Raw genomic sequence first — 57,671 nt, 5'->3', positions numbered from 1 at the left:
TAATCAAAAACGGAGTACACTATTCTTGGGAAAAAGCACAATATTCTATCAATAAAGGTCTTTGGGGAACTTCTGTTGGAGGAAAAGAAACTTTAACTTCAAAAGATCCACTTCCAAGCGAGGCTTACCCTTCTCAATTACAAAAACAAGGTGAAGAAAAAGTTACTTTGGAATTCAAAAAAGGAGAATTAGTAGCTATCAACGGAGTTGCTGACAAACCATCCAACAATATTGTAGCTTTAGAAAAATTAGCTGCTGCTTACGCTATTGGTAGAGATATTCACGTAGGTGATACTATCATCGGAATCAAAGGAAGAGTTGGTTTTGAAGCTGCTGCTCCGTTAATCATCATCAAAGCGCACCATTTATTAGAGAAACACACACTTGGAAAATGGCAACAATACTGGAAGGAACAATTAGGAAACTGGTACGGAATGTTATTCCACGAAGGTCAGTTCTTAGATCCTGTTATGCGTAACATCGAAACATTCTTAGAAGATACTCAAAAAACAGTAAACGGGAAAGTATTTGTTTCATTGAAACCATACCACTTCTCATTAGACGGTATCGAATCTGAAAATGACTTGATGAACACTGGTTTTGGTCAATATGGAGAAATGAACAATGCATGGACATCTGAAGATGCTAAAGGATTCATCAAAATCTTAGGAAATGCTCAAAACATTTTCTCTTCAGTAAATAAAGAAACTTACGAATAAAAAGGTTTAACCGCAAAGTTCGCTAAGAAGGCACAAAGCACACTAAACTTTGTGAACTTAGTGCTTTCTTTGAGTTCTTCGTGGTTAATTTATTTAAGTAATTAAAAGACATTTAGCTTAATGAAACTTAATTTCTTAATGGTAAAAAAATAAATAATAGAATGTTTTACGATTAAAAACATTCTTAAAATTTAAACAATATGATTAAAGTTGGAATAATAGGCGGATCAGGATATACAGCAGGAGAATTAATCAGAATCCTGATGTTTCACCCTAATGCCAAATTAGATTTTGTTTACAGTACAACTAATGCCGGAAAACCGCTTTCGACAGCGCACCACGATTTATTGGGTGATATTGAAATGAATTTTACCGATACCGTAAATCCTAATGTAGATGTGCTTTTCTTGTGTTTAGGACACGGAAAATCAATTTCGTTTTTAGAAAACAACAAATTTTCTGATACAACGAAAATTATCGACTTAGGAAATGATTTCCGTTTGACAAAAGATAAAGAATTCGACGGAAAATCATTTGTTTATGGTTTGCCTGAACTAAACAAAACCGATATTCAATCAGCAAATTATATCGCTAATCCGGGTTGTTTTGCTACTGCTATTCAATTGGCTTTATTACCATTGGCAGCAGAAGGAAAATTGACTGAAGATGTTCATATCAACGCTACAACAGGAAGTACTGGTGCCGGAGTTGGCTTAGCGGCAACATCGCATTTTAGCTGGAGAAACAACAATTTCTCTCACTACAAAGCATTTGAACATCAGCATTTGGGCGAAATCAACCAAAGTTTGAAACAGTTGCAAACTTCTTTCAGTGACGAATTGATTTTTATTCCAAACAGAGGGGATTTCCCAAGAGGAATTTTTGCAACTTTATATACAAGATCGGAAGAGAGTTTAGAAGATTTAGTTGCAAAATACGAAGCTTTCTACGCAGATCAACCATTTGTAACGGTTACAACTACCAACATCAATATGAAACAGGTAGTTCAAACCAACAAATGTATAATTAGTTTAATGAAAAAAGGAAACCGGGTTTTAATAACATCTATCATTGACAATTTATTAAAAGGTGCCTCCGGACAGGCCGTTCAAAACATGAATTTAATGTTTGGATTGGAAGAAACTACCGGATTACACCTAAAACCTTGTGGATTCTAAAAAACAATTAAAAGATTGAAGGATTTAATAATTAAAAAATTATAAGAATCTTTAAATTCTTCAATTTTTAAATCTTTAAATTAATTAAAAAATGAACTTATTTGACGTTTACCCATTATATCCTATTACGCCTGTAAAAGCTGTAGACTGTACTATTTACGACGAAAAAGGAACCGAATATTTAGATTTATACTCTGGTCACGGAGTAATTTCAATTGGTCATACCCAACCGGATTATGTTGCGAAAGTGAAAGAGCAATTGGATAATTTGAGTTTTTACTCGAATGCTATCCAAAATCCATTACAGGTAGAATTAGCTGAAAAATTAGGAAAAGCTTCAGGTTTGACTGATTTCAGTTTGTTCTTATGTAGTTCAGGTGCTGAAGCCAATGAAAATGCATTAAAATTAGCTTCTTTCCATACTAATAAATCAAGAGTAATTGCTTTTGACAATTCGTTTCACGGAAGAACTTCTGCGGCAGTTGCAGTAACAGATAACAAAAAAATTGTTGCGCCGTTGAATGCACAACAGGAAGTTACTTTTTTACCGTTAAACCAAATTGAATTGGTAGAAGCCGAATTGAAAAAAGGTGATGTTTGTGCTGTAATTATCGAACCTATTCAGGGAGTTGGTGGTTTAGATCAGGGAACAACGGAGTTTTTTCAGGCTTTGGAAAAAGCTAGTAAAGCTAACGATGTAATTTTGATTTTAGACGAAGTACAATCAGGTTACGGAAGAAGCGGGAAATTCTTTGCTTTTCAACACCACGGAATCAATCCTGATATTGTAACTACTGCTAAAGGAATGGGGAACGGTTTCCCTATTGGAGGTGTTTTGATTTCTCCTAAATTCCAGGCAAGTTATGGTTTATTAGGAACTACTTTTGGCGGAAGTCATTTGGCTTGTGCTGCAGGAATTGCGGTTTTGGATGTGATGGAAGACAAAAAATTAATCGAAAACACCAACAAAGTATCAGAATACTTTTTTGAAGCGATTAAAGTGATACCTGAAATCAAAAAGGTAAAAGGAAGAGGACTGATGTTAGGAGTTGAATTTGACTTTGACGTGAGTGCTTTGAGAAAGAAAATGATTATTGAAAAATATATTTTTACAGGAGGTGCCAACAATAAAAACTTGTTGAGAATCCTTCCTCCGCTAACGATTACTACAGAAGCCATTGATACTTTTATCGTGGCCTTACAAGAATCATTAGCAGAATTAAAAGCATAAGTTTTTTTAAACTTAAAAAACAAAAAAACAATGAACACAATACTTCCAATCGAAAAAAGAAATGCCGTTTTAACCACAATGGCGGCTTTGTTAGAGCAAGAAAGAGAAGCGTTAAAAAGCATCAACCAACAGGATTTAGCCAATTATAATGGTGAAGATTTAGCAATGGAAAAACGTTTGCTGGTTGACGATGCTAAAGTTGACGGCATGATTCTTTCTGTAAAACAATTAGCCAGTCAGGAAGATCCTGTGGGACAGCTTCGTTATGAATTCACTCATGACAACGGCATGAAAATCAGCAATAAAACCGCTGCTTTTGGAACTATTTTAATCATATACGAATCACGTCCTGACGTAACTGTTGAAGCGGGAGGAATCGCTTTTAAATCAGGAAACAAAATCCTTTTGAAAGGCGGAAAAGAATCTTTGCTTTCTAATCAAAAGATTGTGAGTCTTTGGCATCAAGCTTTAGAACAAAACGGAGTTTCTACTGACTGGGTTGAATATTTGAATTATGACCGAGTTCAAACTCAGGCTTTTCTTGAAAAACCAACACAAAGAGTCGATTTAATCGTTCCTCGCGGTGGTGAAAAACTGATTGAATTTACTAAAAAACACGCTACCTGCCCGGTAATTGTGAGCGGTCGCGGGAATAATTTTGTGTATATCAATGCCGATGCCGATTTAGACAAAGCAATGAACATTGTTATCAATGGAAAAACCTCAAACATATCAGTTTGCAACGCTTTAGATAAAGTTTTAATTGATACGAATTTGCTAAATTGGGAAACTTTTGCAAAACAATTAGTAATCGAATTAGAGAAATTTAAAGTTACTGTTTTAGGTGATGATTCAGTTGCAAAAGCAACCGGAATACAAACCATTGAAAACGATTTGATTTGGTACGAAGAGTTTTTGGATTATAAAATCGTTATCGGAACCGTAAACGCTAATCAAGAAGCGATTGCTAAAATCAATAAATACTGTGGTGGACATTCGGCTTCCATTATAACTGAAGACAAAGCCATTGCTCAGGAATTTATGGAAAGTATTGATGCTTCATCTGTTTACCATAATGCCTCTACCCGATTTACTGACGGTGGACAGTTTGGTCTTGGAGGAGAGTTAGCAATCAGTACCGATAAATTACACCAACGCGGACCTATTGGTTTACAGCATTTGGTAACCAATAAATGGTATATTTACGGCGAAGGACAAATCAGATAAAAGATTGAAGAATTGAAAGATTGAAAGATTAAAAGATTAAAATTTTGGGCTCTCTGAATTTTTAAATTCTTAAATCTTTAAATCTTTAAATCTAAAACCATGGCAAAAAAAAGAATTTTATTAAAATTAGGAAGCAATACCTTAACCAAAGAAACCAATCATATTTCGAGAGGAAAGATTGAGGATATTGGTATGCAAATAGCGGCTTTGAACGATGAATATGAATTTATCATTGTAAGTTCCGGAGCCATTGCTGCTGCAAAACAATTTGTAAAATTAGACAATAACGACAAAGATGTTTTTGTAAAACAGGCTTTGGCTTCTATTGGTCAGCCTCATTTGATGCGGATTTACAATGAAAACTTCAAGGATTTAGGTTTAAATACTTCGCAATGTTTGCTTTCTTATTCTGATTTTGAAAAAGAGCAAACCAAGAAGAACATCGTAAACACCATTAATGTATTGGTTAAAAACAATTACATCCCGATTATCAACGAAAATGATACCGTTGCAACGGATGAAATTAAATTTGGTGACAACGATAAATTAGCCGCTTTAACTGCTGTTTTACTGAAAGTAGATATTTTAATTATTGCCACTAATACCAATGGAATTTACACCAAAGCATCGATTCATGATGAATTTCCTGAAACCATTGAATTAGTAAATGATTTAAAGGTTTTGCAAAAAGAAATTGGCGATTCAAAATCTTCCCATGGAACTGGCGGAATGCAGTCTAAAATTGATTCGGCTGCCATTGCCAAAGAAGCAAAAATCGAAACCTGGGTGGTAAACGGCTTAGAAGATAATTTTATTTTAAAAGCATTAAAAAACGAAATTGCATTTACGAAGATTGTATAGAAAATGTTGATTCGGTTAATCGTTAATTCGGTTAATCGATTAAACAAATAACCGATTAAACTATAAGATAATGAACTTTTTATCCATACAAGACATAGACTCACTCGACAAATGGGTGAAACAAGCGCTCAAAATCAAAAAAAATCCGCTTAAAAAGAAAAAATTAGGAAAGAACAAAACCTTAGGGATGTTGTTTTTTAATTCTAGTTTAAGAACCCGTTTGAGTACGCAAAAAGCAGCTATGAATTTGGGTATGAACGTAATTGTAATGAATTTTAACAGCGAAGGTTGGACACTGGAATTCGAAGACGGAGCCGTGATGAATCAGGGTTCGTCAGAACATATCAAAGAAGCCGCAGCCGTTGTTTCACAATATTGCGATATTATCGCTATCAGAGCTTTTGCAGGATTGGTAGACAAAGAAAAAGACAATGCCGAAACGGTAATTTCCGGTTTCATGAAATACGCTTCTGTGCCAGTTGTTAACATGGAAAGCGCTACGGGACACCCAATGCAATCTCTTGCTGATGCGATTACAATGGCAGAACACAAAACCAAACACAGAGCCAAAGTAGTTTTAACCTGGGCGCCACACCCAAGAGCTTTGCCTCAGGCAGTTCCAAATTCTTTTGTCGAAATGATGCAAAAGCAAAAAGACATGGATTTTGTAATTACGCATCCGGAAGGCTACGAACTGAATCCCGAAATCACTAAAGATTCAGTAATTGAATACGATCAGAATAAGGCTTTTGAAAATGCCGATTTTATCTATGCCAAAAACTGGAGCAATTACAAAGAATACGGAAAAATCACGAATACGGATCCAAATTGGACCGTTACTGCCGAAAAAATGGCTTTGACTAATAATGCTAAATTCATGCACTGTTTACCTGTAAGACGTAATGTAATTGTGACTGACGAAGTTATTGACAGCGAAAATTCAGTTGTTATCGAACAAGCTAATAACAGAACGTATTCAGCTCAGTTAGTTCTACAAAAAATATTAGAAAATGGAAAAAAATAAGCAACCATTATCTATCATAAAAATAGGTGGAAACATCATTGATAATCCTGCCGAACTAACCAGTTTCTTAGCTGATTTTTCTAAGATTGAAGGCAATAAAATATTGGTTCACGGTGGCGGAAAATCAGCTACCAAAATGGCACAAAGTATTGGCTTAGTCCCTCAGATGATTGAAGGGCGACGAATTACGGATAAACCCATGCTGGATGTAGTAGTGATGATTTACGCAGGTGAAATCAACAAAAATATAGTAGCCCAATTGCAGGCTAACAACACCAATGCAATGGGATTTTCGGGTGCTGACGGGAATTTAATCCAGTCCACCAAAAGAAATCACCCAACTATTGATTACGGTTTTGTAGGTGATGTTCAAAAAGTAAATACGCCTTTATTACAAACCTTAATCAACAGCGGAATTGTTCCAGTTTTTTGTGCCATTACGCACGATAAAAACGGACAATTACTGAACACCAATGCTGATACCATTGCTAGTGAATTGGCTATAGCCGCATCAGAAGTTTTTGAGGTTACTTTGAATTACTGCTTCGAAAAAGCGGGTGTTTTAACGGATGTTGAAGATGAGGATTCGGTAATCCAGCAAATCAATTCCGAGCTTTATTCGCAATTAAAAGAAGAAGGTGCCATTCATTCGGGAATGATTCCAAAATTAGACAACTGCTTCAACAGCCTGTCTAAAGGAGTGCAAAAAATAAAAATTGGTCATCACAGAATGTTACAAAATAAAGCGGCATTGCATACTACAATAACTTTATGAAAAACATAGCAACTCTTACACAAGAAGCCATTGCGTTATTAAAATCGCTAATTGAAACCCCTTCCTTTTCGAGTGAAGAAGATCAAACAGCACTTTTAATCGAAAATTGGTTTACTCAAAATAACATTCCTTTCGAAAGAGAAAACAACAATATTTGGGCTTTCAATAAAAATTTCGACAAAAACAAACCAACTATACTTTTAAACTCCCATCACGATACGGTAAGACCTAATAAATCGTACACTAAAGATCCATTTAAAGCCATCGTTGAAGACGGAAAATTATTTGGTTTAGGAAGTAATGATGCCGGAGGTTGTTTAGTATCTTTGATTGCTACTTTTACGCATTTTTATACCAGCGAAAATTTACCATACAATATCGTAGTAGTAGCTTCGGCAGAAGAAGAAAGCAGCGGAAAAAATGGATTGAACAGTGTTTTAAAACACTTACCGGAATTAGAATGTGCTATTGTTGGAGAACCAACATTAATGCAATTAGCCGTAGCCGAAAAAGGTTTATTAGTTTTGGATGTAAAAGTAAACGGAACGGCCAGTCATGCAGCTCACAATAATCCGGACAACCCAATTTACAATACGTTACCAGTAATCGAATGGTTTAAAAATTACCAATACGAAAAAATATCCGAGGTTTTAGGTCCTGTAAAAATGACCGTAACCCAAATTAATGCTGGAAAACAACACAACGTAGTTCCGTCAGAATGCGAATTAGTTGTAGATATCCGCGTAAACGACTGCTACAATAACACCGAAATTCTGGAAACAGTAAGAGCTAGTGTAGCTGCCGAAGTAAATCCGCGTTCGATGCACTTAAACGCTTCTTCTATTCCGGTATCACACGGATTAGTTCAGGCAGGAATTGCATTAGGAAGAACTACTTATGGTTCTCCTACCCTTTCAGATCAGTCCGTTTTATATTGTAAATCATTAAAATTAGGACCTGGAGACAGTTTACGTTCACACTCGGCTGATGAATTTATTTATCTAAACGAAATCGAAGAAGGAATAGATTTGTACATTAAAATACTAGGTGATTTTTTTAAAAATATAAAGTAGCTAATCCCACTATCAGCTTTATCTTTCCCTGCTTAAAGAAAGCAGGAAAAGGATATCGCTTCTATCGGGGCTAAAAAATAAAACTTTGCGAATCTCTCTGAGTATACTCTGAGAATCTTTGCGAAACAAAAACACAGAATTATGAAACTTTGGGAAAAAGGAATACCTACTGATAAACAAATCGACTTATTCACTGTTGGAAACGACCGTGAATTAGATTTGATTTTAGCCAAACATGATGTCACAGGAAATATCGCGCAGGCCAAAATGCTTGCTAAAATCGGTTTGATTACCAATCAGGAATGTGAAGATTTATTAGGAGCATTGGCAGAAATTCAGGAAGATATCAAAGCTGGAAATTTTACCATCGAAGATTCATTTGAAGACGTACATTCAAAAGTGGAATATTTGCTTACGCAAAAAGTAGGTGATGCCGGAAAAAAAATCCACACTGCCCGTTCCCGTAACGATCAGGTTTTAGTAGATATGAACTTGTACTTAAAAGAAGAAGTACTTCAATTAAAACAACAAGTCAAAGCACTTTTTGATTTATTAATGACTTCTGCAGAAAAATATCAAAATGTATTATTACCGGGCTATACGCATTTGCAAATAGCGATGCCAAGTTCTTTTGGAATGTGGTTTTCGGCTTATGCTGAAAGTTTAATAGACGATATGAGTATGTTGAATGCTGCTTTGAAAGTAGTAGATCAAAACCCTTTAGGTTCTGCGGCAGGATACGGTAGCTCCTTCCCTATCGACCGAACTTTTACCACAAAAGAAATGGGTTTCAGCACTTTAAAATACAATTCAGTTGCTGCTCAAATGAGTCGTGGAAAATCGGAGAAAACAGTTGCTTTTGCTATGGCCAGTGTAGCAGGTACGCTTTCAAAATTTGCTTATGACGTATGTTTATACATGAGTCAGAATTTTGATTTTATTGGTTTACCCGCCAATCTGACTACAGGATCAAGCATCATGCCTCATAAAAAAAATCCTGATGTATTTGAATTAATCCGTGGAAAATGCAATAAGATTCAAGCCTTACCTTATGAGTTAACTTTAATTACTAACAACTTACCAAGCGGCTATCACAGAGATTTACAACTTTTAAAAGAAGGTGTTTTTCCTGCCATTCAAAACTTAAAAGCTTGTTTGGATATTGCTATTTTCTCTATTCCGGATATTAAGGTAAAAGAAAATATTTTAGAGGATAAAAAATACGATTACTTATTTACTGTAGATACTTTGAACGAAATGGTTACAGCCGGAATTCCATTTAGAGATGCTTACAAAGAAGTAGCACTGCAAATTGAAGCCGGAAATTACAAATCGCCAAAAGCTACCAAACATACTCACGAAGGAAGTATCAATAACCTTTGCCTGAATGAAATAAAGCAGAAAATGAGTCAGTCTTTGTAATACGATTCATTTAAAAACTAAAAGCCACGAATTTTCTAATAACATTAGTTAATTCGTGGCTTTTTTATTTTAGTATAGACTGATTTTTTATTTAACCGCAAAGAGCACGAAGTTTCCACAAAGACCAAAGAAAAAAATCTGCGAATATCAGCTAAATCTGCGTGAAAAAAATAAAAAACTTAACGAATCTTAGCGAGAAAACTTTGCACTCTTTGCGTTAAAAAACTAAACCAATTCCTTCAATCTTTCCGCATCAATATCAGAATGTGAAGCATCATAAACCGATTGTCCGTCTTTAATTAAAAGAATTTGAGGTGATTCGTGGTAAACATTAAATCGATTGGCTATTTCATTTGAAATCTCACGGTAATTCAATAAATCCAAAAAATAAGGTGTAACTTGATCCTGTAAAGCAAATTCATTTTCAAATTGCTTCAGAGCCATTCTACTGATACTACATCTGGTACTGTGTTTAAAAATAACCGCCGGTTTCTCATTGGAATTAAAAATAATTTCGCCTAATTGATTTAAATCCGTTAGATTTTCCCAATTAATTTTGGATTCCTGTTGTTTTGGAGTTTCATCACTCCCGAAGATATTCTTTAAAAAACTCATATTTTGACTTATTTTCTGACTTTTTGACATTTAAAACTGATAAAAATCAGCTTTTAAATGTCTTTTTGTCCTTAAATTTACTATGGAATATAATTTGTCCCAACCTCTTGCAAAGTTAAGTAATATTAGTTGAAACAAAATCTATAAAACAAAATGAACATCAATAAATTTACAATCAAATCGCAGGAAGCCATTCAGCATTCGCAACAATTGGCTCAAAGTAATGGTCAGCAACAAATAGAAAACGAACACATTTTCAAAGCTATTTTTGAAGTAGACGAAAATGTAGCTCCTTTTATTTTGAAAAAGTTGAACGTCAATGTACCGCTGTTTTTACAGGTTCTAGACAGCACGATTCAAAGCTTTCCAAAAGTTTCCGGAGGTGATATCATGCTTTCCAGAGAAGCCAATAAAGCCTTAAACGAATCTGAAATTATTGCACAAAAAATGAACGATGAATATGTTTCTATCGAACATTTGATACTGGCTATTTTTGCATCCAAATCTAAGGTGGCTCAAATCTTAAAAGATCAGGGCGTTACCGAAAAAGGACTAAAATCAGCCATTGAAGAATTACGTAAAGGAGAGAGAGTAACTTCTGCTTCTGCCGAGGAAACTTACAATTCACTAAATAAATACGCTAAAAACCTGAACGAATTAGCTCGCAGCGGTAAACTGGATCCGGTTATTGGTCGTGACGAAGAAATTCGACGCGTATTGCAAATTTTAACCCGACGCACTAAAAACAACCCAATGCTGGTAGGTGAACCGGGTGTGGGTAAAACAGCTATTGCCGAAGGTTTGGCACACCGTATTGTAGATGGTGATGTACCGGAAAACCTAAAAGAAAAAATCGTGTACTCGCTGGATATGGGAGCTTTGATTGCGGGCGCAAAATACAAAGGAGAATTTGAAGAACGTTTGAAATCGGTGGTAAAAGAAGTGACTTCAGCCGAAGGGGATATTGTTTTATTCATTGACGAAATTCACACGCTGGTAGGTGCCGGAGGTGGCGAAGGCGCTATGGATGCGGCTAATATTTTGAAACCGGCTCTGGCTCGTGGAGAACTGCGCGCTATTGGGGCTACTACTTTGGACGAATACCAAAAATATTTCGAAAAAGACAAAGCCCTTGAAAGACGTTTCCAAAAAGTACTGATTGACGAACCCGATACCGAAAGTGCTATTTCGATTTTGCGTGGTATCAAAGAAAAATACGAAACACACCATCAGGTACAAATCAAAGACGAGGCGATTATAGCTGCAGTAGAATTATCACAACGCTATATTACCAATCGTTTTTTACCGGATAAAGCCATCGACTTAATGGACGAAGCTGCTTCTAAAATCCGTATGGAAATCAATTCAAAACCGGAAGAATTGGACGTTTTGGATCGTAAAGTAATGCAGTTAGAAATCGAAATCGAAGCTATCAAACGTGAAAAAGACGAAACCAAATTAAAAACACTGGGCTTAGAATTGGCCAATTTAAAAGAAGAACGCAATAAGATTTTTGCCAAATGGAAATCGGAGAAAGACATTGTCGATAACATTCAGGCTGAAAAAGCACAAATTGAAAATTTAAAATACGAAGCCGAGCGTGCCGAACGTGAAGGCGATTACGGAAAAGTAGCCGAAATTCGTTACGGAAGAATCAAAGAAGCACAGGAACAATTAGACGCTTTACTAAAAGAATTACAGGAAAATCAATCCGGTTCTTCATTGATTAAAGAAGAAGTAACCCGTGAAGATATTGCCGAAGTGGTGGCTAAATGGACCGGAATTCCGGTGGTAAAAATGCTACAGGGCGAAAGAGAAAAACTCCTGCATCTGGAAGAAGAACTACACCGTCGTGTGGTAGGTCAGGAAGAAGCTATCGAAGCGGTGAGTGATGCTGTACGCCGTAGCCGTGCCGGATTACAAGATCTGAAAAAACCGGTTGGTACTTTCTTATTCCTTGGAACCACGGGTGTGGGTAAAACCGAATTAGCAAAAGCGCTGGCTGAATATCTGTTTGACGATGAAAACGCCATGACCCGTATCGATATGAGTGAATACCAGGAACGTCATGCGGTAAGTCGTTTGGTAGGTGCGCCTCCGGGATATGTGGGTTATGATGAAGGTGGGCAATTGACCGAAGCCGTGCGTAGAAAACCTTATTCAGTAATTTTGCTGGACGAGATTGAAAAAGCCCATCCGGATACCTTTAACATCCTATTGCAGGTATTGGACGAAGGCCGTTTGACAGACAATAAAGGACGTTTGGCCGATTTTAAAAACTCTATCATCATTATGACTTCTAATATGGGAAGCCAGATTATTCAGGAGAAATTTGAGAATCTAAAAGGTGGTATTGAAGCCGCTACCGAAGCTGCAAAAACAGAAGTATTGGGATTATTGAAACAAACCGTTCGTCCGGAATTCATTAACCGTATTGACGAAATCGTTATGTTTACGCCGTTAACCAATGCCAATATTGCGCAAATTGTAGGCTTACAATTGAAATCTGTTACCAAAATGCTGGCACAACAAGGTATTACGATGGATGCTACTCCGGAAGCGATTGCTTACTTATCCGAAAAAGGATTCGACCCGCAGTTTGGTGCCCGTCCCGTAAAACGTGTGATTCAAAGAGAGGTTATGAACCAGTTGTCTAAAGAAATCCTAGCAGGTAAAATCACTACCGACAGTATCATTCTTTTAGATGCCTTTGATGGTCAATTGGTTTTTAGAAATCAAAGTGAGGCAGTTAATTAATAGTCATTGCGAGCGATAGCGAAGCAATCTCACTATCAAAGTCAAACTAACACCAGTCCTAACCGATTGGTGTTTTTTTTATTTAGGAGCAAAACGATTGTTTTTCATAACAACTTCCCTCCTGCTTCCCGATAGCTATCGGGACGCTCTATCTCTTGCGTCCGCTATCGCTTCCTCAAGAGGATGCCGCTTCCATCAGGGCTAGAAAGAAGATTTATCCTTATTAAAAACGTATCAAAAATTATCTTACAAATAAAACTTTTGTAAGGGAAAATAAATATATTAGCTAAATAATAATAGTCTCTTTTATGGTACAAAACTATTCAATTTTGGATAGATTGGCACCAATCCATTTTAATATATATTCTATAAATCCGATTATGAATCCACTAATTTTACAATATAGCGAAAAATCAAATGCTGATAATTTTGATTTTTCCAAAATTGAATATAGTTCAAAATTAAACTTAACCGTTGACAGAAAAACTGGTCTTCCTGCAATTGACTATTTGAATATGTCAACCGAAACTTTCACAAAAACCCACAATGAATCATCCGATTGCGATAGCGAAAATATGGGTTTAATGATGGGGACACTAACTCATACATCTTATGAACTTGAGAGTAGTGATGATGATTCAAGTTTTAACTCCATTAAACAAATGATGGGAACCAATTCTTTCACTTTTATTTCTCAAGAAGCAACAGACAATGACTGATAAGGCAAACCGTAAAATTCCAATTATGAACCCGTTAATCTTACAATATACTGAAAGAGCTAATAATGACAATTTTGACTTTTCCCAAATAGAGTATAGTCCCAAATTAAACCTGACCATTGATAAGAAAACAGGACTTCCGGCTATTGATTTTCTGAATATATCAACAGAAACTCACACACGAACTTATAATGAATCATCAGATTGTGATAGCGAAAATATGGGCTTAATGATGGGTACAGTAACACATACGTCGTATCAAATTGAAGGTAGTGATAATGATGCGAGTTTCAATGCTGTTAAGTCAATGATGAGAACATCTTCTATAACATTAGTATCTCAAGAAGCAACAGACAATGACTAATAAAACAATTTTAATCATAACTCATAAAGAGGATTATACCAGTGATTTTGTGATTAACAAATTGAACCTAAGAAACGTAAAGTATAAAAGATTCAATTGTGAAGACATAATCAACAAAAATTACAAAATCGACAACAATTTTAAATTAGAGTTTGATGGCGAAACTAATTTTGGTTCAGTATGGTTTAGAAGAACAAAGTTACCTATCATTGAAAATCAAAATTTAGCTGAAAAAGCTTATTTGTTAAGCGAATATGAATCATTATTGAAAAATTTATTTTCTACTATTGATGCAAAATGGCTAAGTAATCCTTTTAGTATTTATCAGGCTGAAAACAAATTATATCAATTAAGACTTGCCAAAAGCTTGGGATTCAAAACACCAAATACTTTGGTTACTAATTCTAAAGAGGATTTAAAAACGTTTTATTTTAATAACTCAAAAAGTGTAATCATAAAACCTTTATCGCAATCAAGGATTAACAACAATAACGAAACAGAGTATATTTTTACTAATATTTTAAAAGAATCACACATTGAAGAGCTAGAAAAATACGATTTGACACCTTGTATTTTTCAGGAAAAAATAGAAAAGTCAATTGAATTGCGTGTAACTGTGGTTGGGAAAAATGTATTCACAGCAGGTGTCAATTCTCAAATATTAGAAGCAACTAAAACCGATTGGCGAAAAGAAAAATTAGAATTCTATCCAGAAGAAATTCCTAATGATATAAAAGAAAAGTGTATTTCGTTGGTTAAAATGTTGAATCTTAAATTTGGAGCAATAGACTTAATCAAAGATAAAGAAGGCAATTATATTTTTTTAGAAATTAATCCCAATGGACAATGGGCTTGGATTGAAAATGAAACCGGCTTAAATATTTCCGATTCAATAATAAACGAACTATTATCATGAAAAATTTCTTGGAGAGTATTGGTGTTATTTCTATAAAAAAAGAAGAAGAACCTAATAGTTATAATCACAAAGATTATAATTTAAAAAAAGAATCAGATTCAGACAAAATAGTAGTGCACAAAGAATTTTTAAAATCTATTTTAGAAGAAGAAAACAATCGTCTTGGTTTTATTGAAAATAAAACATCACAAATCATTTCTCAAACAAGCATAGTTTTCTCATTATTAGGCTTATTTGTTCCTATAATAATGGATAGATTTGAAAGTACATCACTTTTCCTTAAAATTTCAATAATTGGTTTGTTACTAGTTACTTTTTTGTTTTTTGTTTTATCTTTTATCAATAACAAACGCTCTTAAAAATTTTGACATAAAAAAATTCAAATATCCCCGTGCTAACCCTGTAAATGTTCTAGATTTTAAAACAAACACAATTGAACAATTTAATGCTGAACTTGTTAGAGATTATCTTTACTCTATTGACAAAGCTGTTAAGATAAATAATGAAAAAGGAACAAATTTATTACATGCACACAAAGCTTTCAAACTTGGCATTTTTCTAACAGGAATGCTAGTGATGTTTGTTTGCTCAATATTGTTTTTTACAAAAAAAGAAAATTCAAGCATAACAATTCAGCATCCTATTGAAATTAAAAATTTAGATTCTATGTTAAAAAAGAATAGACCTTTAATAATTATTCAAAAAGACACCAAAAAAAATTAGATTTAAAAGAAGATATAATCACGATAGGTGGAAATGTTTTCCGTGCCCGCAACAGTGAGCAAATAATATCAACCAGCGTAAATCATGTGGAGATGCTTCCTTCGTCAGCATGACAAGATTGTGGAAAATTGAGATGCACAAAAACCGAAACATAAATACTTCCCGGCTTTGCATTCTATGATAAAAAACAACTTAAAAAAATATAACTTATGGCACTTATTAATCCGCATATTAATTTCAATGGAAATGCCGAAGAAGCATTCCTTTTTTACAAATCGGTATTTGGTGGAGAATTTACAAATATTATCCGTTTCAAAGACATCGCAAACTCTGAATACCCAATACCTGAAAAGGAATTAAATAAGATCATGCACATTGCTTTACCCATTGGTAATAACACTTTAATGGCTAATGACGTTCCGGAAAGTATGGGACGGGTAAACGAAAATGAAAACAGGTCTAAAATATCGATTAGTGCCGAAAGCCGTGAAGAAGCCGACAAATTATTCAACGGGCTTTCAGCAGACGGAACTATTGAATGTCCAATCGATAACAGTCCCTGGGGTTCTTATTTTGGAATGTTCAGGGATAAATTTGGCATTGAATGGATGATTGATTTTACTCCAAAAGTATAACTAGAAGCCTCTTTTGGGTTGCTTTTTGTGACCTTTAGAATTGTTTATAATTAATTTTAAAACCTATATTTGTAGTAAATTTCTATATTCAAAACATGAAAACTAAATCAAATTTTTTTCTATACCTGTTTGGAATCATTGGCTTCATTTTATTCGGAGTTGCTCTTTATCTTTATTTGGATAAACAAGCTTTTTTGGATAAAGCGGAAACCTCTCAAGGAAAAGTTATCGAATTACTCCGCACAAAATCAGATAATTCAATATCTTATCGTCCGGTTGTTGAATACATAACCAAAAAAGGAATAAAAATCGAATTCAGTTCTTCTCTTAGCAGTAATCCTGCTAGTTATAATGTAGGAGAAAATGTCCCGGTTTTATATGACCCAATAAATCCTAATAAAGCTGAAATTAATGGCTTTAAGGCTTTATATCTTGGTCCTCTAATTGTAGGAACTATAGGGATTGTATTCTTTCTTATAGGTTTTATGGCTATCCGATCTTCTTATTTAAAACAAAAAGAATCAAAATACTTACTTAATAATGGTAAACGTATTATTACCAAATTTGAGAACGTACAACACAATAAGAGTACGGAATCTAATGGTAGAAATCCTTTCCAAATTTGTAGTCAATGGCTCAATCCAAATACAAATGAAGTATATATTTTCAAAAGTGATGATATTTGGTTTGATCCTACCGATTTTATTAAATCTGAAGAAATAAAAGTTCTTATAAACCCGGATAATCCAAAACAATACATCATGGATACTTCTTTCTTACCCAATCTTAAAAATTAATTCTTTGTTAGAACAATAACAGAACTATTTTAATACAAAGTATACTATGCTCACGGCCATCATTCCAAAATTACCCATGCGCGATAAAAATGCTACCAAAGCTTTTTACATTGACCAATTAGGTTTTACTGAAATTGGGGATTATGGGGATTATTTGTTGCTCAAAAAAGACAACATCGAAATTCATTTTTTTGAATTCAAAAGTCTGAATCCTGAAGATAATTACGGTCAGGTGTATATTAGAACTCATGCTATTGCAAGTTTATACCAATCTTTATTGGATAAAAAAGTCAGTATCCATCCTAATGCTCCTTTGCAAAACAAACCCTGGGGGCAAAAAGAATTTGCATTACTGGATCCGGATAATAATTTGTTGACTTTTGGAGAAAGCCTTTAATTAAATTTTACAAAAATGAATAAAACATTTCTATCTCTTACTTTTCTATTTGTTATCAATTCCTTTTTCGCTCAACAAACCACAACCTTATTTTTTAAAGATGGTACTTCTAAAACAGGAACATACAAAATAAAATCCCGAAATTTAATTGATATGTCTTCCAACCTTGTCTTTTTTAATAAAAAAACAAATGAAAGCTATCTTATTGATACTATTACCGATGTTGTTATTTCCAGAGACACAGAGAAAGAATACTACGAAGTAATTGATGTTAAGAAAAACTTTGACGACAAAAAAACAGAAAAGAAATTAGGATTCCTCGCCTATTCAAGTCCGAAAGTGAATATGTATTATATTGCCGAAACAATCCATTCCGGAGGTGCTATTGGAGTATTTACGATGAATTATGGCTATAAAGAGACTTATATCAAAAAAAGTAAAGATGCTATTGCTTACAATATGGGTTATATTTATGGAGCTGGAGAAAGAGGCATAAAAAAAAGAGTAAGAGATTATTTCTATGACTGTCCTAAACTTGTAGAATTAGTAGATAATGATAATATTGACAAACACAACACCTTTCAAATGGTAAAATATTATGAAGAAAATTGTGCTGAATAATTACAATTTTAAAAGTAAATTAGAATTTTTGATTTCTATCAATTAACATAGAAATCATTAAAAAACATCATTGATTCTAAAGAATTTGCTATTATTTTTTCTTCCAGGCTTTAAAAAAAGGTTTTGTATTACCAATTATTTTTTTATTCTTTTTACCATAATCTTGATTCAATTGCCTTGTAAAATCATCCAGTTCTTTTGAAACGGAATGAATATAATCTACGTATTCATGACAGTTGATTTCATCAAAATTTTCAGTTTTTAAAAGGTTACTTAAACCCAAAAGATTCGCTACAGGTTTTCTTAACACATGAGAAATATCAAACATTATCTGTTCAAGATCTTTTTCATGCTCTATTAAATTACTTATGTTTTGAATACTGCCATACCATATGACTTTTCCATCCTTTGTTTTTTCAGGTTTTGCCTTTCCTAATTGCCATTCTGTTCGGTTTTTAGAAACTTTGATTCTGTAAGCTATTTGCCATTCCTCAAAATTAATTAAGGCTTCATTTATACTTTCTTTGACATGAGGTAAATCATCCGGATGAACAAAATCATAAAACGTTTCCGGTGATTTTTTCAAAAAGTGCGAATTAAATTGATTAAATCCGCTATTTATTCCTTTGCTTAAAAAATCAAATTCAATCCCCCCTTTTTCATCTATATGCAATTGAAAAATAATACAGGGAGCTAAATCAGTAAGCTTTTTTAATTTTAAAGCATTTAATTCAATTTTATTATTCTGTAATAAAATTAACTTTCTCGCATTAAGGAAATCCATCGCTTTTTTGGATAGAATCTGTAATACTCTTTTTTGAACCTTTGTTATTTTTCTAGGAACAACATCTACAACACACAGCGTTCCCAGAACATATCCTCTTGGAGTAACTAATGGCGCCCCAGCATAAAAACGTACTCCATTTTCCCCTTTAGTAAATGGATTATCCTTGAATTTAATATCCAATAAAGCATCTTCTACTACTAAAACATCTGAAGGATTACTTATGGCATGTTGACAAAATGAATCTTTCCTATTCACTTCTTTCAAATCAAAACCATATTTTGATTTGTGCCAGGTACGTTCTTTGTCAACCATTGTTATTAATGACATTGGAGTATTACAAACAACAGAAGCAATTTCTGCCAGTTCATCCAGCTCTACTTCTGGTTTAGTATCTAAAATATGGTAACGGTACAACTCTTTTAATCTTAATTGCTCATCCATACTTATAAAATATTAGATTGAATACTAATTTGGATTTTTTTAAAACTTAGGTGAAGTCTTTAACGTAAATATACGAAAAAACTCAGGAGTTTCATCGAATTTTATAAAGTTTATTATTACATTTTTTTTACAAAATAACAGATAATTAATAGTAAGCACTTTAAACAAAAAGCAACATTAATATAAGATTAGGAAGGCTATTTCTTCTTAATAAAAAATGCTTTCTTAAATCTGCTATAGAATAAAATTCTTGAACAGGAGAACTTTTTACTTTAGATTAGCACTTTTCAAATCACATAAATGACTTAAATTTGCAGGAACACAATAAGTAAAAATACAATCATGAATATTTTAGAATTAATTCAAAAAAGATATACTGCTAAACATTACCAATCAGACAAAGTAATTCCACAGGATAAAATTGAAGAATTGAAAGAAATTTTACGTCTTACGCCTTCTTCCATCAACATTCAGCCGTGGAAATTTACTTTTGTACAAAATCCGGAAATGAAGTCCAAATTAGCTGCTGTTTCGATGCATAATACTGAGAAAATTAATCAGGCACATTTATTAGTAGTCTTTAGTGTAGCGGATGATTTGGATGCTTTTCAAAAAGTGGTGGATGAAGAATTACCGGCTGCCAGAAGAGACTGGTATAATAAAATTAAAGCCAGTACTCCCGAAGCCGAATTAAAAACATGGCTTGCCAAACAAGTCTATATTGCTCTGGGAGTGGGTTTAACAGCCAGCATAGCCTTAGGTTTGGATTCTACAGCAATGGAAGGCATTGAATCCGATAAATACAGTGCTATTTTAGGAATGACCGAATACAAACCACTATTTGCAATGGCGGTAGGTTATGGTTCAAAAGATGATTTTAACCGTATTGAAATCACACCAAAATCGAGAAGGTCTTTAGAAAATGTAATTGAATCTATTTAATTTTTTGTAACAACTTATTAAATCACAAATGGCATCAGGTTTTTTCGCATTATTGGATGATATTGCAGCAATTATGGACGATGTAGCCGTAATGAGCAAAGTGGCTGCTAAAAAAACGGCGGGGATTTTAGGAGATGATTTAGCCGTAAATGCCGAGAAAGCGTCCGGCTTTGCTTCTTCCAGAGAATTGCCTGTTTTATGGGCTATCAGCAAAGGTTCGCTTATCAACAAAATCATTATTCTTCCCATAGCTTTTTTGTTAAGTGCGTTTTTTCCTTTAGCAATTGTGATTATTTTAACTCTGGGCGGATTGTATTTAGCTTATGAAGGTGCCGAAAAAATATACGAGTTCTTTTTTCATAAGCATCATAATAAAATAGAAATCACTGAACAAACTTTTACTGAAGACGAAATTTTAGCCCTCGAAAAAGACAAAATAAAGTCGGCTATTGTTACTGATTTTATTTTGTCGGTAGAAATTGTAATTATTGCCTTAGGCACAGTAATTGAAAAAACACTAAGCTCGCAAATAATAGTAGTATCTATCATTGCTCTCCTGGCTACTGTGGGGGTTTATGGAATTGTAGCTTTGATTGTTCGTATGGATGAAGTGGGATTAAAACTAATTTCAATCAGCAGAAAAGAAAAAAGCACAGCCAAATTTATTGGAAATATGCTTGTTCAGGCTTTACCTAAAGTAATTAAAGCTTTAAGCATTATCGGAACCATTGCCTTAATTATGGTTGCCGGAGGAATCTTTGCCCACAATATTGGCTATTTACAACATTTTGCTCCTCAATTACCCGCAATAATCAAAGAATTTACCATCGGATTAATCTTCGGATTCATAACTCTAGGCATTGTAAACCTATTTAAAAAATTATTTAAAAAAAGATTCATTTTTTAGTTGTTAACCGCTAAAAAAACATTTTTTCACAATCTACTTGCTTTGTAAACAATCCGCTTTTATTTTTCGTAACTTAGCTTTAAACAGAATAAAACACTTTAATTTTCAATGTTTTAACTGTAAAGTGGAGATCAGAAACCACTCAAAAAAACGGGGCGTAACCGAAAAGCCTAAAGAGTAAGTTCATTTAAAATTGAAGCACAATGCCTAAGTACGTTATTGAAAGAGAAATTCCTGATGCAGGAAAATTAAATGCTGAGCAATTAAAAGCAATTTCACAAGCTTCTTGTGGAGTATTACTTAAAATGGGATCTGAAATTCAATGGGTTCACAGTTATGTAACAGATAACAAAATCTATTGTGTTTACAATGCGCCAAATGAGGAAATGATTCTTGAACACGCTAAACAAGGAGGATTTCCTGCCAATTCAATCAGCAAAGTTTCAGCTATCATTGACCCCGTCACCGCTGAATAATTCATTAAAAAAATCAAAGGCTGATTCTTAAACTACAAGAACAGCCTTTTTTGCAATCCAGCTTTAAAACAGCTTATAAAAAATTAAAACAATTACTCATCTGCTACTCTAAACTTCAATTTTTTCAAATCAAATGAATTTCCTCCCACCATGACTTCAAAATCACCTGGTTCAACAACTCTTTTCATTTCTCGGTTCCAAAGTGATAATTCATCTGGTGTTAATGTAAACTCAACACTTTGCGTTTCTCCTTTTTTGATGAATATTCTTTTAAATCCTTTCAATGTTTTTTCTGGTGTTGTAGTACTACTATAAACATCATTAATGTAAAGTTGTACCACTTCTTCTCCATCTCTGTCACCAGTATTTTTCACATCCACTGCTACTTTAACTTCACCATCAGTTTTAATTTCGGTAGCATTCAATTTTAAATTAGAATATTCAAAAGTGGTATAACTTAAGCCGTAACCAAAATTGAATAACGGATTTTCGCTTTCGCTAACATATCTGTGAATGGCAGATGGTTTTTGGTTGTAATAAATTGGTAATTGTCCAACCGATTTAGGAACTGTAATAGGCAATCTTCCCGCAGGATTGTAATCACCAAATAGTACATCAGCTACTGCTCTACCACCTTTCTCACCTGGAAACCAAGCTTCCACAATAGCCGGGATATTTTCGGCAATCCAGTTAGTTGATAAAGGACGACCGTTCAATAAGACACAAACAACAGGCGTTCCGGTTTTTTGAATGGCTTCAATCAATTCCTGTTGCATTCCGTGTAAATTCAAATCGGCAACATCTCTGTTTTCTTCCACTAATTCGTTTGATTCTCCTAAAACAACAACGGCAACATCCGCTTTTTTAGCAGCATCAATAGCAGGTTGTAAATTTACTTTTTCCAGATTCCAACGCAAATGGGCTCTGGCTCCCCAGCCTCCTTCCCACATTTCGATGCGTACTTTGTATTTTTTTCCTGCTTCAATATTTTTTGGAGTGGTAACAATACTTGTAGCTCCTTTTGTCCAGTTGTCTATTACCAATTGATCGTCAATCCACATTCTGATTCCGTCATCTGAACTTAAGCCTAACCATCCGTCAAAAGCTTTATCTGATTGAATATAACCTGTCCAACGAATAGAAAAATCATCCACATTTACACCATCACCTGGAGCCCATGGCCAATCAAACTCTAATTGACTATCGATACGAGTCAATGCCGGAGTCCCTTCTAATTCTCTGTTATTAAAATATTCTCCTTTTAATCCGTTATGAGATCCATCTGAAGTAAATAAATATTTAGAAGGAATTGCCTGCCCTTTTATAATCAACGGTACACCTTCTTCATAAACCACATTAGCTGTTTTTCCAACCAATTGCTGAATGCCTTCATAAACCGTCATTCCAACACTATTCTTAGGAGAATAACCTCCTAATCTTGATGCATTAGCATTGGGTCCAATAACGGCAATATTTTTAAGGTCTTTATTTAATGGAAGAAGATTGTTTTCATTTTTCAATAAAACCATCGATTTTTGAGCTGCTTCTAAAGCAACTGCCTGATTTTCTTGTGTATGAAAACGCAATTTAATCAAGTTTTTATCAGTATAAGGATTTTCAAATAAACCTAATAAGAATTTCAATCGTAAAACATCTCCCGCGGCACGGTCAATATTTTCCATTGTTAATTTCTTTTCATTTACTAATTCAACAATTGTGTTTTGCCAAAATTCATTTGAAAAATCATAAAACTGCATATCCACTCCTGCCGAAACCGCTTCTCTGATACTTTCTTTTGGAGAATCAGACACTTTATGAGTCGTTTGAATATATTTAATAGCTCCTAAATCGGATACAACAAGTCCTTTGAAACCCCATTCATTTCTCAAAACATCCGTTAATAACCAATGATTTGCAGCACAAGGAATTCCGTCTAATTCTGAATACGCACACATCGTTCCTAAAGCACCACCTTTTCTAAAGGCTTTTTCGAAAGAAGGCAAATGATCTTCACGAGCCGAACGTTCTCCAACCAAAATTGGCGACGAATTTCCTCCTGCCTGTGGAATACCGTGAACCGCAAAGTGCTTTGGTTCAGCAATAATAGAACGATCTGATTTTAAATCATTTCCTTGTAATCCTTGGATAAATCCTAAACCAATTTCACTATTCAGATAAGCATCTTCACCAAAAGTTTCAGCAACTCTTCCCCATCTTGGTTCACATCCTAAATCTAAGTTAGGTCCAAAACCAAAATGAACACCATGAGCTCGGGCTTCACTTCCGATAACGCCTCCTACTCTTTTCATCAAGGCAGTATCCCAAGTTGCTCCAAGTCCAATGTTCATTGGGAACGCTGTACTTCCTTCGTCTAAATAGCCGTGAAGCATTTCACACATAATTAAAGCCGGAATTCCCCAACGGTTGCCTTTGATTACATTAGTCTGTAAATCATTAATCATTTTGGCCGAACGCGGATATAGGTCATGAATTGCTCCAATTCCTAATTTCCCTATTTTTTCAGCCGATTTAGACTTAGCAAAATCTTCTTTTTCTTTAAAAAAATCACCTCTGTACATGTCCATCTGACGTACTTTTTCTTCCAGAGACATGCGGCTTAACAAGTCTTTTACTCTTTCCTCAACAGGCAATTTAGAATCCTGATAAGGATATTTTTTTTGAGCAAAGCCGGCTTGACTAAAGCCTACAGCCATCACAAAAAGAATTGCTGTTTTTTTAATTTTTAATTCTAACATATTTTAGGCGTATTTTTTAATTCTGTATCACTTTCAAAGTTTTTCCATTTACCAAATTGTCATGAGAAATGAAAAAAGTATTTAGTGGTTTACCGTTCAATTGTATTGTATTGATTTTTCCCTCAGGGTTACCTTGTCTCTCGATTACAATACTGTCACTTTTGTAATATTGTGGATCTAATTTAATCGTTACTTTATCAAACATTGGTGCAGTTATCGTATAAACAGGTTCTCCGGGTACAATTGGGTAAATTCCCATCATTGAATACACTAACCAAGCCGACATTGTTCCGGTATCATCATTTCCTGGCAATCCTTTTGGTTTATTTTGGAAATATTCACGCACCAGTCTTTTTACATTTTCCTGAGCTTTGAACTCCTCACCTTTCACATAATTAAACAAATACGGATTAGCAATATCCGGTTCATTAGCCATATCAAATTGTTTGCTATCAAAGATTTTCTGCAATTGTGCCGAAAAGGCTTTATCCCCTCCCATTAATCTTTTTAATCCATTGATATCGTGCGGAACCATAAAATTATATTGCCACGCATTACCTTCGATAAAACCAACATTTTCTTCAAAATTTGCTCCCGAATTTGGATCAAAAGGCTCGTACCAGTTTCCATTAGCTATTCTTGGACGAAGTAAGTTTAGTTTATTATCAAATAATTTTCGGTATGATAAGGAACGTGTTTTAAAACGTTTTGCATCGGCTTTTTTACCTAAAGCATCCGCTAAAAGTGAAATAGCATAATCGGAAATATTGTATTCCTGAGTTGTAGAAACCGGACCTCTGTTATCCGTAGTTAAAAAACCTTTTTGAATATAATCTTTTAATCCCGGACGAAGCGGATTATTCTCCATTTGATCGGCTCCTTTCAACATCGCTTTATACGCTTTCTGAACATCAAAATCACGGATTCCTTTCAGATAAGTATCCGCAATTACAATACTTGCAGGATCGCCCACCATAGTAAATGTTTCGGTTGAATTCAATTCCCATTTAGGCAACCAGCCGTTTTCATCATACATTTGAATCATACTTTTCACCATATCCGATTGTTGTTTTGGATACACCAAAGACATCAACTGATGCAAGTTTCTATACGTATCCCATAGTGAAAATACGGTATAACGAGTACCTTCGGTTTTACCTATTTTACTTCTTTTGATTTCCGGAAATTCACCATTAAAATCATTTAAAGTATTGGGGTGAATTAATGTGTGATACAAAGCGGTGTAAAATATCGTTTTGTCATCTTTAGAACCTCCTTCAACTGCAATTTTAGATAATTCTTCGTTCCACTCGTCATAGGTTTCTTTGTAAACAGTTTCAAAAGCTTTATCACCCACTTCTTTTGCTAAGTTTTCACGTGCGTTTTCGATACTTACATACGAAATACCAATTTTCACTTCAACCGTTTCTTCTTTGTCGAATTTATAGGTAAAATAACTTCCAATACTATCTCCAACAACCGTTTTGATTGTATTTTCCATCATTCTCGCTTTTCCGTTATAACCCATCCATTGCGCTTCTACTCCATTATATTTAGCAGGTTTTTTCCAAACTCCGAATTTATCAGCAGCTTTAGAAAATTTAGCTACAAAATAAACCGGATAAGCATCTTCGGGACTGTTGTAACAAAATGAACCTACAGAACGCATTCCTTCAATTTCAGTATTCGAAACCACTTTAATCATGGCTCCTTCTTCATTGGTTAAACCAACACCCAGATTTAATAAAACATTCGATTGCCCTTTCGGGAAAGTGAATCGGCTTACACCAACACGTTTTGAAGCAGTAAATTCACCTTTTACTTTGTATTTATCAATGTTTACACTGTAATAAGCTGCTTTGGCTACTTCGTTAGAATAAGTAGAACCGTATTTTAAATGATCTATTTCTACTTCACCAGTGGTGGGCATTAACAAAATAACGCCCAATTCCGGACAGCCAACACCACTTAAATTCACCTGACTAAAACCTGTCAAAAAAGTATTCTCATTTACATACGGATTGGATAGCCATTGACTGTCTTTTTCCAAAGGTCTATTTTGTGGTCCAGAAACATTAAACGGGCTAATACTTGCCATTCCGCGTGGTGCAATAGGCCCAGGAAAAGCCGCTCCATAGTTGGATGTCCCAATTATTGGATTGACAAAATCAGCCGGTTGCTGTGCAGAAATAGTGCTGTTAACAAACAGCATGTACAAAATACATGCTGCCTGAATAATATTTTTATTTTTTAAAACCATAGGTTTCAATCTTAACGGTTTATTGCTTCGATTTTTAAAGTCCAAGCTTCTTTACAAGGCAAATTGTTTCTTAAACTTTCAGGAATTAGTACTTTAAATCCTTTATCAAATTTAGTCCATTTTAGCGCCGTTTTTGAACCTAAAAGCGTAATCTTAGTTCCTTTTTTAGGACTGATTGATTTTACTGTAACTTCAGCCGGAATTTTATTTTCTCCGTCTTTTGCTAAATAAAAAGCATATACATTTCCTGCTTTATTTTGGGTAAAACAGATGTTTTCTTCTTTGTAAGGCTCAATAGGTTTTGTGTTGTAAATCGCTGTGCAGTTTACTTTCATCCAGTCACCATAAGCCTGTAACAAATCATAAGCTGCTTTATCCCACTCTCCTTCAGGACTTGGCGCAATGTTTAATAATAAGTTTCCACCTTTTGCAACAATATCAACTAACATATGAATCCCCTGACGTCCTGTTAAATATTGTGCATCTGGAGTATAAGACCATCCTCCGCCAGCAGGAATACAAGATTCCCAAGGATAAGGCAATGTTTTAGCAGGCACACGTCCTTCTGGAGTTAAATAATTTTGGTTTTTACCATGAACAGCTCTGTCTACCACAATTAAACCTGGTTGTTTAACACGAGCTTTGGCCACCAATTCGTCCATTTTAGGATCCTGATCCACTACTCTGTGTTTAATGAAACCGTTTTTAGATTCGTTTTCTGTAAATTTTTCAGCATAGTTTTCTTTGATGTTTACCTGATCTCTTTTACGAACCCAACCTCCGTCTAACCATAAAATATCTACTTTACCATAGTTAGTCAAGATTTCCATAATTTGGTTATGCGTAAAATCGACATATTTCTGCCATTTTTCAGGGTATAAAGCAGGATCGTAATTTACATTTCTATCAAAAGGAGGAAAATAAGGATCCCAATAATATTCACTATGCCAGTCTGGTTTTGAAAAGTACGCTCCTGTTGAGATTTTTTCGGTTCTGAAAGCATTGAAAACTTCTTTCAAAACGTCAGCTTTAGGGTTTGAATGAAAAGGAACGTCTTTACTAGTGATTTTATAATCAGAATATTTAGTATCATACATATTAAATCCGTCATGATGTTTTGTGGTAAAAACCATATATTTCATCCCGGCATATTTAGCAGCTTTTGCCCATCTTTCAGGGTCAAATTTTACGGGATTAAAAGTTTTTCTTAAACCTTCGTAATCTTTTATGTAATCATTATAATTTGATGGATTGCTGCCTTTTTTACGTTCACACCAGCCATAATCTTCAGGACAAATCGACCATGATTCTACGATTCCCCATTGGCTGTAAGTTCCCCAGTGCATTAACAATCCAAACTTTTTACCTTGCCATTCCTCTAAATTTTTCAATACCAATGGATCGGTTTCCGGTACATAACGCTCATCTTCATAAATGGCTTGAGAAAAGATTTGTACTGAAAACAATAATGCTATGATTGCTATGCTTTTTTTCATTCTTTCGTATTTTAATTCTTAAATCTGTTATTACTTAGTCTCTGTATTTAATGTTTCAAGTATTGGTTGGTCAGTAAATGTTAATTGGGTTTGTGCATTTTCATTTAGTTGTTCTAATACTACAATGCTATTTACTCCTTTATTCAACCAACAACCTGGTAGATACAATGTTTGTTGCGGTCCTATTTTCCAATATCGTCCTAAATTATGTCCGTTTACAAATACTATTCCCTTGCCCCAATCTGACATATCCAAAAAAGTATCAGCCGGTTTATCAATATTTACAATGGATTCGTATATAACTGGTCGCCCTGATTTTATTGTTTCATTTTTAACTGTTGGAACTTCACTCATTGGCATTTTATACATTTCCCAACCTCCGGTAATTTCATACTCATTAATTAATACTGGAGAAATAATTCCTTTGGTATTGTGAACAATTTCGGCTCCATAATTAATTCGTCCCATGTTTTCCACCAAAATTTCTAAAATTCCATTAAAAGGAATGGTAACTACCAACTCGTAGTTTTTGAAAACTCTATTCAACTCACCTGCTTTAACCCCGTTTACATAAACTGTAGCAAAGTCTCTTAATCCCTGGATTTTCAAAGTTCCAGAAATAGGTTGTGTGAATCTTTTTCGATACAAAACATAACCATTACCCTGCCCCAGTTTCTCAAAAGTTAAAGGTTGATCGTTTACAACTGCTTTTTCCTTTTTAATCCAGCTTAAAACATCCATACTTGATTTTACAAGCTGATTAGGAAATTTTGTTACTGGAATTTTCTCAGGTATAGCTGGTAATTTTGTTTTAGAAAATTTTTGCATGACATCACGAATAGCTAAAAACTTTGGTGTTGTCCAACCCGCTTCGCTAATAGGTGCATCGTAATCATAACTTGTAATATCAGGCTGAATATCCATTTCTTCATTATAATTAGCACCAGAAGTAAATCCAAAATTAGTCCCTCCATGAGCCATATAATAATTAAAAGATACGCCGGCTTCCAGGTACTTTTTGGTTTGATTTGCAATTTCTTCAGCAGCTATTTTAACAAATGGTTCTGCCCAATGATCCAACCATCCCGGATAAAACTCCGCTACCATATAAGGCCCTTGTCCTTTATGAAATTTATCAACCTGCTTCTTTAAATTTTCAATATTGGACTCGCCATTAGCAGTTGGCAAAACTCCGTCAACAGCTCCACCTTCAAACAACCAGGTTCCGTCGGAAGTAAAAAAAGGCTCCTGAAAACCAGTGGATTTCAACATATTGTAAATAGCCGTTTTGTATTCCTTATGATCGTTAGCATTGATATCTGTTCTTTGAGAAACATAAGAGCCAAATTCATTTTCGACCTGAACCATAATAATTGGTCCTCCCTGATTAGAAAAAAGTCCTTTTACTTCGGCAGACAAATGTTCCAGATAGCTTTTACAAGCTTCTAAAAATGCTTTATTGTTGGTACGAATTACTAAATCAGGATTATTTTGTAACCACCATGGATAACCTCCAAATTCCCATTCTCCACAAGCATAAGGTCCTGGTCTCAAAATCACATATAATCCTTCGCTTTTAGCTGTACGAATAAATTCGGCCAAATTTTTATTACCTGTTTTAAAATCCCATTCTCCCGGAGCTACTTCATGATAATTCCAAAATACATAAGTCGCCACCGTATTCATTCCCATGGCTTTAAGCATTTGCAATCTATGTCTCCAATATTCTTTTGGAATACGCTCATAGTGCATTTCTCCTGAATGTATTTTAACAATTTTTCCATCCTGTTTGAATTCTCCATTAGCAATAGAAAATCCTTTTGTTTGCGCCTGATTAAAAAGTGGCATCAAACAAATTAATACTATTCCGAGTTTAAATAATAGTTTGTTCATTCTTTGTTCCAAATTATACATTTATAAAACCTAAAATTGAAAGTTACTTCACTACAATTTCATCAAAAAACATAAAGGAACTATCTCCTTTAGGACTCTTTTTTAAATTAGTAGCTACTACTTTTACAAATTTTGCTACAGTAGGTTTAAAGTTCATCTTAAAATCTTTTAATTCTACATAAGAATTGATAGCAAATAGTTGAACTAGCTTTCCAACTTCCTTATAATCAACACCATCTATAGACACAAATACTTTGATCTCAGTAGGAAAATAAATTCCCGCTCCTTGATTTTCTAAAGAACCTAAAGTAACCTCACTAATTGTTTTTGTAGTTTCCAGATCAATTACCACATCCATATCATCAACTAACCAAGCCTGCCATTGTCCGTCGTGGAAATTTTTGCTTCCGCGGATAGCATTTGCAAGAGTGTAATCATCTCCTTTATAATTTGAATTGTAAAGGGTATTGTATTTTACCTTATTGGCAAAGGCTTTGTGAAAAACAATTGAATCAGTAAATGTTTTACCAACTGGTTTATTATCCTGAAATAAAGAAGCTTTTAAAACGGTAGATTCCTTTATTTCAATTGGTTTCATATATTTTACTGCATCAACTTCAATACTTTTATCTCCCAATACATAACGAATATCCGGATTAGGAAACTCATTTTTTAATTCAATTTTTATTGATTTGTTAGCTAAATCAGCTGTTGAAGTTGCAGTTACCAAATAAGCACTCTTTGAATAATTGATTCCTAAATAATCATAACGTTTTAATAAAGGGAATAATCGTGAAGTAAAATCATTCCAGCTACGATTATCTTTTGGACTCCAAAGTGTTTCGGATAAAGCAGCCAACCTTGGAAAAATCATGTATTCTGAATCCTTTGGTGTAGCCAGATATTCTGCCCACAAATTAGCCTGTCCACCCAAAACATGTGCAGCTTCTTTTGGTGACATAGAGTCAACTACAGGATCAAATTTATAGACTTCATTTAAAAAATTGTAAGCATTAAAGGCCAGAGGTTCTTCGTTTTGTGGGCCTTGATAAAAATTAAAATAACAAGGATTTTCAGGTGTCATAATTACATCATGACCTTGATCAGCAGCTTCAATTCCGCCCTTAGTACCTCTCCAACTCATTACTGTAGCATCCGGAGCTAAACCACCTTCTAAAATCTCATCCCATCCTATAACTCTTTTTCCCTTTGAATTGATGTATTTTTCCATACGCTTTACAAAATAACTTTGTAATTCATGGACATCTTTCAAATGTTCTTCCTTAATTCTTTTTTGACAATGAGGACATTTTTCCCAATTAGTCTTAGTTGCTTCATCGCCACCGATATGAATATATTTGGAAGGGAAAATAGCAATTACTTCATCAATTACATTTTGCAAAAATTCAAAAGTCGTTTCTTTACCAGCACAGTAAATATCTGTTAATGGCCAAAGTCCACCGGATGGAACCCCAATTCTTTGATTAAAACAACCCAATTCAGGATAAGAAGCAATAGCGCTACTTACGTGTGCCGGCATTTCGATTTCAGGAATGATTTCGATATTTTTCTTTTGAGCATATTTTACAATTTCTTTCAGTTCTTCCTGAGTTAAAGATCCGCCATAAGTTCCCTTTTCATCAGGATTTGTCGTTAATCTAGCATTCCATATTAAATTTTCCTGATTAACACGCCAAGCACCAACTTCGGTTAATTTTGGATATTTTTTAATCTCCATTCGCCATCCCTGATCGTCTACTAAATGCAAATGCAATACATTCATTTTTAGCATTGCCAAACGGTCAATTGTAGCTTCGATATATGATTTATCGAAAAAATGACGGGATAAATCCAACATTAAACCTCTCCACTGAAAGCGAGGTTCATCAATAATTGTCACATTAGGAACAGACCAATTTACGTTAGCAACTGTTTTTTTACTTTCAATTGCGGTAGGTAATAATTGTCGGATGGATTCCAAAGCATAAATAAAACCGGCATTTTCCTTTGCCGTTATGACGATACTTTTTGAAGTAACGTCTAATTTGTAAGCTTCTCTATTTAAGTTTTTATCAACCTTAAATTCGATGAAATTATTTTTAGGCTTCTTGTTAGAAATTTGAGGTTTCCATCCGGCAGCAAGTTGAAATTTAGCAATCAATGCCTCTGCTATTTCCTTTTGTGCATCCCCTTTTACAATGAATTTGGTCTTTGAAGAAAATTGAAACTTTCCTTGTTTAACTTCTGTTTGAGCAGGTTTAGGTATAATAGCTATGTCTTCCTGTGCCACAACCGAAGTAGTAATCAGAAGTAAAAACAAGGCAATCGTAGTTTTCATTATTCTCATAAATTATTTTTTTTAAAAGGCTTCTATATTCTTTATTTGGCTTTTGTATTGATTATAAAAACTGTAAAATTACTTATCCCAAGTCATTTTAAACTTTGCGTCTTCCATTCGATTTCCTTTTTCGTCATCACAAATCGCGTAATTGAAACCGGAACGCAAACTGTAAGCTCCATGTTCTCCCTTATTATTTAAAGCAATGAAACCTACCTGTAAATACTCCATATCACGGTGGTTTTTATGTTTTTCATAAATACGTTCCGTGATTTCTTTACAAGCTTCATAAGGAGATTTACCCTGACGCATTAATTCGACCACCATAGCGCTTCCGGCTGTTCTAATTACTGCTTCTCCTAAACCGGTTGCAGCTGCGGCTCCTACTTCATTATCCAGGAAAAGTCCCGCACCGATGATTGGGGAGTCACCGACACGTCCATACATTTTCCAGGCTGCTCCGCTGGTCGTACAACCTCCGGCGAGATTACCATCCTCATCTACCATCAACATACTGATAGTATCATGATTTTCAAAATTGATAACAGGTTTGTATTTAGATTCTTCTAACCATTTTTTCCAATCTTTCTCGGCTTCAGGAGTTAATAAATTTTCCTCTTTAAATCCTTCAGAAAGTGCAAACTGTAACGCTCCAGATCCAGACAACATTACATGTGGTGTGTTTTCTAAAACTCTTTTAGCTACCGAAATAGGATGCATAATACCCTCTAAAAAAGATACCGAACCACAATTACTGTTATGATCCATAATACAGGCATCCAAAGTTACTTTTCCTTCACGATCCGGATATCCTCCATAACCAACGCTTCGTACTTTAGGATCAGCCTCTGGAATTCTCAAGCCAGCTTCAAGTGCATCTAAAGCTTTTTTTCCCGTTTTAATTTGCTTCCAAGTTTCCTCATTAGCTGGCAAACCATGATTCCAAGTAGAAATAACAACAGGTTTTTTTACTTTTTTTGAAGCACTTTTTAAAGGAGTCTCTTGCGTAGTCATTCCATTGACTCCTATAAAAGTACCTAAGCCTATGGTTCCTAAAGTAGTTTTTTTAATAAAATTTCTTCTGTTTGACATAGTCTTAGTTTGAGTTAGTAATTAGATTTAGTTTGCAATTTATTTTAGACTTTTTTTAGTAGTTTTGATTACTTTCAAATAAGCATCAGATATGGCATTTCCATCAAAAAATGCTACACCTTTAGCGCCGTTTTCTTTAGCTGTCAAAATAGCTTTTCTTAAATCGGCTTCATTTTCAATTCCAGGAATATAAATTCCTGTATTAACTTTTGTGATTCTTCCTTTTAAATCAGTCACTCCTTGTTTAGTAGCAAAACCTACCCAATTAATTCCTTCATTATAAAAATTATGATAAATCATTGGATAAACCTCATCAATATCCCATTTATCCCAACGCTGACGCACCATATGATCAGCCATTTCCGGATAAGGAAATACAGCAGCTGTTAGAGTTTTTCCATATTTATGGGCAATTTCATAAGCATGATTTACTACATTTCTTATTTGGTTTAAGCGAAATTGCTTCCATTCCATATTAATTTCAGGATGTTCCATTTTTCTTGGATCTCTACCAAATTCCTTCATAAAAGCATTGACACTGGCATCTGAATAATCAAAATCATAATCAGGTAATTCAGTATTTTGAACCAAATTGTATTTTGGTAACAAACCAATTGGTAAAAACACATCAGGATAACGTATATAATCCAAGTGGACACTTTCTACTCCTTTTACTTTAGCCAGTCCTTCTAATAAATCATAAATATGTTGGCGAGCTTCGGGATGACTTGGAGACAACCACTGATAATAATCTACATACGGACGATCATCAAAACAGGATTTCCCGCTTCGGCTCACCATATACCAATCCGGATGTTGCAAAGCAACTTTATCTCCTGGGCGGTTCATAGTCATAATCCAGGCATGAACTCGTAATCCTTCTTTCTTAGCCAATGGAACTAATCTTTTTAACAACTCAGGACTTGTACCCGTGTTGATTAAAACCTCATCAATACCCGCTTCGTGGTATTTTTTAAATTCAACACTATAAGATTCGTCACTACGTTTAGCATCGGCTGAAATCCAAACTCCAAATTCAAAATCCTTTGCTTTTTGCTTCACTTCTGAATTTTGGATTATTTTATTCGAACAAGCCGTGGTAATTAATCCTAAAAATAATAGTTGAATATATTTCATAATTGATTTTCTGTTTAATAGTATTAAAACTATTTTTTCATGCTTTCAAAAAGCGTATTTAACAATTCTTGCTTATTATCCAGACTATATTCCCAGAACATAGCTCCACCTAAACCTTTAGTTTTAATAAAATTTGCTTTCAATTCAATCTCATTTGGTGTTTCATAAGAAATGAAAATGCCTTCTTTTTCATTCCACAAATAAGAAGCCTTGGCTGATTCATCATAAAGCTGTTTGTATTTCCCGGTAGCTATTTCTTCTTTAATTTTCCAATAGGCAATAATCTCAGCACCTGTTTGCGCCGATTGATACAAACCATTATTTTCAGGATTTACTTTAGCCCATTTTCTTCCGTAAAAAGGAATCCCAACAACTATTTTATCGGCAGTTATTCCTGTCTTCAAATAGGCATCAACTGTTTTAGTTAAATTATCTCCACCAAATTTTTCAAATTTTGAAGCATTTAAATTAGCATGATGTCCGGTTTGATACATCCACCCATTATAAAAATCATATCCCATGATATTAATGTAATCCAAATATTTTTGAGCCGCTTTTAAATCGGTATGATCTAAATAATTTTGGTCAGCTCCCGAAGCAATACTTAATAAATAATGAACTTTATCTGAAGTGGTTTGTATTTCTAACTGTTTACGTAATTCGGCAAGTAACAACGTAAAATTCTCTTTATCTGAAGGTCTGAACACATTATCCTCTGCTCTTTGTCCTGGAAATTCCCAATCAATATCAATTCCGTCAAATCCGTATTTTTTCATCAATAGTACCGCACTTTTTGCAAATTGTTCTCTCGAATTTTGATATGCAGCAACATTAGAAAACTGATCAGACCAAACCCATCCACCGATTGAAAATAAAACTTTCAAAGAAGGATTCTGCTTTTTAAGTCCCATCAATGCTTTGATTTTAGCATCATCAGTAGCTAATTCAAATTGAACGTTGCCATTTACAATATTTGCAAAAGCATAATTAACATGAGTTAATTTAGTTGCATCAACCTTGGCTGGATCAAAATCCTCATAACCTGCCACGTACCCAATAATTTTAGTATCCTCTGCTTTGCTCTTCTTTTTAGTTTCTAAAGTAGAACAAGCAAAAAAACAACTGATAATCACTATGTAAAGACTTAATTTCATTCTTTTATTATGCTTTAATTTTCATTAATGGTATCATTTTTCAATAAACTGACCATCTTCTTTGATGATAAAAGTTTTACTTGAAAAAGGACTTTTTACTGATATATTCCAACCAAAACTATGGTTCTCTAATTTAGGAGTTATAACATTTGTACCAACTTTAATCACACTTTTTGTTAATTGATTAATTGCTACGGCCCATTTTTTATTTTTGGCTAAAAATTGTTTCTGTGCTCTGTACAATTCGAACAATTCCCATTTAATTTTTTCATCCTGAGGGATTGTAAAAGTTACTTTATTTCCAATTTCTTTAGAAGTAAAATATACATAACCCCATTTTTCAGGTTCGTGCATGTTTATAACGCCTTGTGGAGACCAAACCCAATTGTATTCCGGTAAATATTTACCTGAAGCATCTTTTTTGCGTTCGTACTTACCGTTTACAATATCGTGTTGCCAATTGACTCTGGAAAAATTCACCCTCCAGAATTTATCTCTCGGAACATTGTCTTCTCCAAAAGATTTTTGATATGAAGCCCATGGAATTGCAATTTCTAAAGTCCAACCTTCGTCAGTATCAGCAGGATTATTTAAGGTTCCCTGAATTTTTACCGCCGATTGTAATCCTGTATTATTCCAATCATTTAGAACGACATTTTTTTCACGATAAGGCTTGGTTAAAAACAAATCCCAAGCCGTATTTAAAGCATTGATTTCTAATTCGTAATAGTTAAAAGTATCACCATCAGGATCAATAAAAACTTCAAAATCATTATTGTAAAATATAATGGTATCGTGTTGTTTCAAATTTGCCCAAACATGTGGTTCTTGAATTTTTGCCAGGATATAATAATTTTTATCATCCCAAAGCATTTTTACCTTTGTATTGAATTTAGGTTTTTCAACACCTTCAATATCAATAAAAGCATCTGTCCACTCTGCTTTTGACCATGATGTTTCTAATTCATCACCGTCAATTTGGATTTTCTCTGATGTTTTGTAAGCTACATAGTTTTTGGGTACAATTCCTTTGGATTGGGCAAAGCCAATAGAGGAAATGAAACCTAAAACAAACACAATACTTTTAATTTTACTAATCATACTTTTTACAAGCTATTATCTTTTGTAAACTGAATTACTTCGCTTAATTTTCCAAATGCCATAGCAACAACTGTATCAGCCGCTCCGTAATAAACAGCTAGTTTATCTTCTTCTAAATCGTGTAAAGCCGCACACGGGAAAACTACATTTGGCACATCACCAACTTGCTCATAATTTACCGCTGGACCTAATAAATAAGGTTGCGTTCTGTATTTTACATTATCAGGTTGTTCTGTATCTAAAATAGCAGCTCCCATTGCATAACGGAATCCATTACAAGTATTAATTACACCGTGATAAATCATTAACCAACCTTCATCCGTTAAAATTGGGATTGGTCCTGCACCAATTTTAGTACATTGCCAAGCACTATCTTCAAAAGGAGTTGGCTTCATTACTAAACGATGCTCTCCCCAATATTTCATATCCGGACTAAAACTAATCCAAATATCGCCAAAAGGAGTGTGACCATTATCACTTGGACGACTTAACATGGCATATTTTCCATTAATTTTTTGAGGAAATAAAACTCCATTTCTGTTAAAAGGCAAAAAGGCATTTTCGCATTGAAAAAATTCTACAAAATCAAAAGTATAACCAATACCAATTGTAGGTCCGTTATATCCATTGCACCAAGTAATCCAGTAACGATCTTCAATAAACACCACACGTGGATCGTATTTATAGGCAGATTCAATCATTTCAGTATTTCCAGACTGCATTACAATGGGATCATGATTAATTTCCCAATTGATTCCGTCTTTACTAAATCCGGCAAAAATATTCATCTGCACAGCCTTATTATCACATCTGAAAACGCCCGCAAAACCATCTCCAAAAGGAACTACAGCACTATTAAAAACACTGTTTGATGAAGGAATAGCATATCTTTCAATTATGGGATTTTCAGAATATCTCCACATAATGTCATTGTTATTTTCAGGTCTGTCTTGCCAAGGAATTGTACTCATTTTTTATATATTTTGTTTATTCTTTTTTATTAAATCTTTTAATGCTATTTGATTAAATTCTATCGTCAATTTTAATTTAATCTTGAATTTTTCGAACCTTATCTAACCAGGTATATTTTAAAATTACTGTGGTTACTAAGAAAACAACTAACGAAACAATCGTTTTTGGATAATCACGAATAATAAAGTAAACTGGTAAAACTATCATACTCGATTGCCAAACAATACCTACTAGACAATTAAACATATCCATTATAAAATCGTTATTTTTTTCAAATTGTTGATCTTCTTTTTTCAATAACTGATAAACGGGTTTCCACCATCCCCAAGGTCTAACATTAGTGTAAAAAGATTTCAAAACTTCCATATCAGTTGGCTGGCTGAAATAGGTTCCTAAAACACATCCTAATGCTGAAAAAGCAAGTATAATTGGGAACAAATAAATAGCCTGCATCTCAGATAAAGTATGTAATAAAGTTCCCTGAGCGAAACTTCCTTTATTTTGTTCCAATACAAATTCTAAGGAAGCAATAATCAATCCGGCGAACATTCCCCAGAAATATCCCCAACCATTGAAACGCCACCAAACCCATTTAAGGAAATTAGCTGCCACATATCCACCAAACAATGCACTAGTAATCCATAAAGTCAATGAATTAATTGATTCGGCAAAAAATCCCATAAAAACACCTAAACCTACTACTAAAAAAGAAGCAATTTGACTTATTTTAATATAGTGTTCACTTGTTTCATTTGGCTTGAAATATTTTTTATACAAATCATTTACAATGTAGGCCGGACCCGCATTTACAAATGCTGAGAAAGTAGACATAAATGCAGCTAACAATCCCGCTAATAACAAACCTTTAATACCAACCGGAATTTGAAAATTAATTACTTTTGGCATAATCACCTCTAAATCAGCACCACTTAAATTTGGATTTAAATTCATTTCAGGAGCCATTGTTACTAATGCAATTACTACAATTCCAGCAATTAAAAGGTAGCGAGGAATGAATAAAATTAAGTTGGTAAATCCACTCATATATGCCGCTTCTTTAACCGATTTGGTGGAAAGAATACGTTGTAAATCGTAACTTGGTGTAGGTCCTGCAATACTGGCAAAAAATCCTTTGAATAAAGACATTCCCACCAAAGCTCCAAACATTTTATAACCTTCAGTATCAATCAAATTATTAAAAGTTTGAAATTTTTCACTCCAGTGCGGACCTAATTCCGTTGAAAAAAACACATTTTTCCATTCTTCCGTAATCACCGAATTAATTTGGACATCAGTATAATTCAAAAAGGAATAAGCCGCTACAAGAATACCAGCAACAACCATAATTCCGTATTGTAAAACTTCTGTCGCTACAACCGAAAACATACCTCCTTTTATGGTATAAATTGTTGTTAGAAAAATAACTAATAAGGCATAACTTTGCTCAGAAGTCAATAAAGAAATATCACCTAAATGAATAGCCAAATCCCAAGGTAAAATAATGGTCATAAACTTACCGATTCCCTCAAAAAAATAAGCTATAAAACCAATGGTAGATACGATAGCAAAAACCGCTACAATAATATGTGACGCTCTTCCGGCTTTATCATTCCCAAATCGAGTCAAAATCCACTCAGATCCTGTCATAGTATTCGATTTTCTGATCCAAATAGCCAAAAACATCATCACAAAAACCTGATTCCATATAGGCCAAAGCCACATTAAAAAGAAACTTTTAATACCGTATAAAAAAAGAACTCCAACCATCCAGGCAGTACCGGAAACATCAAACATTCCCGAACCATTACTCAATCCCAGATAATACCATTTTATAGAATTTCCTCCTAAAAAATAATCATCCAAACCTTTAGAGGCTTTTCTTGAAATCCAAATCCCAATTCCTATAGTTAATAGGATATAAAAAACGATTATTGCTACATCTATGCTATTCATTTGTTCTAAAATTATTTTGTTAATCCCCAATTTTTATTTGGCTCAGACCCCATAACAAAATGTAAAGTCCCACCTTCTAATAGCTGTTGATGTGTAATAGTTGTTTGATTAAACGGTACTCCGTTAAGTGTTGCTGATTGTATGTAAAAATTATTTGCTGAAACATTGGCTGCTTCAATAATAAATTTCTTTCCTTGAGGAAGATTAAGCGTTGTTTTTTCAAAAATTGGACTGCCTATTTCATATTCTCCCGAAGCAGGATTCATAGGATACAATCCCATGGAACTAAAGATATACCAAGCCGACATTTGTCCGCAATCTTCATTTCCGCTCAATCCATTAGGAGTTGTATTGTATTGCGTATCTAAAATATGGCGTACCCAATATTGTGTTCTCCACGGTTGTTTAGCATGATTGAACATATAAGCAATATGATGACTTGGTTCATTTCCATGCGCATATTGACCGATTAATCCTGAAATGTCAGCCGAAATATTATTACCGGTTATTTCTGAACTTTCTGTAAATAATTGTTCTAAGCGTTTGCTGAACTTTTCGTTTCCACCATGTAAACGAATAAAAGCATCTACATTATGAGGTACAAACCAGCTGTGTTGCCAGGCATTACCTTCAGTATAATCAGTATGTTCTCTATGGTTCGAATGTTTAGGATCAAAAGGCTCATTCCAGGATTTTCCATCAGCTGCTTTTCCTCGCATGAATCCGGATTTGGCATCAAATAAAAATTCGTAGGCTTTTGAACGATTTAGGAAATAGTTATAATCCTCTTCTTTCCCTAAAGCTTTTGCCATTTGTGCCACACACCAATCATCGTAAGCATATTCTAAAGTAATTGTAACCGACTCATCCAAAAGATTATATGGTATAAATCCATATTTCTTGTACAAATCTAATCCACGTTCATTTTGCATCATCGTATTCTTCATGGCATCATACGCTTTTTCTGCATCAAAACCTTTAATACCATTCTTGTATGCATTGACAATTACAGGAATTGCATGATACCCTGTCATTGTATTCGTTTCGTTAGCATACAAAGTCCAAACTGGTAAAATTTTCTTGGTTTCATAATAGGCTAACATCGAATTGATAAGATCAGAAACCTTATCAGGAGCTACTAAAGTCAACAAAGGATTTTCGGCTCTAAAAGTATCCCAAAGCGACAAAGTAGAATAAGCGGTATAATCTTTAGCCGTAATAATTTTATCATCTTCTCTTCGAAACTGACCATTCTTATCGCTATAAGTCACCGGAGCTAATTGTGAATGATAGAGTGCTGTATAAAAAATTGTTTTAAGAGAATCGACTGATGTTTCTACTTCGATAGGATTTAAAGCTGTATTCCAGGTTTTAGTAGCTGTTGCTTTTACTTTATTAAAATCAAAATTGCTTTTGTCTAAGTTTTCTTTAGCATTAGCTACACTTACAGAAGAAATTGCAACCTTAGAATACAATTCATTTGAATTTTTATGATCAAAAAATAATTGTGCAATTGTTTTTTCTCCTGAAGCACTTATGCCGGCTATATTCTTTTCATCTGCAACTAATCCCCATTTAGAGATAGGTTTTGAAAATTGAGCTACGAAAAAAACTTTTTGATTTTTGGCCCATCCTGTACTGTAACGATAACCACTTATTGTTGTTTCATTTTCGATGGTAATTTCTGTTTTGGTAGCCTTATCCCAATTGATAGCAAAACCTAAATCAACAATAACCGATTGTAAATCTTTATCTTTAAAAGTATATTTATGGAAAGCGGTTCTTTGCGAAGCTGTTAATTCTACATTAATCTTAGAATCATTTAAATAAACCTGATAATAACCCGGTTTTGAAGTTTCATTTTTATGACTGTAGGTCGATTTATAAGCTAGTAAATCTCTGGAAGTTGCTTTAGTTGTTAATTCAATTTTTTTATTGATTGGCATAAAAAGAATATCAGCCAAATCCCCTATACCTGTTCCACTTAAATGCAAATGACTAAAACCCGCAACAATCGAATCGGAATAATGATAACCGGAACACCAATCCCAACTTGAATAACCATTATCAGGACTTACCTGAATCATCCCAAACGGAACTGTTGCCCCGGGATAGGTATGACCATGACCTCCGGTTCCAATAAAAGGATTTACATATTGAACTAAATCATCATATTTAGCTGTCCTTTTTTCGCTATTTGATTTACAATTTGTAAGCAAAGTTGCCGATAAAACAAGTAAAGCTATTTTCTTCATAAACGATATTCTTATATTTAACACTAAATTTATATAAATTTGACAGCTGTTTAAATAATTTTAGACGGACAACAATTAAACACGGCTAAACACCAAAAAAACACCTCGAAAACCCTAAAATCAAAAACATGTTTTTTAATTCTAACAAGCTTCATAAAATTCCATTGCATTACCATGTAGTGTTCTGGTCAGTTTATTTCATTTTTAATACTTTTAGATGGGGAAGCTATTTCAATGATTACCTCTATTCATTAAAATCTAATCTGCTGGGATTCCCTATTCACATGACACTTTGTTATTTGAATATTTTGGTTCTCATGCCAAATTTTGTTTACAAAAAAAAGTACACGCTTTACATAATTCTCTTACTCCTTTCTATATTTTGTATGGTGATGGTTAAATTTAATCTCACTTATTATTTAATCAATCACAATGTGTGGCCAGAAGGACCGGAACGTATAGAAATACTGACTTTGAATTATACGATAGATATGATGATAGGCGAACTATATGTAATTACTTTTGTAACCGCTATTAAAATTACACTTGACTTTATCAAAGAACACAAAAGAGTTACCGATTTAGAAAAAGCCAATTTGGAAACAGAATTACTTTTTTTAAAATCTCAAATATCTCCGCATTTCTTTTTTAACACTCTAAATAACATCTACTCCTTATCAGTAGAAAAATCAAATAAGACACCTAAGATTATCCTAAAATTGTCTGAATTAATGCGCTATATGTTGTATGAAACACAAAGCAAAAGACAAACGCTGGAAAACGAAATTCTTTGTATTCAAAACTATCTTGATCTAGAACGAATTCGACATGATGAAAGACTCGAAGTAAATATGTATATTTCGGGAGATATTCATGAAAAAGAGATTTCTCCTATGCTTTTATTGACATTCATAGAAAATTCTTTCAAACATGGTGCTAATAAAAATGTAGGCAATGTTAAAATAGACGTTAACTTCAAAATCAAAGAAGATTTTCTCTATTTTTCGGTTTCAAACCCAATGCCTGCCGTTACGAATCATGTAGACAATTTAAGTAAATCCAGTGGAATTGGTATTGAAAATGTTAAAAAAAGACTTGAATTAGGCTATAATAAAAGTGATTATAAACTTTCTATTAAAAATAAAAACAATAATTTTGTTGTCAAGCTTAAAATTAAAGTTACCTAAAGATCCTTTGACACTATTCAAAACAAACTTTAATTAAATTGACCTAAAAATAATATATCCAACAATGAAAATTAAATGTCTGATAATTGATGACGAACCATTAGCAATTAATGTTATTAAAAATTATATCGAACAAATTGAAGAATTAGAATTAGTAAAAACCTTTAACAATTCAATCGAAGGTTTGAATTTTTTAAAAAACAATACTGTTGATGTTATCTTCCTTGACATAAATATGCCTGTACTGGATGGTATTAATTTTATTAAAAGTTTAGAAAATCCTCCTCTTTTAATAATTACAAGTGCTTACGACGAATTTGCTATACAAACTTATGAATTAGATGTTCTTGACTATTTAGTCAAACCCATTGAATTTCCAAGGTTAATGAAGGCTATCAATAAAGTTTACAAAAGACTCGATGCTACAAACAAAACAACTATTGACAACTCCAAAGAAAACCCTTTCATCTTTGTAAAAATTGACAAAAAGAAAATGAAAAAAATTTTCTTAGATGAAATTTTGGTTATCGAAAGTTTAAAAGATTATTTAAAAATCAACACAACTTCGGGAAGATATATCATCCACAGTACCCTATCTGATTTCACCAATTTATTACCCGAAAGAGATTTTATAAGAATACATCGTTCTTATACTGTAGCTATTAACAAAATTGATGCAGTAGAGGGAAATAGCATAGAAATTGAAGGTTTAAGATATGTTATTGGAAGATCTTATATTGATGAAGTAAAGCAAAGAATTCTAAATACTTCTTTATAACAAATTATTCATTGATTTAATTCTTTATAAAACCAAATGTCTGATCTAAAAAAGTGAAACAGTTATTTTTATAAGCCCAATCAGAGAAATGAAAAATAAGAAATAAAAAAGACCGATAATGGTAAAATCATTATCGGTCTTTTTTATTTTACTGTTTATTTAAAAGTTGGATTACTTCTTAAATAATTTTGCTCAATAAATTACAGGAACAGACTTAATGCAAAATAGCAAAGAGCTGCTAAAAATGCTGAAACAGGAATAGTTAACACCCAAGCCCATAACAAACTCACGGTAACCCCCCATCTTACAGCCGAAACACGTTTGGTCAAACCAACTCCAATAATAGACCCTGTAATGGTATGCGTTGTACTTACCGGCACTTTAAAATGTTCTGTAAAATAAAGTGTCAAAGCCCCTGCCGTTTCAGCTGCTACGCCTTCAAACGAAGTTACTTTAGTAATCTTAGAACCCATTGTTTTTACAATTTTCCAACCACCACTTAATGTACCCACAGCAATAGCAGTATAACAGGCTAACGGAATCCATTCCGGCATTGCTCCTTTAATTCCTTTATCATCATCCGGAAGAACCACCTGTAACCAATCCGGTAGCGTCATAATATCAACACCACTGGTTTTAATATAAACCGCTACGGCAGCCGCAATAATACCCATTACTTTTTGCGAATCATTTCCTCCGTGACCTAAACTAAAAGCTGCAGATGACAATAATTGCATTTTTTTCAAAACAGCTTCAGATTTGTGCAAATTTAAACTGCTAAATACTAAAGCAAATGCTGAAATTGATAATATAATAAAGGCTACCAAAAACCATTTGATGTTATGTGATTCAAATACTACACTCCAAAAATGCGACTCAAAACGAGGTTTTTCGATATCAGCAAAAGAAACTAACTCACCATTAACAAACCAGATAGTTGCAATCATCAAAGCTACTGTAAATAGTTTAGGTCCAATACTTTTGCGTGAAGCATTTAATAACCAAATCGATATAAAATAAGAAGCCAATACCCCCAATAAAGGTGCTAAAACAATAAAAGCAATAATGATAACAACCCCTGAAGGCATTCCACCATCTTTTCCGGCTTTATACCAACTTACAATATCATACCAATGTTTTGTATGTTCAACCCCATCTTCAATAATAGTATAATCTGAAAATCCGTGTATCGCAATCGCATGAGCAATCGCTGCTCCTGCAAAACCTCCAATTAAAGTGTGTGATGAACTCGAAGGAATTCCCTGCCACCAGGTAATTAAATTCCAGGCAATGGCCGCAATAACCCCGGCAAGAATTACAGTTAAATTAATCTGGCTGGCATCAGCAGTTTTTGCAACTGTATTAGCCACTCCCAAACCAAAAACCCAATAAGCCAGGAAATTAAAAAAAGCAGCCCAAACAACTGCTTGAAATGGAGTCAGTACTTTTGTAGCAACAACCGTTGCTATAGCATTAGCCGCATCATGAAAACCATTAATGTAATCAAATATAAGTGCTAAAACTATAATTGTGATAAGTAAAGTCATACCTTATTACTTCAAAGAATAATTAAATTAAGAATGTTTAACCGCAATAGATTCTAAAACACTAGCTACACTTTTGCACTTGTCTGTAGCTGATTCTAAAATTGACAACACTTCTTTGTATTTAATAATGCTCTTAGCATCTGTTTCGTTCTCAAAAATTTCAAAAACAGCTTTGTTATAAACATTGTCTGACTTGTTTTCTAACTTAGAAATTTTAGCACAAGCTGCTTTAATCTTATGTGCGTTTTTAAAATCTCTCAATTCTTTTACCGCAATTTCGATATTCTGACAAGCTTCAAGATTTATCTCCGTCAATTTACGAATCGATTTAGTAATCTTATCTACCTGATACAAACGCATGATACTCGAAGCACCGTGCAAACGATCAGCAACATTATCAATAGAAGTTACCAATGAGTGAATATCTTCACGGTCAAACGGAGTAATAAAGTTTTTACTCAATTCTAAATTTGTCTGACGTGTAATATCCTCTCCTCTTTGTTCTAATTCATCAATTTTATGAAAAAGAACTTCTCTTTCTTTTAAAGGAAGGTTTACTGCTTCGTGCAAATTAGAAGCCAACTCAATCAAATTACTTGAAGCTTCTTCAAAAAGTGGAAAGAATTTTTTATCCTTTGGTACTAAAAATTGGAAAATACTGTTTATTGACATTTTTTACTTTATTTTTTAGACAGCAAAAATACTTTTTTTTATTTCATGTTAAAGTCATTTTAAAAATTAATACCACCATTGTGCAAAATTTTATTCCGCTTTACTCCTTTTTAATCTTTATTTTTCTAAAATTTTTCAACCACACTCAACTAAAAAGTCTTTTTTAATGGAAAAACTTTTTAAAGCCTGTATTTGACATTAAATTATTTCCCTTAATTATTTTCACAAAAAACAAGCTATTTAAAAAAATTTAAAGAAGAATCACTATAATTAAAGACAGTAAAAACATATATTTGCTCTTTTTTTAAAATTATTCACAAAAACCCGATAAAGGTTTTTGATTTTTATAAAAAACTGTATTTTTGGGAACTATTATGAAAAACAACAGAACTACATATCATTCTTCGATAAAAACTCAAATTTGGGTTTCAATTTCTGTTACAACTACTACCACCCCTTAGGGGTATATTTCTTTACATATAATCCTGATTTATACATGCTTTTTATTAAAAAAAAAGATGTTGGCTGTATAAAAAATAGTGCATTTTTAAAATAAAACAAACAAAATGAGAGTATTAAAATTTGGCGGAACTTCGGTAGCCAATGCAAAAAATATAAAACTGGTTTTAGATATTGTTCTCAACAAGGCTAAAAAAGACAAACTTATTGTAGTTGTTTCTGCGCTTAGCAAAGTAACGGATTTGCTACAATTAGCAGCTTCAAAAGCGGCCGCTAACGACGAAAGTTACAAAGAAATCGTTGCTGAAATTGAGAAAAAACACTTAGATGCCTTAAAAGAATTAATTCCTGTAAGTGAACAAAGCAGCTTATTAAGCCATATTAAAAGAATCATCAACCACCTTGAAACTATTTTAGACGGTTGTTTCCTTCTTGGCGAATTATCTGCGAGAACATCTGATACTATTTTAAGTTTTGGCGAATTACTTTCTTCATATATCATTGCCGAAGCCTTAAAACAAAACCTTAAAAACAGCAGTTACAAAGACAGCCGTGAGTTGATTAAAACCAATAACAATTACGGAAAAGCAGCTGTAAACTTTGAAGTAACTAACTCTTTGACTACTGCTTTTTTTGCTAATAATGATGCTCAGGTTGTAGTGATGCCGGGCTTTATTGCTTCTTCATTAGACGAAATCAACACTACTTTAGGTCGTGGAGGTTCTGATTATACTGCAGCTATTTTGGCAGGAGCCTTAAATGCGGACGAATTAGAAATTTGGACTGATGTAAACGGTATGTTTACTGCCAATCCTAAGATTGTAAAACAAGCTCAGCCAATTGCTACTATTTCTTATCAGGAAGCGATGGAGTTGTCGCATTTTGGTGCGAAAGTTTTATATCCGCCAACAATCCAACCGGTACTAAGAAAAAACATTCCTATTCATATCAAAAATACTTTTGAGCCGGAAGCCGAAGGAACTTATATCTCTAATGTTTCTGTTTCAAATGGTATCCCTGTAAGAGGAATCAGCCATATAGATAATATCACATTAATCACACTGGAAGGTCCGGGAATGATTGGAGTTTCAGGTTCTTCTAAAAGACTTTTCGAAGTGTTGTCAAATGAAGGCATCAATGTAATCTTCATCACTCAGGCTTCTTCTGAGCATTCTATCTGTATCGGAATTTTGAATTCTGATGCTGAAGTTGCCGAAAATGCCATCAACAAAGCATTCGAAATCGAAATTGCTCAAAACAAAATCGATCCTTGCATTGTGGAGCAAAACCTTTGCATCATTGCATTGGTTGGTGAAAACATGAAAAACCACCAGGGTCTAAGCGGAAGAATGTTTAGTACTTTAGGTAAAAATAACGTAAACATCAGAGCGATTGCTCAGGGTGCTTCCGAAAGAAACATCTCGGCTGTAATTAACGAAAGAGACGTTAAAAAAGCACTGAACACTTTACACGAAAACTTCTTTGAAGAAAACACAAAACAATTGAATTTATTTGTAATGGGTGTTGGGAATGTAGGTGAAAAATTCATCGAACAAATCCACCAACAAAAGAAATTCTTAAAAGAAAATCTAAAAATCAATGTTCGTGTAATTGCATTATCGAATTCAAGAAAAATGCTTTTTGACGAAGATGCTATCGATTTAAATTCATGGCAAGCGGCTCTTGAAAACGGGGAAACAGCTAACAAAGAATTATTTATCGAAAAAGTAGCAGCGTTAAATTTACGCAACTCTATTTTTGTTGACATCACTGCCAATGCAGATGTTGCAGCTATTTACGAACGTTTCTTAAAACAAAGTGTGGGTGTGGTAACTTGTAACAAAATTGCCTGTGCTTCGGCTTATGACAATTACAAGAATTTGAAAAAATTATCAAGACAATACAATGCGCCATTCTTGTTTGAAACCAATGTAGGTGCAGGATTGCCAATTATTGATACCGTGAAAAACCTGATTGCTTCGGGTGATAAAGTGCACAAAATTCAAGCAGTTTTATCCGGAAGTTTGAACTTTATCTTTAACAATTTTGACGAAAACAATTCGTTCCATGATGTGGTTAAAGAAGCGGGAGTTCAGGGATTCACAGAACCGGATCCAAAAATTGACTTAAGCGGAATTGACGTTGCCAGAAAAATTCTGATTTTAATTCGCGAAAGCGGTTACAAAATGGAAATTGAAAATATTGAAAATAATTCGTTCCTGCCTGCTGCATGTATGGCAACTACTAACAACGAAGATTTTTTCAAATCGTTAATTGAATACAACAGCCATTTCGAAGGCATTTTGGCGGAAGCCAAAGCAAAAGACAGCCGATTGAAATTTGTTGCTGAATTTATAAACGGAAAAGCAAACGTAGGATTACAATTTATCCCAAAAGACCATCCTTTCTACAATTTAGAAGGAAAAGACAATATTGTTTTATTCTATACCGATCGTTATGTGGACCAGCCTTTATTGATTAAAGGAGCCGGTGCCGGCGCGGCGGTTACAGCTTCGGGAATTTTTGCCGATGTAATTAGAATTGGAAATGTTTAAAAAAAGTTGCTAAGCAACTAAGGTACTAAGTCGCTAAGAATTTCATTTAGCAACATAGAATCTCAGAAACTTAGTCTCTCAGAAACTATAAAAAAATGAATGAAGTAAAAGTATTTTGTCCTGCAACCATTGCAAACCTTTCCTGCGGATTTGACGTATTGGGATTGTGTTTAGACAATGTAGGTGACGAAATGATTGTTCGAAAATCAGCCGAAAAAGGCGTTCGTATTACTAAAATCGAGGGTGCTAATTTGCCTTTGGAAGCCGAAAAAAACGTAGCCGGAGTAGCTTTACTGGCGATGCTGGAAGAAACAAATGCCGATTTTGGTTTCGAAATCGAAATATACAAACACATCAAAGCCGGAAGTGGAATTGGTAGTTCGGCGGCAAGTTCTGCGGGAGCAGTTTTTGGAGCGAACGAATTATTAGGTAATCCGTTTAGCCGAAAAGAATTGGTGAAATTTGCCATGCAAGGAGAAAAATTAGCTTCGGGTAATGCCCATGCTGACAACGTTGCCCCTGCCCTTTTAGGCGGTTTTACGTTGGTAAGAAGTTCGAATCCTTTGGATATCATCAAAATTGACAGCCCTAACGAATTATTCGCAACCGTAATTCACCCGCAAATTGAGTTGAAAACTTCCGATGCGCGTTCGGTACTAAAACAAACTGTTTCCCTAAAAAGCGCTATCACGCAATGGGGAAATGTAGGCGGATTAGTGGCAGGATTGTACACTCAGGATTACGATTTAATCGGGCGTTCATTGCATGATGAAATCGTAGAACCGTTGCGCAGTGTATTGATTCCGGGCTTTGATTTAATCAAACAATCGGCTTACGAAAACGGTGCTTTGGGTTCAGGAATTTCAGGTTCAGGACCTTCTATTTTTGCTTTAAGCAGAGGAAAAGAAACCGCCGAAAAAATTGCTAAAGGTATGAGTGCCGTGTACGACGCAATCAACTTACCATATGAAATTCATGTGTGTAAAGTGAACGATACGGGAATGAAAGTGATTTAGAAATTAGAAGGCAGAAACAGAAAGCAGAAAAAACTTTGTGACCTTTGTGTTTTATCAACGCATTAAAGAGTAAAACCTTAGTGAACTTTGTGTTTAAATAAAAAAGCAATCATCAATCAAATGAAATATTACAGTTTAAATCATAACGCACCAAAAGTTTCTTTTCAGGAAGCCGTAATACAAGGATTAGCAGCCGATAAAGGATTGTATTTTCCGGAAAGCATCACGCCGCTTCCGCAATCTTTTTTCGACAATATCGAAAACTTAAGCCACGAGGAAATTGCTTTCGAAGCGATTCAGCAATTTGTGGGTGACGAAATTCCAACCGATACCCTAAAACAAATCATTGCCGAAACTTTATGCTTTGATTTTCCGGTTGTTCCTGTTGAAAAAGGAATCTATTCGTTGGAATTATTCCACGGGCCAACGATGGCGTTTAAGGACGTTGGAGCGCGTTTTATGTCGCGTTGTTTGGGTTATTTCAACAAAGACAAAAAAGACAATACCAATACCGTTTTAGTGGCTACTTCCGGAGATACAGGAGGTGCTGTGGCTAGTGGTTTTCTTGGAGTTCAAGGAGTTGAAGTGGTAATTTTATATCCTTCCGGAAAAGTGAGCGACATTCAGGAAAGACAATTAACTACGCTCGGGCAAAACATCAAAGCACTGGAAGTTGACGGTGTTTTTGACGATTGTCAGGACATGGTTAAAAAAGCGTTTTTGGATGAAAGTTTATCACACAAAAACCTGACTTCGGCTAACTCTATTAATATTGCACGTTGGTTACCACAAATGTTTTATTTCTTCTTTGCTTACAAAGCTTTGAAATCACAAAACAAGCCTTTAGTATTTTCTTGCCCAAGTGGAAATTTCGGAAATATTTGTGCGGGTATCATCGCGAAGAAAATGGGCTTGCCTATCGAACATTTTGTAGCCGCTACCAATGTTAACGATACGGTTCCAAGATTTTTAGTCAACGGAATTTATGATCCAAAACCGTCTATTGCTACGATTTCGAATGCTATGGACGTAGGAAATCCAAGTAACTTTATCCGTATTCAGGAAATGTATGGAAATGATTTGGCGCAGTTTAAAAAAGATTTTTCTTCTTACACTTATACTGACGAAGAAACTCTGGCAGCTATGAAAACCATTTACAACACCGATGGTTACATTGCCGAACCTCACGGAGCAGTAGGTTATTTAGGATTGAAAAAAGAACTGGAAAATTATCCAAATGCTATTGGGGTTTTCTTAGAAACGGCACACCCTATCAAGTTTTTAGATGTTGTAGAACCGGCTTTAGGAGTGACTTTACCAATTCCTGCGCAAATTGAAAGCGTATTAAACAAAGAAAAAGTAAGCACTAAAATTAAAACTTACGAAGAATTGAAAGCCTTTTTAAATTAAGCTTTCAAAAACCCAAATATAGAACGGCTAAGGAGTAATCTTTAGCCGTTTTTTTGTGGGCGTGACCCAGCCTCCCCTTCGTTACAGCTGGGTCGGGCTATACGTTACAATCTTTTATTTCACTACGCTACATAAAAGGATTTTCACTACTATCCCTCACGCAAACCTTACTCACCAAAACATTTGATTTTAAAATTATAATTATTTAAATACGAAAAGTATTCAAAAAAACAAAAAATCGCTTTATCAACTTGTAATCATTTATCTATATATTTGTAAATATCTTTCAAAGATATTTATCACTACATCTAACCTTATTCAATTGTATTATAGAGACTATATCATTATTATAAACTGGTTATATGCAATAGTTATAAAATTACCATTTCAATATGAAAATTAATTCAAGAGAAAAGACATACAAACATAATTCGCAAGCATTTAGCTTTATAGAACATTTAAAAAGTCATGAAGCGGATTTAAAATTGGGTGAATCATCACTCTATTACGACTTTCCCATATTTAAAGATTTCGATGGGGATTTACTAGTTAGTCAACTATTAGTAATATCTAAAAAATTAGGAATTATTATTTTAAGTTTTGATAATATTGAATCTAGCGATAATAAGCTTGAAACAATAGAAAATTTAGAACAATTACAATCAATTATTTTCAGTAGATTATTGAGAAATCGTTCATTAAGAAATTCTACAACAACTTTAAAGTTTGATTTAAATACTATTGTTTTCAATTCAGATATTAGCAAAACTTTTGAATTTGAAGGAGTAAAATGTATATCAAATTTTACTGATTTAAATGCTTATTTTTTAGAATTAAATTCTCAATCAGAAATAGAGGACTCTTTATATACAGAATTACTTTCAACAATTGAAGGATCTAAAGGAATAATTAAACCTAAAGAAAGAGGAAATATTTCTGACGATAAGAAAAAAGGTTATGTAGCAACCGAAATCGAAAGAGAAATAAGTACATTCGATGAATTCCAAAAAAAAGCTTACATTAACGAAATTATTGGTCCTGAAAGAATTAGAGGTTTAGCTGGTTCTGGTAAAACAGTAGTATTAGCATTAAAAGCTGCATTAACACATTTACGTAATCCAGATGCTAATATTGCTTATACATTTTATACAAAAAGTCTATATCAACATATTCAAAGATTGATAACTAGATTTTATAGGCAATATGATGATAAAGATCCAGATTGGAATAAATTAAAAATTATTCACGCCTGGGGTAGTAACACTAATTCAGGGATTTATCATGAGGCTTGTGAGGTTAATAAAATTCCATTTCTATCTTTTAGCGATGCAAATTTTAAAAAGCCGGGCAACGCCTTTGACTTTGCATGCTCAACTGCATTAGAAAATGACATCTCAGAAATTTATGATTATATTTTTATAGATGAAGGTCAAGATTTCCCAGAATCTTTTATAAAACTTTGTCTCAGTTTATGTAAAAATGGACGTATAGTTTGGGCGTATGACGAACTTCAAACTATTTTTCAAACCAAAACACCTTCAATTGAATCAGTTTTGGCTGGATCTAAATATCAGGGATTAGAAGAAGACATTATATTATATAAATGCTACAGAAATCCAAGAGAAATATTAGTAACTGCACATGCAATTGGTTTTGGTTTTTATAATGAAATCGTTCAGATAATAAAAGAAAAAGAGTATTGGCACGATATAGGTTACCAAGTTACAGAGGGAGATTTTAATATTGGAGATAATATAAAAATTGAACGACCGAAACAAAATTCTTTAGAGACAATATCTAAACACTTCAGCAAAAATGAAATTATTCAAGTTGAAGCTTTTGATGATTATGGAAAAGAAATAATTTTTTGCTGTGAAAACATATTAAATGATATTAAAGATGGTTTATTACCTGAAGATATTTTGGTTATTGTCGTTGACGATAGAAATGCAAAAAAATATTTAAATGATATTCATAAAGTATTATCTGAAAATAATGTAAAGTGCAATAATATACATAGTGATAAATTTAGTATAAAAGATTTTTCAATTAATAATCATGTCACATTAAGCACAATACATAAAGCAAAGGGAAATGAGGCATATTCTGTTTATGTAGTTGGAATAGATGCATTATATTCTTTAAAACCTTCTGTAAGAGAAAGAAACTTAATGTTTACAGCATTAACTCGTGCTAAAGGATGGGTTAAAATAAGTGGCATTGGTGAATCGGCTAAAAGATGGAAAGTTGAAATTGATAAAGCAATTTCAATAAGTCCAAATATTGAATTTACTTATAGTAAGGAAGTTGAAAGAGCATTAAAAAGAGATATAATAGAAACAGCTGAAAGAAAAAGTAAACAATCTAAAATATTAGATGAATTATTAGCTGAAATGACACCTGAAGAAATAATGTTATTTTTAGAACAAAGAAAAGTTAAGAAAAAACTATGATTTCACAAGGGAAATTCTCCACAGAATTAAATGAAATACAAAATTTCCTCAACGAATTGGACTTATTAGACGAAAGGAATTACAGTCCTGCAGATATCGAAAATGTTTCATTATTTCGGCATACAAACTTCAAAGAAAATTGGAAATTAATTATGGAAAATAATATTTACGATTTTCTATTAAAGGACAATTCGTTGCTAATATTTAAGTTTAATTCTCAAAATAATACAGCTTCCTATACATATATTGATTGTCCTTATAAATGTTTAAGTTATAATGATTTTATAGCTCAAGAAGGATTTGAAGATGATTTTTCTAAAACTTTTGTGGAAGAATATTATTTATATGTTTCCGAATGTAAACTAAAGGAAAATGCTGTATATATTAGATATGATGTAGACTCTAAAGGTTACACAAATGGACTGCATCCTCTTTCTCATATGCATATTGGCTTTAATAATGATATTAGAATAGGTATAGATAAGTTTCTTACACCGAAATCCTTCATATTGTTTTTACTAAGACAACATTATGTTGGATATTGGAAAAATATATTAAAATCAGATCCCAAAAATACTATTTTAACATATTACGAAAATCACAAAAGTCATTTACCAAGTGTTCCTAGAAAGTTTTTTAGTAATTATGATTTACATGAACTTTACTTACAATAACCCCACTGGCGCTCGTTTACAACGAGTGCCTACATACCTCAATAAACAAATCGTAGCGTTTGCAACGCGGTTAAAACATTATTATCACAAAATACCCGCGTTGCAAACGCTACATTTTACCATTATAATTTCAATTAGATCCCAGCCGTAATCAAGAACCGGAGAATTTATCGACTAATTCAAAAATGATAAATCTATCAATCAGCGATTGTTTTATTGATAACTAAATTCTATTTAAAAATCACAAGGATTTAATAATAATTTCAGGATTTACATTATTAGCTAATATTTGATAATCGTAGATTTTTCCCAGAGAATCCTGAACAGAAATAGTAAAATCCGAATTATTAAGATTATCTCCTTTTCCTTTTAAATTTAAAACATAACTGTTAGAATCATTTTTTTTATTTGGAATTTGAATAGGTAGAATTGTTGAACTTTCAAGCCCCCACAAAACATCATCCTGATTGCTTTTTATCGCAATCAATTTTGATGAAATACCTAAATTACTAATACTAAAATTTAATTCTTTAACTACATTATTAGTTTCTGACCACCTTGCTTTTTCAATTTTAAGAATAGGTTTTCGTAATGCCAATACATTTATTATAAAATAATTTTTTTTGTCATTTAATAATTTAAAACCAAAACCCTCGGGATTAACAACTTCATGGTTTTCATTCATTTTCATTTCATCAACTGAAATAATTGCTTTCGACAAATTTTTCTTATTTACAGAAAAAGTTTCCAATTCATTTAAGAAATATTTGTCTTTATTAACAATAATTAATTCATCTTCCGGATAATTATAATCATTAGAATCAATCATATTAAAATACACTTTTTCTCCAATTATTCTATTGATTTTTAAAATATACTGTCCATAATCATTGGAATCATAATGGTGAATTATTATAATGTCTCCTATTTCAAGTTCGGAAAGTGCCTTCTTGTTGTGTTTTATTTTTTCTTCTAAAAGTTGTACTTGAAAATTCTCTTCATGTTTTTTTTCATAAAACCTAACTCCTAAATAAACCAAAAAAAATGAACCTGCAATTATAAAAAAATAACCTAAATATTTATTCCCTGAAACCCCTACTCTCTTTTCTTTAAATACTTCTGTAGCCGACCAATTATCCTGCAAATTATATCCAAACAAAAAAGTTATTGTATTAAATGGAATATTTCTAAAAGTAGTCTTTAAGAATATTTCTTTGAAATTTGTTGGTTCCCCGGAATAATCCATCACTCTGGTTTCTGTTAAAAACTTTGCCGGGCTTGCTTTAAAAACAAATTCGAAAAATATATAATAAATAAATCTAAATAGTAACAAATATAAAAGAGCAATAAAATTATTATTAGATGAATCACCTACAAATTGATTTGCCATCGTATTATTTTCTATTAGCGAACTATCTATTTGCTTCTGCATAAAAACCAAACTATTAACAGTACTAAATATTGAAGAATAAACAATTATCCATACCAAAGTATCAACTAAATAATTCAAAAATCGTTGACTTTTAGTTGCAACAGTATATTCCTTAGAGATATGCTCACCATAAACTTTTTCAGAAAAATCAAGTTCTTTATCTGAACTTAAATATTTGAGAATTCTAAAAGAAATAACGATTATAAAAATCTGAAATATGTAGTATAAAACCGAATGGATCCAATTAAAATTAGTATTAAACTCAGGGTGTAATGACCTAAATTCAGAAGTAAGATAAGAACTGTAAATCCAAATTGGAACAAACACTATTTTTGAAATCAAAATCACCGAAAAAATAAATCTTAATAGTCTTGTTTCTCTATATTTTGAAATCAAATAAACGATAATACCAACAATAAAAACGATATAAAAAAATAAGTTTATGATTCCTAAATTACTATATTCCTTCAATAACTCTGATCTATTAAAAGGGAAAACAGATAAAAAAGGTATTAAATCACGATATTTAAAAGAATCAATAAAAACACTTATTAATCCAAAAAAAGATAACAAAACTAAAATAATTGTAATTGTTTTTTTCATGTAGATTTTTTTTTACAAATGTATCTAAACATCTTTAAACCGACAATTAATTAGTATGAAATATCTTAAAAAAATATTTTGCATTTTACAAAAAAATTACACAAAACCTACTTCAACAAACAAATAGAAGCGTTTACAAGGCGGAAAAAACACTTTAAAAACCACACTACTGTAATTTGCAAATGCTGTAAAATAGCTTTTTTATTCCTATTTTCGTTCCCCGAAATACTCGTTTTTTAGAAAGAACAATTTACAGTAAAAAACAATACAATGAATAAATTTACGAGAGAGGTAGACAACGAAAATATATGGTTGTCTCAAAATAACCAAGCCGAATTTACTATTACGGATTATGGCGTAAAACCTATTGTTCTTGGTTCTGAAGCCGAGGTGGGTCAAGCCATGTTACAGGAACTATACAAAACCGCACAAGCTAAAGAAGGCGATATTAACATTGCACTACTGGGTGGCAGAGGGGCGCAGGAATTACACCGTTTACTGGGCGCCTTAGCTCAAACTTCAGAACAAGACGAATTATTAAGCAGGCTAAATGTGTTTACTCAGGATGCGTTAGCACCATTGGGTATGAAGAATTCTTTTAGTTTTGTCAGGGATTTTGAGCGTATTTTAGGTGATGCCTTTTTCAAAAAAATAAAAAGCTTTACACCTATGCAAACCGATACTCAGGATATCGAGTCGGCTTTGATTGCCTATTTGAATAAACTGGAAGAATTGGGTGGTTTGGATATCTTTTTTATTGGTCATGGCCCGGAAGAAAATGAGGCTTCTCACCTTGCCTATATCAAACCATTTTCGGGAGCAAAACCACAACATATTGCTGGTATTATCCCAATTTCCAGTAGTATTTTAG

47 protein-coding genes (2 of these 47 cut by a window edge) are annotated in these 57,671 nt (G+C 33.5%); 30 read left to right on the top strand and 17 right to left on the bottom strand.

What is annotated here, in order from left to right; genetic code table 11:
* The 9 genes from BLR17_RS14840 to argH all read left to right on the top strand — a co-directional run.
* Window positions 1–719 carry the 3' portion of an argininosuccinate synthase gene (locus BLR17_RS14840; protein ID WP_066329153.1) on the top strand. It extends 475 nt beyond the left edge of the window, so the window shows 719 of its 1,194 coding nt (coding positions 476–1,194); its start codon lies beyond the left edge, outside the window; its stop codon occupies window positions 717–719.
* A gap of 200 nt (window positions 720–919) precedes the next feature.
* A complete protein-coding gene (argC, locus tag BLR17_RS14835; protein ID WP_066329152.1) occupies window positions 920–1,897 on the top strand; it encodes an N-acetyl-gamma-glutamyl-phosphate reductase in 978 nt (325 codons plus the stop codon).
* Between the two features lie 91 nt (window positions 1,898–1,988).
* Window positions 1,989–3,128 carry an aspartate aminotransferase family protein gene (locus BLR17_RS14830; RefSeq protein ID WP_066329149.1) on the top strand — a complete coding sequence of 380 codons (1,140 nt, stop codon included), beginning with the start codon at window positions 1,989–1,991 and terminating at the stop codon, window positions 3,126–3,128.
* A gap of 30 nt (window positions 3,129–3,158) precedes the next feature.
* The gene (locus BLR17_RS14825) at window positions 3,159–4,355 is read left to right on the top strand and encodes a glutamate-5-semialdehyde dehydrogenase (protein WP_066329148.1); all 1,197 of its coding nucleotides are present in this window, start codon (window positions 3,159–3,161) and stop codon (window positions 4,353–4,355) included.
* 99 nt (window positions 4,356–4,454) lie between these two features.
* On the top strand, window positions 4,455–5,216 hold the full coding sequence (gene proB, locus BLR17_RS14820; protein WP_066329147.1) for a glutamate 5-kinase: 762 nt from the start codon (window positions 4,455–4,457) through the stop codon (window positions 5,214–5,216).
* A gap of 70 nt (window positions 5,217–5,286) precedes the next feature.
* Complete coding sequence (locus BLR17_RS14815) at window positions 5,287–6,240, top strand: N-acetylornithine carbamoyltransferase (protein WP_066329145.1); 954 nt, start codon at window positions 5,287–5,289, stop codon at window positions 6,238–6,240.
* Window positions 6,227–7,015, top strand: coding sequence for an acetylglutamate kinase (gene argB / locus BLR17_RS14810; protein ID WP_066329143.1), 789 nt, complete (start codon window positions 6,227–6,229; stop codon window positions 7,013–7,015). Before BLR17_RS14815 ends, argB begins: the two co-directional genes overlap by 14 nt.
* Window positions 7,012–8,088, top strand: a complete 1,077-nt coding sequence (locus tag BLR17_RS14805) for a M20 family metallo-hydrolase (protein ID WP_066329141.1) — start codon at window positions 7,012–7,014, stop codon at window positions 8,086–8,088. Before argB ends, BLR17_RS14805 begins: the two co-directional genes overlap by 4 nt.
* Before the next feature lie 141 nt (window positions 8,089–8,229).
* Complete coding sequence (argH, locus tag BLR17_RS14800; protein WP_066329139.1) at window positions 8,230–9,510, top strand: argininosuccinate lyase; 1,281 nt, start codon at window positions 8,230–8,232, stop codon at window positions 9,508–9,510.
* A 225-nt stretch (window positions 9,511–9,735) separates the two neighbouring features.
* Here the strand turns inward: argH and ytxJ are convergent, their stop codons facing one another.
* On the bottom strand, window positions 9,736–10,125 hold the full coding sequence (gene ytxJ, locus BLR17_RS14795) for a bacillithiol system redox-active protein YtxJ (RefSeq protein ID WP_066329189.1): 390 nt from the start codon (window positions 10,123–10,125) through the stop codon (window positions 9,736–9,738).
* A gap of 153 nt (window positions 10,126–10,278) precedes the next feature.
* Here ytxJ and clpB point away from each other — a divergent pair, with 153 nt between their 5' ends.
* The 10 genes from clpB (at window position 10,279) to BLR17_RS14745 (ending at window position 18,054) form a co-directional block, all read left to right on the top strand.
* The gene (clpB, locus tag BLR17_RS14790; protein ID WP_066329137.1) at window positions 10,279–12,882 is read left to right on the top strand and encodes an ATP-dependent chaperone ClpB; all 2,604 of its coding nucleotides are present in this window, start codon (window positions 10,279–10,281) and stop codon (window positions 12,880–12,882) included.
* A gap of 380 nt (window positions 12,883–13,262) precedes the next feature.
* Window positions 13,263–13,601 (top strand): hypothetical protein, encoded by a 339-nt coding sequence (locus BLR17_RS14785; protein ID WP_066329136.1) that lies wholly within the window; start codon window positions 13,263–13,265, stop codon window positions 13,599–13,601.
* 25 nt (window positions 13,602–13,626) lie between these two features.
* Window positions 13,627–13,965 (top strand): hypothetical protein, encoded by a 339-nt coding sequence (locus BLR17_RS14780; RefSeq protein WP_139068394.1) that lies wholly within the window; start codon window positions 13,627–13,629, stop codon window positions 13,963–13,965.
* Entirely contained in the window at window positions 13,958–14,881 is a 924-nt protein-coding gene (locus tag BLR17_RS14775; protein ID WP_066329134.1) for an MvdC/MvdD family ATP grasp protein, read from the top strand. The genes BLR17_RS14780 and BLR17_RS14775 overlap by 8 nt, the downstream gene beginning before the upstream one ends.
* A complete protein-coding gene (locus BLR17_RS14770) occupies window positions 14,878–15,240 on the top strand; it encodes a hypothetical protein (RefSeq protein ID WP_066329133.1) in 363 nt (120 codons plus the stop codon). The genes BLR17_RS14775 and BLR17_RS14770 overlap by 4 nt, the downstream gene beginning before the upstream one ends.
* Window positions 15,206–15,604: a hypothetical protein gene (locus tag BLR17_RS14765; protein ID WP_066329130.1), complete on the top strand. Its 399-nt coding sequence runs from the start codon at window positions 15,206–15,208 to the stop codon at window positions 15,602–15,604. The genes BLR17_RS14770 and BLR17_RS14765 overlap by 35 nt, the downstream gene beginning before the upstream one ends.
* Before the next feature lie 209 nt (window positions 15,605–15,813).
* Window positions 15,814–16,239 carry a VOC family protein gene (locus BLR17_RS14760; RefSeq protein ID WP_066329129.1) on the top strand — a complete coding sequence of 142 codons (426 nt, stop codon included), beginning with the start codon at window positions 15,814–15,816 and terminating at the stop codon, window positions 16,237–16,239.
* A gap of 95 nt (window positions 16,240–16,334) precedes the next feature.
* Window positions 16,335–17,036: a DUF3592 domain-containing protein gene (locus BLR17_RS14755; RefSeq protein ID WP_066329127.1), complete on the top strand. Its 702-nt coding sequence runs from the start codon at window positions 16,335–16,337 to the stop codon at window positions 17,034–17,036.
* A 46-nt stretch (window positions 17,037–17,082) separates the two neighbouring features.
* Window positions 17,083–17,433 (top strand): bleomycin resistance protein, encoded by a 351-nt coding sequence (locus BLR17_RS14750; protein WP_066329125.1) that lies wholly within the window; start codon window positions 17,083–17,085, stop codon window positions 17,431–17,433.
* Between the two features lie 15 nt (window positions 17,434–17,448).
* Window positions 17,449–18,054: a hypothetical protein gene (locus BLR17_RS14745; protein WP_066329123.1), complete on the top strand. Its 606-nt coding sequence runs from the start codon at window positions 17,449–17,451 to the stop codon at window positions 18,052–18,054.
* A 91-nt stretch (window positions 18,055–18,145) separates the two neighbouring features.
* Here the strand turns inward: BLR17_RS14745 and BLR17_RS14740 are convergent, their stop codons facing one another.
* Window positions 18,146–19,282 carry a PAS domain-containing protein gene (locus BLR17_RS14740; RefSeq protein WP_066329122.1) on the bottom strand — a complete coding sequence of 379 codons (1,137 nt, stop codon included), beginning with the start codon at window positions 19,280–19,282 and terminating at the stop codon, window positions 18,146–18,148.
* 342 nt (window positions 19,283–19,624) lie between these two features.
* Between BLR17_RS14740 and BLR17_RS14735 the strand changes: the two genes are divergently transcribed.
* The 3 genes from BLR17_RS14735 to BLR17_RS14725 all read left to right on the top strand — a co-directional run bounded on the left by BLR17_RS14735 (window position 19,625) and on the right by BLR17_RS14725 (window position 21,607).
* Window positions 19,625–20,224 (top strand): nitroreductase family protein, encoded by a 600-nt coding sequence (locus BLR17_RS14735; protein WP_066329120.1) that lies wholly within the window; start codon window positions 19,625–19,627, stop codon window positions 20,222–20,224.
* Between the two features lie 28 nt (window positions 20,225–20,252).
* Window positions 20,253–21,131 (top strand): DUF808 domain-containing protein, encoded by an 879-nt coding sequence (locus BLR17_RS14730; RefSeq protein ID WP_066329119.1) that lies wholly within the window; start codon window positions 20,253–20,255, stop codon window positions 21,129–21,131.
* A 203-nt stretch (window positions 21,132–21,334) separates the two neighbouring features.
* Window positions 21,335–21,607: a DUF4242 domain-containing protein gene (locus BLR17_RS14725; protein ID WP_066329118.1), complete on the top strand. Its 273-nt coding sequence runs from the start codon at window positions 21,335–21,337 to the stop codon at window positions 21,605–21,607.
* A 92-nt stretch (window positions 21,608–21,699) separates the two neighbouring features.
* Here BLR17_RS14725 and BLR17_RS14720 read toward each other — a convergent pair whose 3' ends face one another.
* The 12 genes from BLR17_RS14720 to BLR17_RS14665 all read right to left on the bottom strand — a co-directional run bounded on the left by BLR17_RS14720 (window position 21,700) and on the right by BLR17_RS14665 (window position 42,014).
* Window positions 21,700–24,363, bottom strand: coding sequence for a glycoside hydrolase family 3 C-terminal domain-containing protein (locus BLR17_RS14720; RefSeq protein ID WP_066329117.1), 2,664 nt, complete (start codon window positions 24,361–24,363; stop codon window positions 21,700–21,702).
* Between the two features lie 16 nt (window positions 24,364–24,379).
* Window positions 24,380–26,623, bottom strand: coding sequence for a GH92 family glycosyl hydrolase (locus tag BLR17_RS14715; protein ID WP_066329187.1), 2,244 nt, complete (start codon window positions 26,621–26,623; stop codon window positions 24,380–24,382).
* 11 nt (window positions 26,624–26,634) lie between these two features.
* The gene (locus BLR17_RS14710; RefSeq protein ID WP_066329116.1) at window positions 26,635–28,119 is read right to left on the bottom strand and encodes an alpha-L-fucosidase; all 1,485 of its coding nucleotides are present in this window, start codon (window positions 28,117–28,119) and stop codon (window positions 26,635–26,637) included.
* A 30-nt stretch (window positions 28,120–28,149) separates the two neighbouring features.
* A complete protein-coding gene (locus tag BLR17_RS14705; RefSeq protein ID WP_066329185.1) occupies window positions 28,150–30,012 on the bottom strand; it encodes a glycoside hydrolase family 35 protein in 1,863 nt (620 codons plus the stop codon).
* A gap of 43 nt (window positions 30,013–30,055) precedes the next feature.
* The gene (locus tag BLR17_RS14700) at window positions 30,056–32,359 is read right to left on the bottom strand and encodes a glycoside hydrolase family 20 protein (RefSeq protein ID WP_066329115.1); all 2,304 of its coding nucleotides are present in this window, start codon (window positions 32,357–32,359) and stop codon (window positions 30,056–30,058) included.
* A gap of 69 nt (window positions 32,360–32,428) precedes the next feature.
* Window positions 32,429–33,442, bottom strand: coding sequence for an isoaspartyl peptidase/L-asparaginase family protein (locus BLR17_RS14695; protein ID WP_083189511.1), 1,014 nt, complete (start codon window positions 33,440–33,442; stop codon window positions 32,429–32,431).
* A 39-nt stretch (window positions 33,443–33,481) separates the two neighbouring features.
* Window positions 33,482–34,579, bottom strand: a complete 1,098-nt coding sequence (locus BLR17_RS14690; RefSeq protein ID WP_066329113.1) for a family 10 glycosylhydrolase — start codon at window positions 34,577–34,579, stop codon at window positions 33,482–33,484.
* A gap of 29 nt (window positions 34,580–34,608) precedes the next feature.
* Window positions 34,609–35,733, bottom strand: a complete 1,125-nt coding sequence (locus BLR17_RS14685; RefSeq protein WP_066329112.1) for a glycoside hydrolase family 18 protein — start codon at window positions 35,731–35,733, stop codon at window positions 34,609–34,611.
* A gap of 33 nt (window positions 35,734–35,766) precedes the next feature.
* Window positions 35,767–36,834 carry a sugar-binding protein gene (locus BLR17_RS14680; RefSeq protein WP_066329111.1) on the bottom strand — a complete coding sequence of 356 codons (1,068 nt, stop codon included), beginning with the start codon at window positions 36,832–36,834 and terminating at the stop codon, window positions 35,767–35,769.
* A 5-nt stretch (window positions 36,835–36,839) separates the two neighbouring features.
* Window positions 36,840–37,805, bottom strand: coding sequence for a glycoside hydrolase family 130 protein (locus tag BLR17_RS14675; protein WP_066329110.1), 966 nt, complete (start codon window positions 37,803–37,805; stop codon window positions 36,840–36,842).
* A 76-nt stretch (window positions 37,806–37,881) separates the two neighbouring features.
* Window positions 37,882–39,759: a sodium:solute symporter family protein gene (locus tag BLR17_RS14670; RefSeq protein ID WP_066329180.1), complete on the bottom strand. Its 1,878-nt coding sequence runs from the start codon at window positions 39,757–39,759 to the stop codon at window positions 37,882–37,884.
* 11 nt (window positions 39,760–39,770) lie between these two features.
* Entirely contained in the window at window positions 39,771–42,014 is a 2,244-nt protein-coding gene (locus BLR17_RS14665; protein ID WP_066329109.1) for a GH92 family glycosyl hydrolase, read from the bottom strand.
* A 128-nt stretch (window positions 42,015–42,142) separates the two neighbouring features.
* Here BLR17_RS14665 and BLR17_RS14660 point away from each other — a divergent pair, with 128 nt between their 5' ends.
* Together BLR17_RS14660 and BLR17_RS14655 are read left to right on the top strand one after the other, a co-directional pair.
* Entirely contained in the window at window positions 42,143–43,201 is a 1,059-nt protein-coding gene (locus BLR17_RS14660) for a sensor histidine kinase (RefSeq protein ID WP_066329108.1), read from the top strand.
* A 64-nt stretch (window positions 43,202–43,265) separates the two neighbouring features.
* The gene (locus BLR17_RS14655; protein WP_066329106.1) at window positions 43,266–43,979 is read left to right on the top strand and encodes a LytR/AlgR family response regulator transcription factor; all 714 of its coding nucleotides are present in this window, start codon (window positions 43,266–43,268) and stop codon (window positions 43,977–43,979) included.
* A 200-nt stretch (window positions 43,980–44,179) separates the two neighbouring features.
* Here the strand turns inward: BLR17_RS14655 and BLR17_RS14650 are convergent, their stop codons facing one another.
* Window positions 44,180–45,526, bottom strand: coding sequence for an inorganic phosphate transporter (locus tag BLR17_RS14650; protein WP_066329105.1), 1,347 nt, complete (start codon window positions 45,524–45,526; stop codon window positions 44,180–44,182).
* Window positions 45,527–45,553: 27 nt separating this feature from the next.
* Entirely contained in the window at window positions 45,554–46,198 is a 645-nt protein-coding gene (locus BLR17_RS14645; RefSeq protein WP_066329103.1) for a DUF47 domain-containing protein, read from the bottom strand.
* A 566-nt stretch (window positions 46,199–46,764) separates the two neighbouring features.
* Between BLR17_RS14645 and thrA the strand changes: the two genes are divergently transcribed.
* The 5 genes from thrA to BLR17_RS14620 all read left to right on the top strand — a co-directional run bounded on the left by thrA (window position 46,765) and on the right by BLR17_RS14620 (window position 54,765).
* Entirely contained in the window at window positions 46,765–49,212 is a 2,448-nt protein-coding gene (gene thrA / locus BLR17_RS14640; RefSeq protein WP_066329102.1) for a bifunctional aspartate kinase/homoserine dehydrogenase I, read from the top strand.
* 95 nt (window positions 49,213–49,307) lie between these two features.
* Window positions 49,308–50,228, top strand: a complete 921-nt coding sequence (locus BLR17_RS14635) for a homoserine kinase (RefSeq protein ID WP_066329101.1) — start codon at window positions 49,308–49,310, stop codon at window positions 50,226–50,228.
* A gap of 120 nt (window positions 50,229–50,348) precedes the next feature.
* Entirely contained in the window at window positions 50,349–51,638 is a 1,290-nt protein-coding gene (gene thrC / locus BLR17_RS14630) for a threonine synthase (RefSeq protein ID WP_066329100.1), read from the top strand.
* Window positions 51,639–52,030: 392 nt separating this feature from the next.
* Window positions 52,031–54,091 carry a DEAD/DEAH box helicase gene (locus BLR17_RS14625; protein WP_066329099.1) on the top strand — a complete coding sequence of 687 codons (2,061 nt, stop codon included), beginning with the start codon at window positions 52,031–52,033 and terminating at the stop codon, window positions 54,089–54,091.
* Window positions 54,088–54,765, top strand: a complete 678-nt coding sequence (locus BLR17_RS14620; protein WP_066329097.1) for a DUF2290 domain-containing protein — start codon at window positions 54,088–54,090, stop codon at window positions 54,763–54,765. The genes BLR17_RS14625 and BLR17_RS14620 overlap by 4 nt, the downstream gene beginning before the upstream one ends.
* A 241-nt stretch (window positions 54,766–55,006) precedes the next feature.
* Here BLR17_RS14620 and BLR17_RS14615 read toward each other — a convergent pair whose 3' ends face one another.
* Window positions 55,007–56,800 (bottom strand): RDD family protein, encoded by a 1,794-nt coding sequence (locus BLR17_RS14615; protein WP_066329095.1) that lies wholly within the window; start codon window positions 56,798–56,800, stop codon window positions 55,007–55,009.
* A 270-nt stretch (window positions 56,801–57,070) separates the two neighbouring features.
* Here BLR17_RS14615 and BLR17_RS14610 point away from each other — a divergent pair, with 270 nt between their 5' ends.
* Window positions 57,071–57,671 carry the 5' portion of a hypothetical protein gene (locus BLR17_RS14610; protein ID WP_066329093.1) on the top strand. The gene runs 308 nt beyond the window's last position, so 601 of the gene's 909 nt are visible here — the first part of the coding sequence; the start codon lies at window positions 57,071–57,073; its stop codon lies beyond the right edge, outside the window.

The organism is Flavobacterium glycines, assembly GCF_900100165.1.
Taxonomy (GTDB): domain Bacteria; phylum Bacteroidota; class Bacteroidia; order Flavobacteriales; family Flavobacteriaceae; genus Flavobacterium; species Flavobacterium glycines.
Note: the sequence above shows the minus strand (reverse complement) of the source record. Positions and strands in the feature narration are given on the sequence as shown.

What these genes read in the sequence shown, in the direction of transcription:
- argC (WP_066329152.1), top strand. Translation starts at nt 920, where the DNA reads ATGATTAAAGTTGGAATAATAGGCGGATCAGGATATACAGCAGGAGAA.
- BLR17_RS14830 (WP_066329149.1), top strand. Translation starts at nt 1,989, where the DNA reads ATGAACTTATTTGACGTTTACCCATTATATCCTATTACGCCTGTAAAA.
- BLR17_RS14825 (WP_066329148.1), top strand. Translation starts at nt 3,159, where the DNA reads ATGAACACAATACTTCCAATCGAAAAAAGAAATGCCGTTTTAACCACA.
- proB (WP_066329147.1), top strand. Translation starts at nt 4,455, where the DNA reads ATGGCAAAAAAAAGAATTTTATTAAAATTAGGAAGCAATACCTTAACC.
- BLR17_RS14815 (WP_066329145.1), top strand. Translation starts at nt 5,287, where the DNA reads ATGAACTTTTTATCCATACAAGACATAGACTCACTCGACAAATGGGTG.
- argB (WP_066329143.1), top strand. Translation starts at nt 6,227, where the DNA reads ATGGAAAAAAATAAGCAACCATTATCTATCATAAAAATAGGTGGAAAC.
- BLR17_RS14805 (WP_066329141.1), top strand. Translation starts at nt 7,012, where the DNA reads ATGAAAAACATAGCAACTCTTACACAAGAAGCCATTGCGTTATTAAAA.
- argH (WP_066329139.1), top strand. Translation starts at nt 8,230, where the DNA reads ATGAAACTTTGGGAAAAAGGAATACCTACTGATAAACAAATCGACTTA.
- ytxJ (WP_066329189.1), bottom strand. Translation starts at nt 10,125, where the DNA reads ATGAGTTTTTTAAAGAATATCTTCGGGAGTGATGAAACTCCAAAACAA.
- clpB (WP_066329137.1), top strand. Translation starts at nt 10,279, where the DNA reads ATGAACATCAATAAATTTACAATCAAATCGCAGGAAGCCATTCAGCAT.
- BLR17_RS14785 (WP_066329136.1), top strand. Translation starts at nt 13,263, where the DNA reads ATGAATCCACTAATTTTACAATATAGCGAAAAATCAAATGCTGATAAT.
- BLR17_RS14780 (WP_139068394.1), top strand. Translation starts at nt 13,627, where the DNA reads ATGAACCCGTTAATCTTACAATATACTGAAAGAGCTAATAATGACAAT.
- BLR17_RS14775 (WP_066329134.1), top strand. Translation starts at nt 13,958, where the DNA reads ATGACTAATAAAACAATTTTAATCATAACTCATAAAGAGGATTATACC.
- BLR17_RS14770 (WP_066329133.1), top strand. Translation starts at nt 14,878, where the DNA reads ATGAAAAATTTCTTGGAGAGTATTGGTGTTATTTCTATAAAAAAAGAA.
- BLR17_RS14760 (WP_066329129.1), top strand. Translation starts at nt 15,814, where the DNA reads ATGGCACTTATTAATCCGCATATTAATTTCAATGGAAATGCCGAAGAA.
- BLR17_RS14755 (WP_066329127.1), top strand. Translation starts at nt 16,335, where the DNA reads ATGAAAACTAAATCAAATTTTTTTCTATACCTGTTTGGAATCATTGGC.
- BLR17_RS14750 (WP_066329125.1), top strand. Translation starts at nt 17,083, where the DNA reads ATGCTCACGGCCATCATTCCAAAATTACCCATGCGCGATAAAAATGCT.
- BLR17_RS14745 (WP_066329123.1), top strand. Translation starts at nt 17,449, where the DNA reads ATGAATAAAACATTTCTATCTCTTACTTTTCTATTTGTTATCAATTCC.
- BLR17_RS14740 (WP_066329122.1), bottom strand. Translation starts at nt 19,282, where the DNA reads ATGGATGAGCAATTAAGATTAAAAGAGTTGTACCGTTACCATATTTTA.
- BLR17_RS14735 (WP_066329120.1), top strand. Translation starts at nt 19,625, where the DNA reads ATGAATATTTTAGAATTAATTCAAAAAAGATATACTGCTAAACATTAC.
- BLR17_RS14730 (WP_066329119.1), top strand. Translation starts at nt 20,253, where the DNA reads ATGGCATCAGGTTTTTTCGCATTATTGGATGATATTGCAGCAATTATG.
- BLR17_RS14725 (WP_066329118.1), top strand. Translation starts at nt 21,335, where the DNA reads ATGCCTAAGTACGTTATTGAAAGAGAAATTCCTGATGCAGGAAAATTA.
- BLR17_RS14720 (WP_066329117.1), bottom strand. Translation starts at nt 24,363, where the DNA reads ATGTTAGAATTAAAAATTAAAAAAACAGCAATTCTTTTTGTGATGGCT.
- BLR17_RS14715 (WP_066329187.1), bottom strand. Translation starts at nt 26,623, where the DNA reads ATGGTTTTAAAAAATAAAAATATTATTCAGGCAGCATGTATTTTGTAC.
- BLR17_RS14710 (WP_066329116.1), bottom strand. Translation starts at nt 28,119, where the DNA reads ATGAAAAAAAGCATAGCAATCATAGCATTATTGTTTTCAGTACAAATC.
- BLR17_RS14705 (WP_066329185.1), bottom strand. Translation starts at nt 30,012, where the DNA reads ATGAACAAACTATTATTTAAACTCGGAATAGTATTAATTTGTTTGATG.
- BLR17_RS14700 (WP_066329115.1), bottom strand. Translation starts at nt 32,359, where the DNA reads ATGAGAATAATGAAAACTACGATTGCCTTGTTTTTACTTCTGATTACT.
- BLR17_RS14695 (WP_083189511.1), bottom strand. Translation starts at nt 33,442, where the DNA reads ATGTCAAACAGAAGAAATTTTATTAAAAAAACTACTTTAGGAACCATA.
- BLR17_RS14690 (WP_066329113.1), bottom strand. Translation starts at nt 34,579, where the DNA reads ATGAAATATATTCAACTATTATTTTTAGGATTAATTACCACGGCTTGT.
- BLR17_RS14685 (WP_066329112.1), bottom strand. Translation starts at nt 35,733, where the DNA reads ATGAAATTAAGTCTTTACATAGTGATTATCAGTTGTTTTTTTGCTTGT.
- BLR17_RS14680 (WP_066329111.1), bottom strand. Translation starts at nt 36,834, where the DNA reads ATGATTAGTAAAATTAAAAGTATTGTGTTTGTTTTAGGTTTCATTTCC.
- BLR17_RS14675 (WP_066329110.1), bottom strand. Translation starts at nt 37,805, where the DNA reads ATGAGTACAATTCCTTGGCAAGACAGACCTGAAAATAACAATGACATT.
- BLR17_RS14670 (WP_066329180.1), bottom strand. Translation starts at nt 39,759, where the DNA reads ATGAATAGCATAGATGTAGCAATAATCGTTTTTTATATCCTATTAACT.
- BLR17_RS14665 (WP_066329109.1), bottom strand. Translation starts at nt 42,014, where the DNA reads ATGAAGAAAATAGCTTTACTTGTTTTATCGGCAACTTTGCTTACAAAT.
- BLR17_RS14660 (WP_066329108.1), top strand. Translation starts at nt 42,143, where the DNA reads ATGTTTTTTAATTCTAACAAGCTTCATAAAATTCCATTGCATTACCAT.
- BLR17_RS14655 (WP_066329106.1), top strand. Translation starts at nt 43,266, where the DNA reads ATGAAAATTAAATGTCTGATAATTGATGACGAACCATTAGCAATTAAT.
- BLR17_RS14650 (WP_066329105.1), bottom strand. Translation starts at nt 45,526, where the DNA reads ATGACTTTACTTATCACAATTATAGTTTTAGCACTTATATTTGATTAC.
- BLR17_RS14645 (WP_066329103.1), bottom strand. Translation starts at nt 46,198, where the DNA reads ATGTCAATAAACAGTATTTTCCAATTTTTAGTACCAAAGGATAAAAAA.
- thrA (WP_066329102.1), top strand. Translation starts at nt 46,765, where the DNA reads ATGAGAGTATTAAAATTTGGCGGAACTTCGGTAGCCAATGCAAAAAAT.
- BLR17_RS14635 (WP_066329101.1), top strand. Translation starts at nt 49,308, where the DNA reads ATGAATGAAGTAAAAGTATTTTGTCCTGCAACCATTGCAAACCTTTCC.
- thrC (WP_066329100.1), top strand. Translation starts at nt 50,349, where the DNA reads ATGAAATATTACAGTTTAAATCATAACGCACCAAAAGTTTCTTTTCAG.
- BLR17_RS14625 (WP_066329099.1), top strand. Translation starts at nt 52,031, where the DNA reads ATGAAAATTAATTCAAGAGAAAAGACATACAAACATAATTCGCAAGCA.
- BLR17_RS14620 (WP_066329097.1), top strand. Translation starts at nt 54,088, where the DNA reads ATGATTTCACAAGGGAAATTCTCCACAGAATTAAATGAAATACAAAAT.
- BLR17_RS14615 (WP_066329095.1), bottom strand. Translation starts at nt 56,800, where the DNA reads ATGAAAAAAACAATTACAATTATTTTAGTTTTGTTATCTTTTTTTGGA.